The organism is Microcoleus sp. (assembly GCF_041354475.1).
Taxonomy (GTDB): Bacteria; Cyanobacteriota; Cyanobacteriia; order Cyanobacteriales; family Microcoleaceae; genus Microcoleus.
Genome location: NZ_JBGJZU010000034.1, coordinates 1 through 57,671, shown reverse-complemented (window position 1 = coordinate 57,671; position 57,671 = coordinate 1). Strand labels below are relative to the sequence as shown.

General features: G+C 45.4%; 43 protein-coding genes, 1 tRNA gene and 2 pseudogenes. 23 read left to right on the top strand and 23 right to left on the bottom strand.

The genetic code is table 11. From position 1 onward, the window contains the following. The first annotated feature begins 170 nt into the window (after positions 1–170). The 4 genes from ACBR23_RS14670 to ACBR23_RS14655 all read left to right on the top strand — a co-directional run bounded on the left by ACBR23_RS14670 (position 171) and on the right by ACBR23_RS14655 (position 5,436). Positions 171–626, top strand: coding sequence for a helix-turn-helix domain-containing protein (locus ACBR23_RS14670; RefSeq protein WP_341738516.1), 456 nt, complete (start codon positions 171–173; stop codon positions 624–626). 196 nt (positions 627–822) lie between these two features. Then, positions 823–2,184, top strand: a complete 1,362-nt coding sequence (locus ACBR23_RS14665) for a serine hydrolase (protein WP_341738517.1) — start codon at positions 823–825, stop codon at positions 2,182–2,184. A gap of 48 nt (positions 2,185–2,232) precedes the next feature. Next, a complete protein-coding gene (locus tag ACBR23_RS14660; RefSeq protein WP_371116395.1) occupies positions 2,233–4,521 on the top strand; it encodes a hypothetical protein in 2,289 nt (762 codons plus the stop codon). Positions 4,522–4,536: 15 nt separating this feature from the next. Beyond that, a complete protein-coding gene (locus tag ACBR23_RS14655) occupies positions 4,537–5,436 on the top strand; it encodes a glycosyltransferase family 2 protein (protein WP_371116393.1) in 900 nt (299 codons plus the stop codon). A gap of 190 nt (positions 5,437–5,626) precedes the next feature. Here the strand turns inward: ACBR23_RS14655 and ACBR23_RS14650 are convergent, their stop codons facing one another. After that, positions 5,627–6,340: a riboflavin synthase gene (locus ACBR23_RS14650; RefSeq protein WP_371116392.1), complete on the bottom strand. Its 714-nt coding sequence runs from the start codon at positions 6,338–6,340 to the stop codon at positions 5,627–5,629. 212 nt (positions 6,341–6,552) lie between these two features. On the opposite strand from ACBR23_RS14650, the gene ACBR23_RS14645 reads away from it, so the two are divergent. From ACBR23_RS14645 to ACBR23_RS14630, 4 genes are all read left to right on the top strand, one after another. Next, complete coding sequence (locus tag ACBR23_RS14645) at positions 6,553–7,059, top strand: bifunctional nuclease family protein (protein WP_340524078.1); 507 nt, start codon at positions 6,553–6,555, stop codon at positions 7,057–7,059. A 112-nt stretch (positions 7,060–7,171) separates the two neighbouring features. After that, entirely contained in the window at positions 7,172–8,302 is a 1,131-nt protein-coding gene (locus ACBR23_RS14640; protein WP_371116397.1) for an aldo/keto reductase, read from the top strand. A 110-nt stretch (positions 8,303–8,412) separates the two neighbouring features. After that, a complete protein-coding gene (locus tag ACBR23_RS14635; protein ID WP_371119780.1) occupies positions 8,413–11,634 on the top strand; it encodes a PAS domain-containing sensor histidine kinase in 3,222 nt (1,073 codons plus the stop codon). A 154-nt stretch (positions 11,635–11,788) separates the two neighbouring features. Continuing rightward, a complete protein-coding gene (locus ACBR23_RS14630) occupies positions 11,789–12,277 on the top strand; it encodes a hypothetical protein (protein ID WP_371119779.1) in 489 nt (162 codons plus the stop codon). Positions 12,278–12,312: 35 nt separating this feature from the next. On the opposite strand, the gene ACBR23_RS14625 is transcribed toward ACBR23_RS14630, so the two are convergent. Next, positions 12,313–13,629 (bottom strand): glycoside hydrolase family 10 protein, encoded by a 1,317-nt coding sequence (locus tag ACBR23_RS14625; protein ID WP_371116389.1) that lies wholly within the window; start codon positions 13,627–13,629, stop codon positions 12,313–12,315. Between the two features lie 182 nt (positions 13,630–13,811). Here ACBR23_RS14625 and ACBR23_RS14620 point away from each other — a divergent pair, with 182 nt between their 5' ends. From ACBR23_RS14620 to ACBR23_RS14605, 4 genes are all read left to right on the top strand, one after another. Continuing rightward, complete coding sequence (locus tag ACBR23_RS14620; RefSeq protein ID WP_341738525.1) at positions 13,812–13,940, top strand: hypothetical protein; 129 nt, start codon at positions 13,812–13,814, stop codon at positions 13,938–13,940. A 20-nt stretch (positions 13,941–13,960) separates the two neighbouring features. Continuing rightward, positions 13,961–15,130, top strand: coding sequence for an FAD-dependent oxidoreductase (locus ACBR23_RS14615; RefSeq protein WP_371119778.1), 1,170 nt, complete (start codon positions 13,961–13,963; stop codon positions 15,128–15,130). 134 nt (positions 15,131–15,264) lie between these two features. Continuing rightward, positions 15,265–15,924: a DUF2834 domain-containing protein gene (locus ACBR23_RS14610; protein ID WP_371116396.1), complete on the top strand. Its 660-nt coding sequence runs from the start codon at positions 15,265–15,267 to the stop codon at positions 15,922–15,924. Positions 15,925–16,006: 82 nt separating this feature from the next. Next, positions 16,007–16,756 (top strand): gamma-glutamyl-gamma-aminobutyrate hydrolase family protein, encoded by a 750-nt coding sequence (locus ACBR23_RS14605; RefSeq protein WP_371116387.1) that lies wholly within the window; start codon positions 16,007–16,009, stop codon positions 16,754–16,756. 7 nt (positions 16,757–16,763) lie between these two features. Here ACBR23_RS14605 and ACBR23_RS14600 read toward each other — a convergent pair whose 3' ends face one another. The 8 genes from ACBR23_RS14600 to bioB form a co-directional block, all read right to left on the bottom strand. Continuing rightward, complete coding sequence (locus ACBR23_RS14600) at positions 16,764–16,952, bottom strand: CPXCG motif-containing cysteine-rich protein (RefSeq protein ID WP_194063809.1); 189 nt, start codon at positions 16,950–16,952, stop codon at positions 16,764–16,766. Next, positions 16,936–17,397, bottom strand: coding sequence for an SRPBCC family protein (locus ACBR23_RS14595; RefSeq protein ID WP_371119777.1), 462 nt, complete (start codon positions 17,395–17,397; stop codon positions 16,936–16,938). The genes ACBR23_RS14600 and ACBR23_RS14595 overlap by 17 nt, the downstream gene beginning before the upstream one ends. Before the next feature lie 13 nt (positions 17,398–17,410). Then, positions 17,411–17,761, bottom strand: coding sequence for a DNA-binding protein (locus tag ACBR23_RS14590; RefSeq protein ID WP_371119776.1), 351 nt, complete (start codon positions 17,759–17,761; stop codon positions 17,411–17,413). Beyond that, entirely contained in the window at positions 17,754–18,095 is a 342-nt protein-coding gene (locus ACBR23_RS14585) for a type II toxin-antitoxin system RelE/ParE family toxin (protein WP_371119775.1), read from the bottom strand. The genes ACBR23_RS14590 and ACBR23_RS14585 overlap by 8 nt, the downstream gene beginning before the upstream one ends. A gap of 230 nt (positions 18,096–18,325) precedes the next feature. Further along, complete coding sequence (locus ACBR23_RS14580) at positions 18,326–19,966, bottom strand: radical SAM protein (RefSeq protein ID WP_371116383.1); 1,641 nt, start codon at positions 19,964–19,966, stop codon at positions 18,326–18,328. A gap of 36 nt (positions 19,967–20,002) precedes the next feature. After that, a complete protein-coding gene (lspA, locus tag ACBR23_RS14575) occupies positions 20,003–20,515 on the bottom strand; it encodes a signal peptidase II (RefSeq protein ID WP_341738532.1) in 513 nt (170 codons plus the stop codon). 207 nt (positions 20,516–20,722) lie between these two features. Beyond that, positions 20,723–21,304, bottom strand: coding sequence for a biotin transporter BioY (locus ACBR23_RS14570; protein WP_371116382.1), 582 nt, complete (start codon positions 21,302–21,304; stop codon positions 20,723–20,725). Between the two features lie 149 nt (positions 21,305–21,453). After that, the gene (gene bioB, locus ACBR23_RS14565) at positions 21,454–22,545 is read right to left on the bottom strand and encodes a biotin synthase BioB (protein ID WP_371116381.1); all 1,092 of its coding nucleotides are present in this window, start codon (positions 22,543–22,545) and stop codon (positions 21,454–21,456) included. Between the two features lie 650 nt (positions 22,546–23,195). On the opposite strand from bioB, the gene pstS reads away from it, so the two are divergent. From pstS to ACBR23_RS14540, 5 genes are all read left to right on the top strand, one after another. Continuing rightward, positions 23,196–24,386 carry a phosphate ABC transporter substrate-binding protein PstS gene (pstS, locus tag ACBR23_RS14560; protein ID WP_371119774.1) on the top strand — a complete coding sequence of 397 codons (1,191 nt, stop codon included), beginning with the start codon at positions 23,196–23,198 and terminating at the stop codon, positions 24,384–24,386. Between the two features lie 309 nt (positions 24,387–24,695). Continuing rightward, the gene (gene pstC, locus ACBR23_RS14555) at positions 24,696–25,652 is read left to right on the top strand and encodes a phosphate ABC transporter permease subunit PstC (protein ID WP_341738535.1); all 957 of its coding nucleotides are present in this window, start codon (positions 24,696–24,698) and stop codon (positions 25,650–25,652) included. Positions 25,653–25,686: 34 nt separating this feature from the next. Next, positions 25,687–26,583, top strand: a complete 897-nt coding sequence (gene pstA, locus ACBR23_RS14550) for a phosphate ABC transporter permease PstA (RefSeq protein WP_341738536.1) — start codon at positions 25,687–25,689, stop codon at positions 26,581–26,583. Between the two features lie 105 nt (positions 26,584–26,688). Then, positions 26,689–27,489 carry a phosphate ABC transporter ATP-binding protein PstB gene (pstB, locus tag ACBR23_RS14545; protein WP_340522004.1) on the top strand — a complete coding sequence of 267 codons (801 nt, stop codon included), beginning with the start codon at positions 26,689–26,691 and terminating at the stop codon, positions 27,487–27,489. A 126-nt stretch (positions 27,490–27,615) separates the two neighbouring features. Beyond that, positions 27,616–28,596 (top strand): aldo/keto reductase, encoded by a 981-nt coding sequence (locus tag ACBR23_RS14540; RefSeq protein ID WP_341738537.1) that lies wholly within the window; start codon positions 27,616–27,618, stop codon positions 28,594–28,596. A 228-nt stretch (positions 28,597–28,824) separates the two neighbouring features. Here the strand turns inward: ACBR23_RS14540 and ACBR23_RS14535 are convergent. From ACBR23_RS14535 to ACBR23_RS14515, 5 genes and pseudogenes are all read right to left on the bottom strand, one after another. Further along, positions 28,825–29,006: pseudogene (locus tag ACBR23_RS14535) on the bottom strand (hypothetical protein); the annotation flags it as partial. A 1-nt stretch (position 29,007) separates the two neighbouring features. After that, positions 29,008–30,225, bottom strand: a complete 1,218-nt coding sequence (locus ACBR23_RS14530) for a M20 family metallopeptidase (RefSeq protein ID WP_341738539.1) — start codon at positions 30,223–30,225, stop codon at positions 29,008–29,010. A 229-nt stretch (positions 30,226–30,454) separates the two neighbouring features. Further along, positions 30,455–31,162, bottom strand: a complete 708-nt coding sequence (bioD, locus tag ACBR23_RS14525) for a dethiobiotin synthase (RefSeq protein WP_341738540.1) — start codon at positions 31,160–31,162, stop codon at positions 30,455–30,457. Between the two features lie 115 nt (positions 31,163–31,277). Next, complete coding sequence (locus ACBR23_RS14520) at positions 31,278–32,900, bottom strand: serine/threonine-protein kinase (protein ID WP_341738541.1); 1,623 nt, start codon at positions 32,898–32,900, stop codon at positions 31,278–31,280. Positions 32,901–33,132: 232 nt separating this feature from the next. Beyond that, on the bottom strand, positions 33,133–33,591 hold the full coding sequence (locus ACBR23_RS14515) for a GatB/YqeY domain-containing protein (protein ID WP_341738542.1): 459 nt from the start codon (positions 33,589–33,591) through the stop codon (positions 33,133–33,135). Positions 33,592–33,872: 281 nt separating this feature from the next. On the opposite strand from ACBR23_RS14515, the gene ACBR23_RS14510 reads away from it, so the two are divergent. Then, complete coding sequence (locus ACBR23_RS14510) at positions 33,873–34,865, top strand: ribose-phosphate pyrophosphokinase (protein ID WP_341738543.1); 993 nt, start codon at positions 33,873–33,875, stop codon at positions 34,863–34,865. A gap of 339 nt (positions 34,866–35,204) precedes the next feature. Then, positions 35,205–36,479 carry a DUF3747 domain-containing protein gene (locus ACBR23_RS14505; protein ID WP_371119773.1) on the top strand — a complete coding sequence of 425 codons (1,275 nt, stop codon included), beginning with the start codon at positions 35,205–35,207 and terminating at the stop codon, positions 36,477–36,479. 87 nt (positions 36,480–36,566) lie between these two features. Here the strand turns inward: ACBR23_RS14505 and ACBR23_RS14500 are convergent, their stop codons facing one another. The 3 genes from ACBR23_RS14500 to ACBR23_RS14490 form a co-directional block, all read right to left on the bottom strand. Then, positions 36,567–37,469: a hypothetical protein gene (locus ACBR23_RS14500; protein WP_371119772.1), complete on the bottom strand. Its 903-nt coding sequence runs from the start codon at positions 37,467–37,469 to the stop codon at positions 36,567–36,569. Next, positions 37,447–41,751 (bottom strand): AAA domain-containing protein, encoded by a 4,305-nt coding sequence (locus ACBR23_RS14495; RefSeq protein WP_371119771.1) that lies wholly within the window; start codon positions 41,749–41,751, stop codon positions 37,447–37,449. The genes ACBR23_RS14500 and ACBR23_RS14495 overlap by 23 nt, the downstream gene beginning before the upstream one ends. 191 nt (positions 41,752–41,942) lie before the next feature. Beyond that, positions 41,943–42,015, bottom strand: a tRNA-His gene (locus tag ACBR23_RS14490). A gap of 353 nt (positions 42,016–42,368) precedes the next feature. Here ACBR23_RS14490 and ACBR23_RS14485 point away from each other — a divergent pair. From ACBR23_RS14485 to cobA, 4 genes are all read left to right on the top strand, one after another. Then, positions 42,369–43,886 carry a GUN4 domain-containing protein gene (locus ACBR23_RS14485; RefSeq protein ID WP_371119770.1) on the top strand — a complete coding sequence of 506 codons (1,518 nt, stop codon included), beginning with the start codon at positions 42,369–42,371 and terminating at the stop codon, positions 43,884–43,886. A gap of 194 nt (positions 43,887–44,080) precedes the next feature. Further along, positions 44,081–44,764: a manganese catalase family protein gene (locus tag ACBR23_RS14480; RefSeq protein WP_371116374.1), complete on the top strand. Its 684-nt coding sequence runs from the start codon at positions 44,081–44,083 to the stop codon at positions 44,762–44,764. A 152-nt stretch (positions 44,765–44,916) separates the two neighbouring features. Beyond that, positions 44,917–45,678: a sirohydrochlorin chelatase gene (locus ACBR23_RS14475; protein ID WP_371119769.1), complete on the top strand. Its 762-nt coding sequence runs from the start codon at positions 44,917–44,919 to the stop codon at positions 45,676–45,678. Next, the gene (cobA, locus tag ACBR23_RS14470; RefSeq protein ID WP_341738550.1) at positions 45,675–46,490 is read left to right on the top strand and encodes a uroporphyrinogen-III C-methyltransferase; all 816 of its coding nucleotides are present in this window, start codon (positions 45,675–45,677) and stop codon (positions 46,488–46,490) included. Before ACBR23_RS14475 ends, cobA begins: the two co-directional genes overlap by 4 nt. Here the strand turns inward: cobA and ACBR23_RS14465 are convergent. The 5 genes and pseudogenes from ACBR23_RS14465 to ACBR23_RS14445 all read right to left on the bottom strand — a co-directional run. After that, positions 46,435–47,235 carry a hypothetical protein gene (locus tag ACBR23_RS14465; protein WP_341738551.1) on the bottom strand — a complete coding sequence of 267 codons (801 nt, stop codon included), beginning with the start codon at positions 47,233–47,235 and terminating at the stop codon, positions 46,435–46,437. The genes cobA and ACBR23_RS14465 overlap by 56 nt on opposite strands. Positions 47,236–47,588: 353 nt before the next feature. Continuing rightward, complete coding sequence (locus tag ACBR23_RS14460) at positions 47,589–52,265, bottom strand: TIR domain-containing protein (RefSeq protein ID WP_371119768.1); 4,677 nt, start codon at positions 52,263–52,265, stop codon at positions 47,589–47,591. 188 nt (positions 52,266–52,453) lie between these two features. Next, a complete protein-coding gene (locus ACBR23_RS14455) occupies positions 52,454–57,139 on the bottom strand; it encodes a TIR domain-containing protein (protein WP_371119767.1) in 4,686 nt (1,561 codons plus the stop codon). 107 nt (positions 57,140–57,246) lie between these two features. Then, positions 57,247–57,396, bottom strand: coding sequence for a hypothetical protein (locus ACBR23_RS14450; protein WP_341738554.1), 150 nt, complete (start codon positions 57,394–57,396; stop codon positions 57,247–57,249). 26 nt (positions 57,397–57,422) lie between these two features. Beyond that, positions 57,423–57,671, bottom strand: a pseudogene (locus ACBR23_RS14445) (RNA-guided endonuclease TnpB family protein); the annotation flags it as partial.

Here is a 57,671-nt window from a genome sequence, read left to right as displayed (position 1 = left end):
CTCTCTCTGCGTTCTCTGCGTCCTCTGCTGTTACATCATTCCGATGCAATCGGAAACCATATAAAACAAACTCTCTATTTGCCCAAATATCTCCGAATCAGGATTTTATCCGGAATAATAGCCAAAGCCAAAGATATATGGAGAGAAGTTCCCGATGCCCCGATGGAGGAATGCCACCTAAAGCCCACTTAGAATCTCACCTGACGGCAGAGGAACTCAAAATTCGCTACCGGCAGGCCGACAACACTACAGAGTCCCGTCGCTGGCACTTGCTATTATTGGTTTCCAGAAATTGGACTATCAAAGAAGCGGCTCAAGTTATAGGTATTAACTACGACTATGCCAAAGAAATTGTCCAGCGCTATAACCGGGAAGGACCTAACTCTGTGAGAAACCGCAGTGGAGACCGCCAACCACCTCCTGCTAAATCTTTGCTGAATCCAGAACAGCAAGAAGAACTGCGACAAGCGCTGCAAGGGTTAGCCCCCGATGGGGGAAATTGGACGGGGCCCAAAGTAGCTCGCTGGATTGCCGAAAAGACTGGTAACACTCATGTCTGGCCACAACGTGGCTGGGACTACCTGAATCGCTTGGGTGCCGATGGGCCGCGCCGACGGCGAAAGTAGATTGTATATAGTAGACATCTCGCAAAAAGCTGGTCTTGAGCAGGCTGTCGGGCCTGTAACAGCGGAATTCTGAGAGATTTCTAATATATGGTGTGGGGCGATTAATCGCCCTTTTTTTGATCTAGCATCGCCGTTGATTTTTACTAGGATTCCTCAGTCTGACATCGAGAATCTAGAATCGAAAATCTAAAATGGTTTGACTCCTGTAACCATAGCTGCTTATATTGAGTGTGGTGGTGTTCAGGAGTTGACCATGCTGGGGATAGGGCGTTTTTTTTCGGCGACCAACAAGACTGTCGCAGTAGTGGCTGGAATTGGACTGATTCAGATATTAACGATCGCCAGTTCATTTTCTCAATCATCAAATCAGCGTTCCCTGGACGAACTTTACAAAATCCGCGATCGCATTATCAGTCAATTAGAACAACCTCCGTCTCCCTCTCCCGAACCAACTCTACTTTCCCGGTTAGTTCCCTTCAATACGAATACTCCTGAAAAACTCATAGAGGAGTTGCAATCAGTCGAGGTTCAAATATTAGTAGAACAACGGGCTAACGATAACTTACAGCAAGCAGTTCGTTTAGCAAACGAAGCGGCAGAAGCTGGACGAGAGCCAAATCAGTCCCTCGAATATGCGCAGAAAATTCAATTTCTGTGGCAACAAGCCCTGAACAATTTGTACGAAGTTCCCCAAAATTCATTTTTAGCGAGTTTAACGGCTTCAAAAATTCAAGAATACCGAAACAATCTAACGGCAGCAGGCTTGGAAGTCAAACAAGCAAAATCGGATTTTTTGGCTTCGGTTGCCAGGGAAAGTGGCTTATCGAATCAAGCTTCCATCGGCATTTGCCACCTTTCTAGAGACTGCGTTCACCTGCGAGGCGATTTACCTCCGGTGAGTCCAGCTAGCTTAATTAAACTGCCGATTGCTGTGGCCCTGATGCAAAAAGTGGCACAAGAAAAAATCAGTCTTAACAAACAAGTATTTGTTGATTCTGGTAATTTTACTGAAGACTCATCGACGGAGATTTTGTCCGATCGCAATTACCCGCTACAGAAACTGTTAGAAGAAATGATCGATCGCAGTAGCAATATTGCCACCAATCAACTGATCGATTACTTGGGTTCCGATTACATCAATCAATTCTTAGCAAATCGTGGCTACCAAGTAACCCGTGTCAACTTCAAATTAATGGGAGCACAGATTATGCCTAGTAACCCTGGTAGTGGTGCGAACCGATTGACTGTTAACGAACTCACTGAAATGATGGTACAAATTTACAACGGCGAAACACCCGGTGCTAAACTGTTAGTGGAGACTCTCAACCGACAGTACGATCGCAATCTGGGATTTGCGGCTTTGCAAGGAACGAAAGCACAGTGGCTAGGTGAAAAAACTGGAGAAAATTCCCTGGTACTCGGCACAACTTTAGCAATGAGTATTGACGGTGAAGCCTATGTGATCACTGTAATTGACAACACCAGTGGCAGCGATACAGAAATGCGAAAGTCGATCGCCAAAATCGCCGATTATATTTCCAACCACCCCGATTTTTAGTGAACACGATTTAAACAGAGTCATCAAAATAGGGAGTAAATTGTAGCTATGCTCGTAGCACAACATTTGTGGGAATTAATTTTATTTCTGATGATTTTAGTCAGTCCCATTCCCTTAAGTTTTTTTGTGGCATTTCTCAATCATCAAGAAAGAAGCAACTATTCATTGTCCCATTTCTCCCTCATTTTTCTGACTGGCTGGAGCATAGTACAAGTCTCTACAGGGTTGATTTTAGGAAGTTTTGATGTCTTAAATATTTCGGTAGTTATTTTAGCAGAATTGGGAATATTTATATTAGGTTTAATCGTAAATTATCCCCTACTAAATCAAATAATTCAATTCCTAAACCCGCACCAATTATTCGTCAATCAAACTCGCAATCAATGGGAATGGCTCATTATTTTTTCAGTGGGCTTTGTGGGATTTTTGCTATTGGGAAATCTCGCCACAAAACCGATAACGAATTATGATTCATTGTGGTTTCATCTGCCTGCCATTGCCCGATGGTATCAAACAGGTTCATTGACGTTATTAGATGCCACTGGTAATTGGATTTTTGAACAAGAGCAAGCGAGAGTATATCCTTACAATTGGCATATTTTGTCTGTCTTGTGTTTGTTTCCCTTCAAATCTGATTTTTTAGTAGCGTTTCCTCTGCTAATTGCTTGGGTAATTCAGGGACTTTCAGTGTATCTTTTGAGTGTTAAATTTGGAGCAAGTAGAGTTCATGGCATGGCCGCGTCAGCTTTGATATTGACAGTGCCAATGATGCTGAACCAAGTTAACACTATTCACCCGGATTTACCGCTATCTGCCATATTTACAGTTGGTTTATATTTAGGTTTTTGTTATTATAAAAGCCGTTTCTTATCTGAACTATCCCTCTTTTTTGCAGCCACGGGAATGCTAGCGGGAATCAAAATAACTGGTCTAGTCTACGCAGTCTCACTTTTAACCGGATTAGGAATCTTAGAAATTCATAAATTTGTAGTTAATAAAACTCCTAGACCAAATCAATTTAAAATCATTTATTTTTTCAAGCCTATATTGCTAGGTGGTCTAGTTCTTTTCTTACTTTTAGGAGGTTTTTGGTATGGCAGAAATTTGTTGCACATCAATCATCCGATAGTTGATACTAAAGAGATTAAATTTCCTTTACAACCAGTTACCATACCATCCACAGTAAAGCCACCAACACCAGCACTCCCCAAGCAGCCAGATTCGCCACATTTCAAGATTTGGCAAAGCACTTTAGCCGCTCAATTCAATCCTAGCAATATCGATCACTGGAAAACTCTCGGCTTGCAAATTATGATTAGATTGCAAGTGCCATTTATGGCACTTGTTTTGCAGGTATTAGCAGCACCTCTGGCTTTGAAAACAGCTAAAAATAAACTAATTAATCAAAATACTATTATATTGAGTGTACTGCTTGCCAGTACAGGAATTATGTATCTTATTACACCTTACAGTTCTGGTACTGGGGGAGAGTCAATAGGTGAAATAAGTCCTCTACTGGGTTTTAACCTCAGATACGGATTTCCATTTTTAAGTGTACTGGCCATCGCAGCCGCAGCTACAGCAACTCTGTTGAAAACTCGCAATCACTTCGTGGTGAATGTTGTGGTGGTTAGCACTTTTTTGGGAATTACAAGCAATACAATTTTTGATTATATTAAAAATGCTTCTTTTACCGGAGATAGTATTGTGTGGGGAGGTTGGCTGATTGACAGTTTTAAGTCTAATCCATTAGAAGCTCTTGAGACTATAGGAAAAATCTTGGGTAGCAGTTGGAATGATATTTTCATCTACCCGATATTGTATCTGGTGTCAATCTCAGTAGTGGCTGGGATATTATTAAAAACAAATCCTCGCTTAGGCTGGCAAAATAATGTATTTCAATCTCTTTTCAGGCATAAATTAAATTACCTAGTGATAATTGGTATCTGTATAGGATTGATAGTAATTGGGAATTGGAGGGAACAGCGAGATGTTGCTCGCACAGCACTGTATCGTGGTATTGACGAATATATTAATGAGAATACTGTGCCCAATGAAAAAATTGGATTCTTTTTGAGTTCTCGTAGCTACCTTTTTTACGGAAAAAATTTGAATAGGCAAGTTTTGTATGTACCTTTTAGAACAGATAGACTTTCTGGATGGATTGACAACCTGCGGCAAAATCAGGTTAGTATAATTGGATTCGGGCCATTGACTGATACAGACGCAGCAACCAGAAAAGCTCTCTCTAAGCTGACTGGTGCCGAGGGCCCGCTGGAACCAGTTTTCGGTAGAGATTTTAATACCGAACCAGTGCTGTATCGTTTGAAAAATTGAAATATATCAGTGATAATGAACCTAGAGCCAATTTTATTTTCAATTATCGTTCCTACCTATGCTCGTCCTGAAAAATTGACGACCTGTCTCCAGTCTTTTGCTAAACTTGAATATCCGCGCGATCGCTTTCAAGTTATAGTCGTTAATGATAGTACCGAAATATCTCTAGTATCAACAGTTGCTCCGTTTCAAAACAACTTAAATCTCATACTTTTAACCCAGCGTAATTCAGGGCCAGCCATCGCCCGAAATACTGGTTCTTGTGCAGCCACAGGCAAATTTTTAGTATTTACAGACGATGATTGTAGTGTGGCACCTAACTGGCTGCAAACTCTAGAAAATAGATTTACCCAAACACCAAATTCTTTAATTGGAGGTCGAATTATTAATGCACTTCCTGATAACATATATTCTACTGCAAGCCAGGAATTGATCGATTACCTTTACAGTTATTATAATGCTATTCCCGATCGCGCCAAATATTTCACTTCCAACAATTTTGCCCTTCCGGCTGAATCCTTCCAAAAAATTGGTGGCTTTGGGACAAGTTTTTCCTTCGCTGGAGAAGACCGGGAATTTTGCCATCGGTGGCTTAACTCTGGGTATAACGCCATTTATGCTCCCGAAGTTATAGTCTATCATGCCCACAAACTGACACTGCACCAATTTTGGCAACAGCAATTCAATTACGGTAAAGGTGCTTTTTTGTTTCAGCAAGTTACTGCTCAAACTGCGACTAAAGGGAAACTGCAAAATCCGTCATTTTATTTGAATTTACTTGCTTATCCCTGGAGACATACAACAGGTATTCAAAAGCTATTAATTGCGGGATTATTTTTGCTGTCACAGGTGGCGATTGTTGCGGGATTGTTATGGGAAAAGAAGGATTATGAGGCTCGGAAACTAGGTGGTTGAAACTGCTAAGTAGAAGGAAGAAGTCACCCCCCCAAGCCCCCCCCAAGGGGGGATGGGGGAGGGGGAAAAATCGAGGTGAAGAATGCTCATACAGCAAGCTTTTTAGCCACCTGTATCTTACGTTTAATTAGGTGGATTTACTTACCACCTAAAAAATTTTCCGGCTGCACCGACTCAGAAATAAATATTATTAAATAAAGCCGTGTTCTGCTAAAAATTCCGGGGTAATGTCCGCCAAACTGTTAATGGCTGGGGTTTCTTCCCAGGCTTCGGGATGTAGTTGATAACTGCTACGGAGGAACTTGCCGACGTATTTGCCTAAAATATCTGCTTCTAAATTAACTAAACTTCCTGGCTGCAAATAGCGAAGGTTTGTCTCATCAAAACTGTGGGGAATCACGGCTACTTCAAACCAATTGCCGTCTGCATCGCAATCTGCGACAGTCAGGCTGATGCCGTTGACGGCGATGCTGCCTTTGGGAACAATGTAAGGTGCTATTTGACGTTGCCATCCTGAATTGATAGCTGTTGGGGCAGTAAACCGCATTTCCCAGGCGTTGGCGGTTTGGGTTGATGTGGCTAAAGTGCCGATCGCATCTACGTGCCCGGTAACAAAATGTCCGCCTAACTTACTGCCGGCGCGTAGGGAGGTTTCTAAGTTAACAATAGCATCGGGGAATGCTCCGAGATTAGTGCGTCTGAGGGTTTCGGGGGAAGCGATGGCGACAAAACCTTGGGGCAAAACGGACACTACTGTTAAACAGACACCATCGACGGCTACGCTATCGCCGATCGCCAAATCTTGTAAAATCTGGTGGGAGCTGCTGGAGGTGCAGGAAATTTGAAAGCGGTCATTTCCTAGGGATTTGAGTTGTCCTAGAGATTGAATTAGTCCTGTAAACATGGGTATCTTATGGTATTTCGATCGCGGATTCACGTCAAACCACAGCCAAAATTCGATCGGAGGTAGCCACGGGTGATGGTATTGCCTCTTTCGGTAGATTATTTTGAGTGCGATCGGTTGTAGATTCAGGCGAAGATCGAGTCATACTGGATTCAGGTCATCTTGATGTCCAAGTTTTCCACCGCCTTACAGTATTCTATGAGGCCGATCGAATGATTGAAATGAAAGTCGCTGGAATTGCCTTAGATGCAGCCACGCGCAGTCCTATAGTCTTATTGAGAGACGCTACAGAGCGACGGGCCTTGCCTATTTATATTGGTCAAGAGCAAGCCAAGGCGATTATCAGCGTTCTAGAAGGCCACAAGCCTCCTCGACCTTTAACTCACGATCTGATGGTCAATTTCTTAGAAGCCTGGAATCTCACATTGGAGCGAATCGTGATTCACTCCCTGCAAGATAACACCTTCTATGCGGTACTGATTGCCCGTCAGGGAGAAGTTAAAAAAGAAATCGATGCCCGACCTAGCGATGCGATCGCCCTCGCCCTGCGGACAAATAGCCCCATCTGGGTGATGGAAGAAGTGATTGCTGATGCTTCCATACCGGTCGATCGAGATGCTGATGAAGCCGAACGTAGAGCTTTCCGAGAATTTATTTCAAATCTTCGTCCAGAGGATTTGATTAAAGGCAGTGGCTTTAGTTCGGGAGAAACTTCGTAGTAGTTATGTATAGAAACGTTCTCGGCAGTTAGGAAATTTTTAATTTCTCAAACCATTGATTTTATTGAATTTTCCTTCTGCCTTCTACCTTCTTGCTTCTTGCTTCTGCTATATGCGCTATCGAAGGTTTGGCAAAACGAACTTGCCCCTGTCCGTATTTTCCTTGGGAACCATGCGCTATTTGGCTTCTGAGGAAACTGCCTGCCAGACTGTACAGCAGGCTGTGTCTCTGGGCATCAATCACATAGAAACAGCCTCTGGTTATGGTTGCAGCGAGGAATATCTCGGTGTCGCCCTGTCGGCTGGGTTGGCGGTGGATCGATCGCGCTTGCACGTCACCACGAAAATTTCGCCAACGCCCGATGCGGAGGCGATGGAACGCTCGATTGATGAGTCCCTAAAACGCCTGAATTTAGACTACCTAGACTGTCTGGCAATTCATGGTTTAAATACTTGGGAACATTTGGCTTGGGTACAATCAGACACAGGCTGTATGGCAACTGTAGACAAAGCTGTTGCCGATGGCAGAATTCGGCACGTCGGCTTTTCCACTCACGGACCCTTGGAGCTAATTCTGGCCGCTATCAATACAGATTTGTTTGAATTTGTCAATCTGCATTATTACTATTTTTTTCAGCGCAACGCCCCGGCCATTGAACTAGCCAGCCAAAAAGATCTAGGCATTTTTATTATTTCTCCCGCAGACAAAGGCGGGCAACTCTACACTGCGCCCGAAACCCTAACAGAAATGTGTAGGCCGTTCTCACCCCTAGAGTTGAATTATCGGTTTTTATTGAGTGATACTAGGATTGGGACGTTGAGTGTGGGGGCAGCCAACCCGATGGAATTAGAAGAACCACTCAGATGTTGCGATCGCGACTTTCCCTTGAGTGCGATCGAAATTACTGCATTTGATCGCTTAGAATCTGTAATCGCATCCAGTCTGGGAACGAACAAATGTAGCCAGTGCTATGCCTGTTTGCCCTGCCCAGAAAACATTAACATTCCTGAAGTATTGCGACTCCGCAATCTCGCGGTCGGCTGCGACATGACTGACTTTGGGAAATACCGCTACGCCATGTTTGAAAATGCTGGACATTGGTTTCCCGGAAACAAGGGCAACCGCTGTACCGATTGTGGCGACTGTGTGCCCCGCTGTCCCGAAAAGTTAGATATTCCGGGCCTGCTGGCAGATACTCACCAGCGACTGGGTGGCAAAGGGGGCCGGCGGTTGTGGGATTAAAAAAAAAACTGGTTTTTCAAGGTAATTAAGAGCAGAATTTAAACAGTAACATTCCGATCCTCTAGATTAATTGGCAGCCCGCATCTACTACCGATTTAGCATCTACTCCTATGGCTCAGACTCAGTTAAACAACGGTCAGTCAAATTGTCCGCAGCCAAATATCACAGCAAGTTCCGAAAAATTCACCCCAGTTGTCAGCCATGCTGGGACTGACAAGTTGTTTCTCACCCGCCAACAACTAATGGGACTCGTGGTTTTAGCAATCATCTTGCCACTGGGACTTGCAGGTGCAGCACTGTGGATGATATGGACAGCGGGACTTAGCCAACGGCAAAATCAAGCTAAATCAGAACTAGCTGTTAGTGAAATTAACTATAATCTCAAACTCGATCGCTGGGCTTTGAGTTTGCCAAACTTTTTTGATACTCAGTCGATCGCCCAAACAGCCATAGCTTACAATAGTGGCAAAAAATCACCATATTTGCAAAAATCTGTCAAGCAAATTCTCGAAAATCAAGTCAAAACAGGGGAAATAGACAGTGCAGTTTTAGTAGGAAAAGATGGCAAGATAATTGTTAGCACTAATTCCCAGCAGCAGGGAGAAAAATTTAATCCTCAAAAAATAGTCGATCGAGTATTAGCGAAAAAAGAACCAATTACCATCAGCGAAATTCTGGGTCAATCGGGAATACAAAAACAATTACCCACCGGGCAGTCGGCGGGATTTAGCGCCACCAATGTCTTGGTTACTTACACCGCAATTCCCGTAAACAATCCCCAAAATCAGACAGTTATTGCTACTTTAGTTTTAGGCAAAAATCTGAGCAAAAAGCCGATGGTTGCCCCTAGGGAAACTGTCAAGGCAATGGTCGATGGATTTTACGGTATTTATGCACCGGTTAAGGATGGCAAATATGTCTTGGTAAATGCACAAACCGTCAACAAAAATCAAGTTTTGCCAGACTTACAGTCGATGGAAAAAGTGCTACTAAAACCAGCACGGATGGCCCGTGGTACAGCAGTTGCCAAGGAAATCAAAATAGGCAATCAAACCTATACAGTAGCAGCAAAAACCCTAAATTCTTCAGGAAAAAACCCCCCAGTAATTTTAGTCAGGGGAATCGCCCAAACCGGGCTGGAAAATTATGGGCTGATTGTGGGATTGTGTGGGGCTTCCCTAGGGTTGCCAATGGCCTTGGCAATGGCGATCGCCCGCCAAGCCAATGGGAGATCGTGGCTGTGCGATGGGGGAACGAAAGAAACACCAGCCCCTGGATTAATTCCTTCTCAGCCCCAGGGCGGGGACAATCCGCAATTGTGGGACGAGTTAAAATTGGATAAATTTTCCAACTTATTTGCAAAACCGTCAATTTTAGAGCCTCAATTAACATTCGATTTTAATTACAAAAAATTATTGATTGATAATGGAGCTAGGGGATTGTTTCCAAAACCTTTAAGTTTCAAACAACTAGAATTACCAGCCGCTGAATCTAATTTCGACCAAAAAATATCCACAAAAGAAGAGACTAATTGCTGCTCGATCGATATCAATCACACCAGACAAAATTTGCAATACTTAAACCGCCTCAACTTGGAATTGCAGCGAGAAATAGTCGATCGCGAACACACTGAAAAAGCGCTACAAAATAGCCAAGGATTACTACAAGCAATCTTAGACAACTCCACAGCAGTGATCTACATTAAGGATGCAGAAGGAAAATATCTCCTAGTCAACCGCTATTTTGAAACCTTATTTCATATCAGCCAAGAGCAAATAGCAGGTAAAACTGATTGGGATATTTTTCCCAAAGAAAAAGCGGAAACTTTGCGAGCAAACGACCTGAAAGTTCTCCAGGAGGACTCACCGTTCAGCATCGAAGAGGTTGTCCCTCAAGACGACGGACAACACACCTACATTTCCCTCAAATTTCCTCTCTACAACCCCCAAGGAGTTGCTTATGCAGTTGGTACAATTTCTACAGATGTGAGCGATCGCAAACTTGCCGAACTCGCCCTAGAAAAAGCTAAAAAAGAGCTAGAAATACAAGTCGAAGAACGCACCGTATTCCTGAGACAATCCAACGAACTCTTGCAGCTAGAACTCTCAGCCAGAGTCCGTGGTTCCATCACTGTCAGACAAATGACAGCTCAAGTGGCCAGACACGCCAGAACCGTTGACGGCATTCTGGGCGCATCCCTAGACCTAATTTTTTTAGTTAACCAGTTAGGAAGGTACACTTACGTCAGTCGTACTGCGGCCCAAGCTGCTGGCTTGAATCCCAGAGAAATGATTGGTAAAAGTTGGCAAGAATTGGGTTGGTCTCCCAAAATTATGGAGCAAGTTCACCGACAGTGCGACGCCGTATTTGCTACCACCCTCCCCGCCAAAGGCGAAGTCATCGTCCCTACCGCAGCCTGGGGAATACGGGACTACGAGTATATTCTGAGCCCGGTTTGCGCTACCGACGGCAGCGTGGAAGCAGTGGTTGCTACCCTGCGGGATATCACCGAACGCAAAGATGCTGAGGAAGCGTGGCAGTTGGCCAAAGAAGCGGCTGAACTGGCAAACCGCGCCAAGAGTGCATTTTTGGCAAATATGAGCCACGAGTTACGGACTCCCCTGAACGCGATTATTGGCTACAGCGATATACTGGTCGAAGATGCCGAAGAGTTAGGGAACGAACAGACTATTTCGGATTTAGACAAAATTCGCAATGCTGGCAAACATTTGTTGCGATTGATTGACGATATTTTGGATATCTCAAAAATTGAGGCTGACAAGATGGAACTTTGTCTCGAAAGCTTCGATGTAGGTGGCTTAATTGAGGAAGTGGCGGTAACAGTCAAACCACTGATGGAGAAAAACGGTAATGTTTTGCACGTAAATATTGGTGAGGGCATCGGTGCTATGCACGCTGATTTGATGAAAGTGCAGCAGGTACTATTGAATTTATTGAGCAATGCTGCTAAGTTTTCGACAGCAGGTACGATTGAACTTGGTGTAGCCAGAATTACCAGTGAAGCATTAAAAAATAAATATCAACCGACGGTTACTCAAATTTTAATTTTGGATTCAGACTTTTTAATTTTCAGAGTTAAAGATACAGGCATTGGTATGACGAAAGAGCAGCAAGAACGACTGTTTCAACCTTTTACTCAAGCGGATAATTCCACTACCCGCAAGTACGGCGGTACGGGTTTGGGACTGACTATCAGCCAGCGTTTTTGTCAGATGATGGGTGGGGATATTGAAATTGAAAGTGAAATTGGTTCCGGTTCTATTTTTACAGTGTTTCTGCCTGCGGCTTTATTCAAGCGTCATGAATTATGAATTTTGAAGGAATAAGGAATAATAAACAATGTCGTTTCTGGTTGTATCGGAATAATTTAACCGCAGAGAACACAGAGGACACAGAGGGAGAGAATAGAGAGATGAATAATTCAGTTGCTACCGGATTTGATATCAGGAATAAGGATTTAGGCAAATGTATTATATCCAATTGAGCAAACATATTTATTTTTATATAGCTTGTTTGATTTCTATTTCGGTATTATTGTCGCAGCCACCTGCTGCATTGGGGAAACAGCCTGGTTGTCCTAGGGGTGAGATTGCTAATTTGCCATCGCCTCCCCTTTCCCAAACCCAAAAGAGTGTTCCGAGTTTGTGGTTGGCTCAAAAACAATTTGGGGGACAATTACTCGATCGCTGGTTTGTGGATTCTAATTCTCGCAATAGTTGGGTGATCCTGTTAGTCAATCGCCAGCTTTGGAGTGGATTGGATTATGTAGGGCGCTATCAATTTGTCAATCGGTTTGGGATGGCGGCCATGGAAGATGGATACAATGTTCGAGTGTGTAACCGTGAAGGTGTAGCTTTGGCTGCTTACTTCTGCGAGGGCGATCGACTAAACTGCCACATCAATTTAGACTCTGTATCAAATTTGGGTATTCAAAGAAAGCCAAAGCTATTTTAAACCGAGAAACTCGCTCTCATCTTGATGGGAAATTTTTAGTTTCTTTGAGTAGTGGGAGATGCTAAAGGTTGACTATTGTTTTTAGGCCGTTGTGGCTGATTTTTTGGTTCTGGTTTTGGTGGTGGTGGCGGCGGAAAAGTAGCAGCCCGTCTGGGTATTTGTAGAGCTGTTCGGAAGGCAGAAAATGGGAAGAAAGTTTGAAATTTGGACAGGCGATCTTCAAGAGATTCCGGTGTTAATTCCCACAAACTTTCGTAGTAAAAAAAAGCCACACCTAAGCCGTATTCTTGGACGGCTCTCACCTGAGATTGAATTTGGTGCATGGGAACTGGGCGATTTCTTAAACCAGTCATAATCCCAACTCCTGTGGGAATTTTTTTCTGGGTTTCTTGCATTTCTGGGCGATTGATTTTGTTAATAAACGAGGCTAAATCTGGGCGGTAAACTTGCACAATTAGCTCGTCGGCAATATCTAACCTTACCCAAGCTAGCCAATCTTGCAGGTGATGCTTGTAAGCAAATTCGTAGTAATTGGGAGAAATGGAGAAAATTGCCTTGGGTTTTACGGCTTTTACAGCTTGATTTAGTTGTGACATAAATGCCGTAATTTTATTAGCTCGCCACTGCACCCAAGCTGGATCTTGAAAATCGGTTGGAGGAGCTTTTTTGGTTTCTTTAGTATACAGTGCAACGGTGTAGGCATCGTAACCAAATTCCGATGGCAAACTCATGTGATCGTCAAATTGAATGCCATCAGCATTATATTTAGTAGTGACTTCTAGTACGAGTTCGCTAATGAATTGCTGCACTTCGGGATGAAAAGGGTTTAACCAAACTACTTCGCCACCCGCACCGTTTGATGTCTGGGTTCCGTCTTGTTTTTGTGTTAGCCAATCGGGATTATCTAAGGCTAATTCTGACGTGGGAGGAGTCATGAAACCAAACTCAAACCACGGAATTACTAGCAATCCTTGGCGATGAGATTGCTGGATTAAATCTGCTAGCATATCTTGTCCGTCTAAGCCTCTGTACACAAAGGGTTGAATATCTCTTTGCTGGGCGACAGGACTAGGATACATCACATAGCCAGAATTCCAAATTACGGGATAGATAGTGTTGAAATTTAACTGTTTGAGTTTGGTGACTGCTTCTGTTACTTTGCGCCGATCTCTGAGGATGTCTTTGTCGTTTGTTGTCATCCAAACTCCGCGAATTTCCTGACGTGGTTGCTGGGCGATCGCCGGAATCAAGTTGTTCGCCAGCAGTGCTATCATGAATGAGATGGCAAATAAAAGCGGGAGAATAGGTTTAATCGATCGCAGCCAACCGCGAGGAATGATGCCTAATGTCATAGTGTTAAATGGTGAGTTAGTTCTTAGACATCTCCAAAAATGATGGTGGGGTAAGCCCGAAAGCCAGCCATTGACAGGCTTTTCTGGAGACGGTTATCGAAACACACCCTGGCATAATTTGCTAATGAAATTTAGTCGTTCTACAGTCTACAACCATTTGTGCTGATTTGCTAATTGGTTGAGTGAAATCGCGACATCGCTTAGATGCGATCGCACTTTGGGCAACTATAATATACTTGTCCCAAAAAGGCTGTCAAGGGCTGGCTGGATGTCTAACCCTACTCCTCACAGAAATTATGGGAGATGTCTAATATTGATACATGAAATATCCATGCCACAACATTTAGTTTTAATTGGTGGCGGTCATAGTCATGCTATTGTATTGAAAATGTTCGGCATGAAACCGCTGTCGGGAGTGCATTTGACTCTGATTACCGACGTGCTGTACGCACCCTATTCGGGGATGCTACCGGGACACATTGCGGGTTTTTACAGTTATGAGGAATGTCACATCGATTTGCGTTCTCTCTGTGAATTTACTCAGTGCGAGATATTGGTCGATCGGGCGATCGCGATCGACTTTAACAAAAATCAAGTAATTTGTCAAAATAGCCCCCCCGTTAGTTTTGACTTGCTTTCGATCGACATCGGCAGCACTCCCGCGACTTTATCCGTACCTGGTGCTAACGAATATGCAATTCCAGCTAAACCAGTACCGGAGTTTTTAGCTAACTGGAATCAGTTAATTACATCCCCAGCAAATTATCTAAATCAACCCTTGAATATTGCCATTGTGGGTGGTGGTGCCGGCGGTGTAGAATTAGCATTAAATATGCAATCTCGTCTGGCTCGAAAAACCGATAATTATCAAATTAACTTGGTTCACAGCGGTGCGGAATTAATGCCACAACACAACCAAAGAGTACGTCATCGCCTCAAAAAAATTATCATTAATAGCGGTATCAAACTGCACTTAATGGAAAAAGTGGTGGGTATCAAAAACACCAAAATAATTGACACAAATAAAAGTTCAGAATGCCACATACCCAATTACGAAATTGCCTGTGAATCCGGATTAAGATTAGACGTAAATCGTATTTTTTGGGTGACACAAGCCTCCGCAGCTAATTGGATAAAAGCATCGGGTTTAGCCACGGACTCCAACGGGTTTATCCAAGTCAATGATTACTTGCAATCTGTGTCTCACCCTCATGTATTTGCCGCTGGGGATATCTGCACGATGATTAATTATCCGCGCCCCAAAGCAGGAGTATTTGCGGTGCGCCAGGGCCCGCCTTTATTTGAAAATTTGCAGCAATTTTTGTTAGCCCAACCGCTAAAACCCTTTGCACCACAAGCCCAATATTTAGGGCTAATTGGTACTGGGAATAAAAAGGCGATCGCCTCTCGCGGCTCTTGGATGTGGGAATCCCGGCTACTCTGGTACTGGAAAGATTGGATCGATCGCCAATTTATGCAAAAATTTCAGCATAAAAATTAGTATTTGGGCAAAAAGGCGATCGGAGTAATTCCGCTAACCTAAAAAAACAGCAGATCCAACTAGCCGCAGATTGGAAAATAGGAGGATTCTGATTTATGATAGTAGTAACCGCAGAAATGAGTAAAAGAGTAAATATGTTCAGAAAAATTGGTTTTTGGCTGATTTGGATAGCCTTTAGCACCTACGCTTTTGTATTTGCACCTCCCGACAGCCCCGAAACATTGACCTTAATTACCAATCTTTCCACCGGGAAAATAGCAGAAATCAACCCTTTAATTGTCGCGTTGTTCAATATCATGGGCGTGTGGCCAATCATCTATAGTTGCGTCTTATTTGCTGACGGTAGAGGACAAAAAATACCAGCCTGGTTATTTGCCATTTTATCCTTTGGTGTCGGTGCATTTGCCTTATTGCCTTATTTAGCCCTACGGCAACCAAATTCCGAATTTATGGGAAATAAAAATACTTTTTTAAAGGTATTAGACTCCCGGTTTACGGGAATTATATTAACATTAGGCGCTGCTGTTTTAGTTGCCTTTGGGTTGACAACAGGCGATTGGTCAGATTTTATTAGCCAATGGCAGACTAGCCGCTTTATTCATGTAATGAGTTTAGATTTTTGTATGCTTTCCCTGTTATTTCCGGCATTGCTGGGAGATGACATGGCGCGCCGAGGAATGCACAATAGTACAGTTTTTTGGGCGGTAACATTAGTTCCTTTGTTTGGCCCTCTAGTTTATTTGTGTACGCGCCAGTCTTTGCCGGAAAATACAGTGCAAACTGTTACAAATTAGACAGCATGGCTGACAATTATCAGTTTACTTTAGGACTCTATGTCATCATACTAGAAACAGGTTTTCTGGCCTGTTCCACAACATGAAAAAATTTCCCATCGTTGGCATCACTACATATAACCGCTGTCAAGCAGGCGAATATCGCTTAAATGGATCTTATATTGATGCCGTGCAAGCGGCTGGCGGCATCCCGATTTTACTGCCGCCCAATCAATTAAATCCAGCTAGTATTTTTGATATAGTAGATGGTTTGATTTTTTCCGGTGGCGGAGATATTAATCCAGAACTTTATGGCGGTACGATCGATCGCACAGTTTATGCGATCGATGCAGAACGTGATAACTTTGAACTAGCCTTAGCCAAACTAGCTTTCAAAGCTGACATACCTGTTTTGGGAGTTTGTCGGGGAATGCAAATGCTGAATGTAGCTAGCGGTGGTAGTTTGGTGACTCATGTACCCCATGCTTACGGAGAGGAAGTGAGTCATGGAGCGGGAATTCCCCCTCGTGCGATCGAGCATAGCATTGAAATTGAACCCAACAGTCGGCTAGCAAAAATTATGGGGACAACTTCCACAACCGTTGTTTCTTGGCATCATCAAGCTGTGCGGAAAGTAACATCCGATTGGCGAATTGTAGCCGAGGCTTCTGACACTTTGGTAGAAGCAATGGAGTATCAAAATCACCCGTGGATGATTGCAATTCAATGGCACCCGGAAATGTCCCCAAAATGTTTGATAAACTCTCGAATTTTTCGGGCTTTCGTAGAAGCAGCAGCTTCAAAATTCATGAATTATACCAATTCAAATTCAAATCAAATTCATACATTTTGATAGTCACTTATTCTTGATAGTCAGTGTCTATTTCAATATCAAGGGTATCTTCATCTATTCTGATATACAGAACATTCGGGCGACAGCAAACTTGACAATCTTCAATATATGATTGCTCCATTCCCCCACTAATATCAACAAAAGTTGTACTTGGTTCGCCGCAAAAAGCACAGTAATATTCAGCCGTTGTTTGCATTTTTTTCACACTCTTTCTTGGTAACTTCGTGGCGGTAACGAAACATATCTGTTAGTCGCATTTCCACCCACCAACCTAATAATAGATCGACCATCGGGCCACCGGGTATCGAAAAGGCGATCGCATCTGTCAATCTAGTTTTACCATTTTCTGTGGTAAACTCGTGTCGATGAGTCCAACTGGCCATCGGTCCCTCAGTTTGTTCATCAACAAATAACCTATACTGTTGGCACTCAGTATGAGTCGCCACCCACTTTACCGGAATCGGCCCCAATGAAAGACGAAATTCCGATACAGCACCCACACCAAGTCCACCTTCGCGGCGAATGATTGTCACCGGTTGCCAAGGCGGAGTTAATATTTGTAAAATATCCGGTCTTTCGTGAAAGTTCCAGACACTTTCAACCGTCGCATCAATTAGCGATGAATATCGAAAATTAGGCATTATTCAAATCTTACTAAACAGTTAATTGCGCTGGAATATCAGCATTTACATCATTATCCTCTGTGTCAGTACAAACAGCAACAGTTAGTTTCAATCCCAGAGCTTTTAGCCAAGTTCCCAAACTATAAATAGCATCACTTCCTTGTTCAGACAGCAATTCATCCAGTTTTTTTAAGTGCAATTCATATTGTTCGGGAGTCATTTTTGATTGACCCAGAGCTTCTGCTACATTGCTAAGTACCATTTTGAGAAGTTCTGCTTCGGGGTTTTCTTCTTCAAACAAAGCCTCTAGATACATAGCAGAGTCTATTGGGTTTTTGAGAGACTCTATTAAAAAAGGATGGTAAGGTAAACTTTTAGGCATTATCTTCACTCTTATAATCTGTCCAGTATTTGATAGCTTGCCCTATGTCTCGGTCTTGAGTGCTTTTATCCCCACCGATTAAAAGTAGGATAATAGTTGTGCCGACTTGTCCGAAATAGATTCGGTATCCAGGGCCATAATCTATTTTTAATTCATACAGTCCCTCTCCAACAAATCGATAATCTCCGAGATTGCCGAGTTGAACTCTGTCTAATCTCAACTTAATTCTAGCTTTTGCTTTGCCATCTCGGAGAAAATTAAACCATTCCTCGAAAGGCACTTTGTTATCTGGCGTAGTATAACGCTGAATTTCTATGGGTTGGACTTCTGGCATATCAGCATCATATCAAATCCGGTAGCATCTGAATGATTCAGATCTCTATTCTCTCCCTCTGTGTCCTCTGTGTTCTCTGCGGTTAAATCATTCCGATGCAGCCGGAAGCGATATCACAACTACGCTGATACCACAGCAACAAACTTATTTCAGCATTGGGGTGTGTTTCCCAAAATTCTTTTAGTCGTTTTCGGCTAATGACACGCATGAGACTATTATAATCTAATTTACTAAACGCGAATTAGTGAATTTTCATATCCTTTTGTATGAGTCATCGCCTCAGCTAAATGCTTCTTCAAAGTCGCTTCAGGCAGGGGTCCTTGCAAGTGACTCCAAGGCAAAACCCGATCCAATTCCCACTCCTGGAAAACATAAAAATCCATGTCAGGCAAATGTCCCCGCAATTCCTTAAAAGCCCGCCGATAACTGCCCAATGTATCGCCGTAATGCCGCACTAATTCTAACAGCTTAGACAAGCGTCGATCGCCCTTGGATAACAAACCCTGAATCACAGACCAGTTATAGCTTTCCGGTCTAAATTCTAATCCCAACTTCCGCAATTCTTTATCTAAAAACTTCAATCTTTTTTCTGCATCTTTATTGACTCCAAACCACTGAAAAGGAGTGTGAGATTTCGGGACAAAGGTACTGCAACCAAAAGTTAAGCGCAAACCGGGGGCAGCTTTTTTGATAGCCCGCAGCATGGCTACAGTCGCCTCTAAATCCTCCATTTCTTCCCCCGGTATTCCCGCCATGCCGTAGAGTTTAATGCCCTTTAAACCTCCAACTTTAGCATTGATAGCAGCTTGAATAATTTCCTCATTGGTGAGCTTTTTATTAACTATTTTGCGGAGGCGATCGCTGCCACTTTCCACCGCAATAGTCACAGATTTGCTGTCTCTTTTGGTCAAAATTTCAGCGAGTTTCACCGTCACCGTGTTGGTACGGACTGAAGCAAGACTAAGCCTTACACCATCATATTTAGGCTGATTTAAATAATCTAATAAAACTTCAAATTCCGGGTGCTGAGTCACGGAAGCACCCAACAAACCCAAGCGATTTGTGACAGCTAAACCGCGGTCTATTGCCGGAATTAAAGAACCCTCCAAACTCGCAGTTCTAAAAGGTAAAGTCAGATAACTTGCCAAACAGAAGCGGCACATTTCTGGACAACTGCGAACCACTTCCACCATGTAAATATTTTCCCAAGCAGCCTTGGATGTCACCACAGTAGAAGCAGATAAAGTATTGCCACGATAAGTCTGTTTTTCAACCACACTGGGAATTGCTGCATCCAGGGGATGAATTGATTGAATACCCTCCGCGACATCCAGATAAGTCACTTCGTACAAACTGGGAACATACACTCCCGGAACTTGGGCTAAATGGCGCAATTTAGTTTTTCTGTCAGCGGTACGAACTTCTTTAAAAGCATTTATAAAATTATCAATCAGATTTTCGCCATCTCCGAGCAAAATCACATCAAAAAAATCAGCGAAAGGTTCGGGGTTGGCAGTAAAAACCGGACCACCACCAAAGACTATAGGATGACTATCTGTTCGTTTAGTTGCCCAAATTGGAACTTCTAGAGATTCCAATAAATTGAGAATATTCACATAATCGAGTTCCCAAGAAAAAGAAAATCCCAGTAATTCTGGAGTTCTCGGAAGTGGTTCGTGGATATCAGTAAATAAACGACCAACCTCAATATCTGGGCGCACTGCCAAAGTTGCCCACACTATTTGATAGCCCAGACTGGTAATACCAACCGTGTACTCGTTGGGAAAAGCAAAAATCGTCTGGATAGCGTCAACATCGGGGGTTGCTGGGGCAAATAGCAAGCGTTCTTCAACAAAGGGATTAGAAGTCATTAGTAATTATTGGAGGTGTCTAATTGATTCACTTATTCAAGTATTTTCGGAAATATAATCTTTTTCGTCCTTTTTTCGAGGAGGTGGACTGTGGAAAGTGGCAATTAACAAACAGATAATTCCAGCATTAATAAAAACATCAGCCAGATTAAAAATTGGGAACCGAATCAAGCGAAAATCGAGAAAATCCACCACATACCCCGACACAAATCGATCGATCCCATTTCCCAGTGCGCCGCCCAAAATCAAGCCATAGCCAGCTTGTTCCCAGCGATTAATTCGTGGTCCGAACCAAGCGAGTACCATCAATCCCACACTAACGCCCAAAGACAGCCAGCGCAACCAAATCGCCCCACCATTGCTAAACAAACTAAAAGCCGCACCAGTATTAACAACATAAGTGAAGTGAAACACGCCCGGTAACAGTGGCTGTGTTTGCGGAGGAACAGCCAATTCAAAATTTTGCACCACCCAAAATTTAGTCAGATGGTCTAAAACTAGACTGATAATAGCAGCAACCCAGAACCAGGGATTTTTTTTAAAACGCATGAATTAGAAAGTAGAACATAGGGCATCGGGCATGGGAGAATTTACTCAAATCTCGCGGGTGATTGCGAGGAGGATGCAGTGCAGGAAAGCAATCCCAACCGCAGCGAGATTATTTTCCCGTTTCGCAATGACAGTATAACCCAATTTTGCACAATTACCAATTCCCTATGCCCTAGGCTATAGGCTCAATTTTCTATTATTTTACCATTAATAAAACATCACTCGACGTAAAACAAATGACAGTAATGCGATCGCACAAACTACCGCCAACTGTCCAGGCAAAGGATAAACTGAATATTTCAGGATTTGCTCAAACAAACTTGTGGTTTTTGTCGGTAGCACCAACAAGTGACTTAAAACCAGATAAGTTAAGCCGATCGCATGAATTGTAAACAAGCCGCACAAACAACTAAAAGCAATAGATTCCAGACGCGAAGCCACCTTAAAAGCCATCCAGCCACACACCCAAGCACCGGGAATAAAACCCAGTAAATAACCAAAAGCAGGTTCTTTAATATAGCCAATGCCGCCGCCTTGAGAAAAAACTGGCCACAAAGTTAGTCCTAAAATTATATAGGCAATTTGTGATAAAGCAGCCGCATTTTTACCACCCATGCAGCCTACCAGCAAAACGGCTCCAATTTGATAGTTGACTCCTAAAGAATAAGCCTGAAATCCTCGATTGTCCCAAAACCCAATTGGAGTAGTAACAAAGGCAGGAAAAAACGCGCCTCCTATCGTTAGGAGTAAACCAATAAAAGCCCAAATTAGTTCTATGGGAACAGGCATTCGATTTTAGCAGTTGACAGTTGACAGTTGACAGTTGACAGTTGACAGTTGACAGTTACATATAGCATTTCTCAGATATATGTTAGAACCCCAACTTATTAAAGAAGTTGGGGTTCTGGCTATTATGAATTTAACTCAAAATTCAAAATTTAACCCTCAAAACTGCCTGGAATTGGTGCTTCGCCGCCTTGAAGTCCGAGGGATTCAAGCATGGCTCGGTCCTGCTCTGCGGGTTGACCCATAGTAGTCAGATAATGTCCGACTAACATAGCATTAATTCCAGCTTTTAAGCCGAGGTGTTGTAGTTCTCCCATGACGGCTTCTCTACCTCCAGCATAACGGATGATTTGCTCTGGAAGCATTAATCGAAAAATTGCGATCGCCTTTAATGCTTCGTAAGGATCTAGTGGAGGTAAATCACCCAAAGGTGTACCTTTTCTAGCAGATAGCAAATTCACCGGTACCGACTCAACCTCTAACTCGCGCAAAGACAAAGCTAAATCGATTCTATCTTGCCAACTTTCGCCCATGCCGATAATTCCACCGCTGCAAGCTTGAATGCCTGCTGCTTTTAAGTTCTTAATCGTAGCAGTGCGATCGCTCCATTTGTGAGTTGTCACAATATTCGGAAAAAACTGCTCAGACGCCTCTAAATTGTGATTGTAGCGAGTTACTCCCGCCGCTCGCAATTCTTGAGCTTGTTCGACAGTCACTTCTCCCAAAGCGCAGCAAGGCTTAACATTAGTTTCCTGAATAATGCGGCGCACTGTCTCAAGAATTTGCTCAAATTCCGAGGATTTCGGGCTGTTATGTTTAATCCCTTTCCCTTGAGAAACCAGACAAAATCTTTTCGCCCCGGCTTCCTCGGCCACCTTGGCTTGGGCTAAAATCTCATCGGAGGTTTTTAAGCCATAAATCGGGACATTTTCTCCCGGATGGTGAGCCGACTGAGAGCAAAAACCGCAATTTTCCGAACAGTTACCAGATTTGACATTAATGATGCTGCACAAGTCTACCGTATTGCCACAGCAAGCTTGACGCACGCGATCGGCTGCTTCGCACAGCAGTAAAATATTTTCTTGACCCTCTATTGCTGTCAAAGCCAGGGCTTCGTCTCTACCTATCCGATATCCTTTAACTATTTGCTCTACGAGGCTATCTAACCGTTGTTGCAGCGGTAATTTTTCCGACATCAAGTCGATCGAACTCTGAGAAAATGTTGGCAGTGGCGCTTGCACCATTTCTTGCACCTTATGAAAACAACCACCATTGTAGGGTTTTCTGGTTCTCTCTCCGGGATATTTTACAATTCACTGTCAGGAACTCAGGGCTAAAGCCACTGAGCTTGTAAGAGAAATCTCTCGCAAGCTGTTCTGACCAGCCTAAGTCTTAACTGACTACGTTATTTGGGTCACGATACCGGAGAATGCGACGCTAGTTTTCCGCTCTATCGCTAGTGGTTAAACAGTTTTAAAGTCACTGAGACAGTGCTGCTAGCCTCACAAGCCCTTATAACATTGGCGAAGCGAACATTACTCTCGCAAGGGAGATCGAGGCAACCATACCTCACCGGAGGGGCAACCATACCCCTCCAACCCCGCAAGGGGATTCAAGGCGGTTGAAACCGCCGGGTCGTTTCCCTCTCAGGTCTAAAGACACTGAGTTTCCCACTTACCGAGTGTTTTTTATGAATTTTGGGGTCGGCGATCGACAATCTAGCGATGGCTACGGTCCCCACCCTTTCAAATATCTTATTGCTCCAAAACTGTCAAGCTTGTTTTGAACTAAAAATTTAATTTAGTGTAAAATGTAAAGAATCTTAACCAAAGCTTTACTTTCGAGCGTTATGCTAGGGCCCGACACCCTGTATAGCGTCTAAAACTTTACACCCATGATTTTCCGTATCAACATGATTAATTCCAACCGGCTGACGACGGCAATCTCAGCAATGGCGATCGCCCTCAGCTTAGCAGCCTGTGGTGGCGGCAGCACAACCACAAGCAGCAGCCCCAGCCCCAGTGACAGCGCCGCGAGTCCCGGCGCTTCCCCCGTTGCAGCCACCGGCACTGCTACTCCCAGCAAACTCGCCCTAGCCTCAGACGTCGCCCTCACCGCAGCCGGCGCATCATTCCCCGCTCCCCTGTACCAGCGTTGGTTTCAAGACTTCAACAAAATCAACCCCAAAGTACAAATTAACTATCAATCCGTAGGTAGCGGAGCCGGAGTCGAACAATTTACCAAAGGCACCGTAGACTTTGGTGCCAGCGACACCGCCATGAAAGACGACGAAATCGCCAAAGTTCCAGCAGACAAAGGCGTGATTTTGTTGCCCATGACAGCCGGCAGCATCGTCATCGGCTACAACTTACCAGACGTACCCGAACTCAAACTGCCACGGGATGTTTACGCAGAAATCTTCGCCGGTAAAATTACCAAGTGGAACGACCCCAAAATAGCAGCAGCGAATCCTGGTGCTAAATTACCAGACCAAGCCATTACCGTCGTGCACCGTTCCGATGGTAGCGGTACCACCGCCGTCTTCACCAAACACCTGAGTGCCATCAGCCCCGACTGGAAAAGCACAGTAGGCGACGGCAAAACAGTAGAGTGGCCCAAAACAGGTACCTTTGTCGGTGCAAAAGGCAACGAAGGTGTCACAGCCCAAGTCCTGCAAACCGTCGGCGGCATTGGCTATGTAGAATACGGCTACGCCAAAAACAACAATCTCAAATTTGCATCTTTGCAAAACAAAGCAGGTACATTTGTCGTACCTAACGACGAATCAGCTTCAGAAGCTCTAGCAACAGTTCCACTGCCAGAAAATCTGCGAGCATTTATCGAAGACCCAGAAGGTGCTAAATCCTATCCAATTGTCACCTATACTTGGATGCTAGTCCCCAAAACAGTTGCGGATGCCAACAAAGCCAAAGCGATCGAGGCTATGGTGGAATACGGCTTGAATGAAGGTCAAAAAGTTAGTTCCGAATTGGGCTACGTTCCTCTGCCCCAAAGCGTTAAAGAAAAAGTGGCCGCGGCTGCTGACGGCATCAGCGCCGACTACAAGATTGAGGTTGCCAAATAGTAATTGAAGGAAGAAGGAAGAAGGAAGAAGGAAGAAGGAAGAGGGATATTTCTGTAGGGGCGGGTTTCACCAACAATATGAGCCTAACATCGATAATCTCATAAACCCGCCCCCACCCAACGGTAAATCGCCATCTACCTCTTTCCAAATACAAGGAGCGATTTTCATCAGAAATATTTGTGGAAAAGTCAGGGCGATTAATCCACCCACTCCTGTGGAATGTTATTTATGTTTTTTCTTTCTGCTTCCTTCCCGCTAACTTTTTCCTAAAATTGTTTTTTTCAAAACTATTACTTGGTTGTTTTGTCTATGATTTCACATAATCAGAGCGCAGAATCTGAGAGCCGTTCCCGCTCTCCAGTAGAAAAATCCTTAGACCAAGCCTTTATCTGGCTAACTAGGATTTTGGGCATAGGAATTGGGGTAATTTTGCTGGTGATAGCACTCACAGTTGCTTTCAGAGCATTACCTGCGATTCAACAGTACGGTTTGGGATTTTTATTTAGCAGTAGCTGGAACCCAGTTAAAGAAGAGTACGGTGCCCTGCCGATGATTTACGGGACGATCGTCAGTTCGGCGATCGCGCTCCTAATTGCAGTACCATTAGGAGTAGGCACTGCGATCTTCCTGAGCGAAGATTTTCTACCCCTACCAATCCGCACAGCCTTGGTTTTTTTGGTAGAACTTTTAGCCGCCATTCCTAGCGTAGTTTACGGTTTGTGGGGAATTGCTGTATTGATTCCCATTATTACCAACCTCGGCAAGTTTCTCAACGGCACTTTCGGATGGCTACCAATTTTTAGCACCCCCCCAGTGGGACCCGGAATGTTACCCGCCGGAGTAATTTTGGGAATCATGACTTTGCCGATTATTACTGCTATCTCCCGTGACTCTTTAGCAAGTCTGCCTCCCGAATTGCGGCAAGCATCTTTAGGTTTAGGAGCAACTCGTTGGACAACCATTTTTAGGGTGCTGGTACCCGCTGCTTTCTCCGGTATTGTCGGCGGAATTATGCTCGGTTTAGGACGCGCGATGGGAGAAACAATGGCTGCAACTCTGTTAATTGGCAACTCCAATCAGTTAAGTCTTTCGGTGCTAGCTCCTGCCAATACTATTGCTTCTTTGATGGCAAATCAGTTTGCAGAAGCTTCCGGGTTGCAAGTAGCAGCTCTGATGTACACGGGGCTAATTTTGTTTATTATGACCCTGATTGTTAATATTTTGGCAGAGTGGATTGTTTCTCAAGTTAGAGCCAAGTACAACTAAAAATTGGTGGCAAATCCCCCTACAGTTTTAATTTATGTCAAACAGAACCTCTGAAGGTCTTGATTCTTTTGCCTCGAAGACAGGTAATTTAAAAAAAGTTAAAAACAGTCCCCTATCGCTGTTCAATATGGCGATGACAGTATTAGCGGGAGCCTGTTTAACAATTACTCTGTTGCCTTTGTTTGCAGTGCTTTCCTACGTCACCGTACAAGGTTTCAATCGCCTGAATTTAGACTTATTCACTAAGCTACCACCACCGCCTGGACTATCGGGAGGCGGTATTGCTAATGCAATTATCGGTACATTGATGACCGTGGGAATTGCTTCTCTGATTGCTGTACCTTTTGGTGTATTGGCCGCCGTTTATTTGTCTGAATTTAGCAAAGGCTCCATAGCTCGCTGGGTGCGTTTTGCTACTAATGTTCTCAGCGGTGTTCCTTCGATTATTGCGGGGGTATTTGCCTACGGTTTGTTTGTGGTAAATATGGGAGGTTTTTCGGCAATTGCAGGCGGTGCTGCGCTGGCAGTGCTGATGTTGCCGACGATTGTGCGAACTACTGACGAAGCTTTACAAATCGTCCCTCAAGATATTAGATGGGCTTCGGTTGGTGTGGGTGCATCTAATTATCAAACAGTGTTGCAGGTGGTTTTGCCTGCTGCTATTCCGGCTATTTTAACTGGTGTGACGCTGGCAATTGCCCGCGCTGCTGGAGAAACTGCTCCTTTGATTTTCACTGCGTTAAATTCGCCTTTTTGGCCAGCAGGATTTGATAAGCCAACTCCTTCCCTTTCGGTTTTGGTGTACAACTTTGCAACAGTTCCGTTTAAGGCACAGAAAGAATTAGCTTGGGCGGCTTCTTTAATTTTGGTGTTCATGGTTTTACTGACGAGTATTCTTTCTCGTTGGGCAACTCGCCAAAAAGTTTATTAGTCAGTTGGCAGTTGGCAGTTGGCAGTTGGCAGTTGGCAATTATCTCCCACTTTCCCGCTGTAATCTTCGGCTTAGGTTGTAAAATTTGATTGGAGTATTAATTGTATGATGGAATTGTTGGAAGAGAAAACGGAAACGGTTTTGCAGGTAGACAATATCAATATTTTTTACGGCGCTTTTCAAGCTGTAAAAAATGTTTCGATGGAGATTCCTAAAAATCGGATTACTGCTTTTATCGGACCGTCTGGGTGCGGAAAAAGTACAATTTTGCGATGTTTTAATCGTCTTAATGATTTGGTTAATGGTTTTCGCTTAAACGGTCAAATTTATTATCACGGTCAAAATCTATACGATCCTGATATTGATGCTGTGGAGGTGCGTCGCCGGATTGGGATGGTGTTTCAAAAGCCGAATCCTTTCCCGAAGTCGATTTATGACAATATTGCTTACGGTGCGAGGGTGAATAACTATAAGGGCGATATGGATGAGTTGGTGGAAAAGTCGCTGCGCCAAGCTTATCTTTGGGATGAGGTAAAAGATAAACTGAAGCAGAGTGGTTTTTCGCTTTCGGGTGGCCAGCAGCAGCGTTTGTGTATTGCTAGGGCGATCGCCATTAATCCTGATGTAGTATTAATGGATGAACCTTGCGCTTCTCTCGATCCGATTTCTACGATCAAAATTGAGGAGTTGATGCGGGAACTCAAAGAGCAGTATACCATTGTGATTGTGACTCACAATATGCAGCAGGCTTCTCGTGTTTCTGACTTGACTGCTTTTTTCAATGCTAAACTTTCTGATGATGGCAAACGCTTTGGCTATCTGGTGGAGTGCGACAGGACTGAGGTGATTTTCCAAAATCCCAAGGAAGTTTCTACGATGGAATATGTCAGCGGTCGTTTTGGCTGATTTACTGTGACTTTGAAGGGCTGTTAAAACCAATTAGTTAGATTGGGAAATTTTCACCGCAGATATCAGCAGATAAACACAGATGCACCCAATGAGATTTGATCTGTGTTTATCATTTTACCAAAAATGCAAACAAACCAACAACTTTTTCTACCAACAATGGGCTGTGGCACTTGGGCCTGGGGCAACAGATTGCTCTGGGATTATGATGAAAGTATGGATTCCCAATTGCAAGCCGTTTTCAATCTTTGTGTGAGTAATGGTGTCACTTTATTTGATACTGGTGATTCCTATGGAACTGGGAAATTAAATGGACGTAGCGAGATGCTTTTAGGGCAGTTTTCTCAAGCCTATCAAGGTGTAAATCAAGATAGTATTTGTATTGCGACTAAACTGGCTGCTTATCCTTGGAGATTGACGCGACAATCTATGATATCGGCTGGTAAAGCCTCAGCTTCTCGCCTGGGGAAAAATGTCGATTTGGTGCAAATGCACTGGTCTACAGCTAATTATGCTCCTTGGCAAGAAGGCGCTCTGTTAGATGGTTTGGCTGACCTTTACGAGCAAGGCTTGGTGAAGGGAGTAGGTCTGTCTAATTATGGGCCTAAACGCTTAAAATGGGTATATGAAAGATTTCGCGATCGCCAAATTCCAATTATTACATTACAAGTGCAATATTCGCTACTTTCTACCTATCCAGTTACGGAACTTGGTCTCAAAGAAGTGTGCGACGAACTGGGGATAAAATTAATTGCTTACAGTCCTTTAGCCTTGGGATTATTGACGGGGAAATATTCGGAAAAGGGTCCCATTCCTAAAGGTATCCGAGGTTTGGCGTGTAAACAGATATTGCCGGGAATGCGATCGCTTTTGGAGTGTTTGCGAGAAATAGCGACATCCAGAAACAAGACTATTTCTCAGGTGGCGATTAACTGGTGTATTAGTAAAGAAACTATTCCGATTCCGGGGGCGAAATCGGCGGCCCAGGCGGCAGAGAATATTGGTGCTTTAGGCTGGAAATTAGACTCTGGCGAGATGGCAGAATTGGATAAAGTGGCGGCAAAGTTAGATAAAAAGATGGTGCAGAATATATTTCAAACTAAATAATAATATCAAATTTGAGTTAAATGCCACTTTTGTTTCTTAGTCTGCGGAGGCAGACTTTGTTTGTGTAGTAGCGGTTTCAACCGCCGAATTATATAAAATCTTCTCTTCATCGGAATTATTAAACTCTCTCTTCTCTTCCTTCGCGTCCTTCGCGCCTTCGCGGTTAAATCATTCCGATACTGCTTTATAGCGATGGTTTAAGAGGATGGACACGATGGGTACTCCTGGCTAGGGGTGGCGTAAGGATGGAGGTCTAAGATTGGTAATCAGAGAAGGCATGAAAAAGTTACAGAATGGGCAGATAGAGTATCACGGAAAAAAGCCATTGCGCTTTTAGCTTGAAACCGACAAGTCTGAATCACAGATAACAAATCAGCAGTTTGTTCAAACCGAAACATGGAGCGGGAACCGCTAATCTCTAACACAAAACTTTTCCACGCACCGGACAAACATTTCTACACCAATCCCTAAAGCAGTTTCATCAAAATCAAATCGCGGGTGATGATGGGGGTAGGCTAAATTTTTCTCCTGATTGGCTGAACCTAAAAAGAAATAGCAACCGGGGACTTCTTGCAAAAAGAAGGACATATCTTCACCGCCCATTGTTTGACATTCTGGCACGATTCCGGCTGGAGTTTCTACCACGGTTTCTGCTACGCTACGCACCAATTCAGCCATGTTGGTATCGTTGATGACCGGTGGGTAAAGCCAATAATAATCGAATTGATAATTTGCTCCGTGGCTGTGACAAATTCCGGCAATTATTTGTTCGATTCGATTGTTAAAATAACCTTGATATGCTGGATTGAAATAGCGGACGGTGCCTCCGATTTTAGCGGTATCGGCAATGACATTGTGGGTTTGGCCTGCGTGGAATTTGCCGACGGTGACTACTGCGGAGTCGATCGGATCGATATTCCGGGCTACAATTGCCTGCAAAGCGTTGACTATTTGGGCTGCAACTACGATCGCATCTACAGTCTGATGGGGCATCGCACCGTGTCCACCTTTGCCCAAAATTGTACAATCAAAAATTTCCACGGCGGCCATCAGCGGGCCACTACGCACGCCTACAGTGCCTAAAGGCAGATTATTCCACAAATGCAAGCCGACGATCGCATCAACGTCAGGATGCTTTAAAACTCCAGCTTCAATCATGGGCTTTGCGCCGCCTGGACCTTCTTCGGCGGGCTGGAAGATGATTTTTACAGTGCCGCAAAAGCTGTGTTTGTGCTGGGCGAGATAACAGGCTGTACCGAGGGCGATCGCCGTGTGTCCGTCATGGCCACAAGCGTGCATAATCCCGTTATGTTGCGATCGATAATCAACCTGATTTTCCTCTTGAATTGGCAAAGCATCCATATCAGCCCGAATTGCCAAAACAGGCCCTGGTTTGCCACTGTCTATAGTAGCGACAATCCCCGTTTTAGCAATAGCAGTTTGATGCTCAATGCCCCATTCCTGCAACTTTTGGGAAACAAAATCCGCGGTTAAGTTCTCCTCAAAACTCAACTCAGGTTTTTGGTGCAAACGGCGACGCCATTCCACTAATTGAGGCTGTAAATTTCTAATTTCCAGCCTCAAGTTCGATAAATCGACAGAAGTTAAATTCGGTAAAGTATAAATCATGTTATTGGTTACTTCTTACTTGTTATTTTCCTACTTATTTTAATCTTTACCTGCTCTAGATGCCAAGCTATTAAATAATTTGTAAAACTCTCTCTTTTCCTTCTTAGCACTCTCTGCGCTCTCTGCGCTCTCTGCGGTTAAAATAAAATCTTAGTCTTTAATGAACCACAGAGGGCACAGAGTACGCAGAGAAAGAGAATATTGAAAAAGAGAGGTGTTTACAAGACGGTTATTTAGCAATCTGAGGAATTAAATTTACCCCAGGTAATAATCGTTCTAAATCTAATTCTGACGCTGCTTTAGCTAGTTTAGTCAGGTCATTGGGGTCATCTAAATGTGGCAAAGTACCCAAAACACGTATTTGAGTAAGTGACTCAATTAAGTAGATCGGAGCCCAATCGGCAATTTCTTGCTCGGAAGCAGGTTGAACGCAGTTCAGGACAATACCTTTGAGTTTAAAGCCGCTTTGTCTGGCAAGGGCAACATTAGCTACAGCTTGCCCGATCGCCCCCAACCTGACCGGTACCACCAATACCCCCCTGAGCCGCCAATCCCTCGCCAGATCCGCCACCGTCAGTTCCCGCGTTACAGGGGAACCGAGCCCTCCCAAAGCTTCCACCAACACAAAATCTTTGCGCTGCTGGAGGCTTTGTAGCGTCGTCCACACCTTTTCTAGTTCAATAGGTCTCCCCTCCCGTTCGGCGGCGATTGGAGGTGCTAGAGGCGCATCAAAGTGCAGTGGATTGAGTTCTTGGGGGGATTGGTCGAGGTGAAATAAACGGGTGTAGTGTTCGCGATCGCCTGTTCCCGTTTGCAACAGCTTGGTAATTCCCAAAGTGCGATCGGCAAAATAGGTTTGCCAATAAGCAGCCAGAGCACTCGTTAAAACCGTTTTGCCCGCGTCGGTATCAGTTCCAGTAATTAGCAGGGAGTTCATGGATAGCTAATAGGTAAGGGGTAATTTTTCTTAAACTGAGTATAGTAAGTCGCAATCAAAGTAACTGAAAATTTACCTTGGCAACAGCCATCGATCTGCTACCAAATATTATCAATTACAGAGCAGGCGATGGTTGAGGTGGATTTTCGGCGGGTGCGGGTGCGGGTTCCGGCGACGGTGCGGGTTCGGGTGCTGGCGCGGGTGCGGGTACTGGCGAGGGCGACGGCGCGGGTGTGGGTGCTGGTGCTGGCGACGGCGAAGGTGCTGGCGACGGCGAAGGTGCGGGAGTTGGTTTTGGTGTGGGAGTTGGTTTTGGTGTGGGAGTTGGTGCGGGAGTTGGTTTTGGTGTGGGAGTTGGGGCTGGTGTCGGATCGGGGACGGGCTCTGGTGTTGGGGCTGGTGTCGGATCGGGCACAGGCTCTGGTGTTGGGGCTGGTGTCGGATCGGGTACTGGTTCTGGTGTCGGATCGGGCACTGGATCTGGTGCTGGTGCAGGCACGGGATCGGGTACTGGTGCGGGCACGGGATCGGGTACTGGTGACGGTTCCGGGGTTGGTGTGGGAGTTACTCTGGGTGTGGGAGATGGTAGGAGTGGTGTTTCTGTGTTCACCTCCGTTGGAGTCGGCTGCGGGCGCTGATTGTTGAGGAATGAACCTACTAAGGCCCAGGAACCGAAGCCGGTCAAGATGACTAAACCTGCACCGATGCCGATCGCCGCCATGGGATTGTCCCAAATAGAGCTGGTGGCGGGATCGATGACTGGATGGGGCTGGTTTTGGGGGTGGGAACTTTGGCCGATCGGATCTGGCCGTCTACCCACGGCTACTGTGGCTACTTGGGAGACATTGGACGATGCCGGTGGCCCAGTGGGGGCTACGGTTTGGGGGTTAGCGTAGGGATTTATTTGTCCGTCTAGTGCTTGGGCGACTTCGCTGACTGATTGATAGCGATCGGCTGGAGTGCGACTCAACATCCGATTTAAGACTAAAGCTAAAGCCGTACTCACCTGCACTCGCTGCTGCCAATTCCACAGCAGGGTGGTTTGATCGAGTAATTCCTGGGGTTCTTTCCCTGTCAGCAGCACGATCGCCGTTACTGCTAAAGCGTAGAGGTCGCTGCTAGCTGTGGCTCGCCCGCTTTGCAACTGTTCCAAGGGTGCGTAGCCGATTTTACCGACTGTGGTGGCGTGGGCTGTGCCTTCGGGAGACTGCACTTTGGTGGCGAGTTCTTTCACTACTCCAAAGTCAATCAGTACGGGCATTTTGTCGTTTTCGCGGAGAATAATGTTTTCTGGCGAGATGTCCCGGTGAATGATGCCGCGGGCGTGGATGTGAGCTAGCACTGGCAGCATTTGCCGGATAAATACCAGCACTTCGGTTTCCAAGAAGGTGCGGCCACGGTCAATGCGATCGAGCAGTAGTTCCCGGTATGTTTTCCCTTCCACGTAATCCTGCACCAAAAATAAACGCTGATTCTCCTCAAATATTGCCCGAAACTGAGGAATTTGGGGGTGTTGAATTTGATAAAGAATGGCTGCTTCTCTTTGAAATAATTCCTTGGATTTTTCCAGCACGTAGGCACCGCTTTGGGCTGGAATAAATTCCTTCAGGGCGCAATGTTCTTGAAATCGCCCCAAGTCTTCTACTAAATAAGTGCGGCCAAATCCTCCTTGACCTAAAATCTTCAGTAAGCGGTAGCGGCTTTGTAGGAGAGTTCCAATAGCAATAGGTGGCTGCATAAATTTAAGTAGACAATGTTTAAAAATAGACGATCGCGGACAGACTTAGACTGTTATGTGTTTAAGCCTCCACAGCATACTTCACCGTCTCTAGCTGAGAGTCCTGATCGAAGTTAGCATTTTACATTTTTTTGTACAACTTTCAAAAACCGGGTTTTTTTTGCAGATTTAAACAGGGACAACCACGGGGGGTTTGCCCCTGCATTCTGACTGCTGACTAAGGACTGCTGACTTAAGGACTAAGCTTCGCTTTCACCATGTCTTGAATTTTCTTGCCGTCTGCTTTGCCTTTAAGCTGCTGCATGGCTGCTCCCATCACCTTGCCCATATCTTTGGCAGAAGTAGCGCCCGCCGTGGCAATAACTGCATCAATAACTTCACTGATATCTTCGTCTGACATCTGAGGTGGCAAATACTCTTCCACAATTGCCAACTCCGCTTCCTCTTGTGCGACTAAATCTTCGCGGCCGCCTTTGCGGTATTGTTCGATCGAATCTCGGCGCTGTTTTGCTATTTGCATTAAAATCTCCATCTCTTGAGCTTCAGTCAAGGTGTCTTGCCCGGAGGGACGGAGGCTGACTTCTTTTTCGAGAATAAATTTCTTGATGCCACGTACTGTTTCCAAGCGAACTTTGTCCTTGGATTTCATAGCGGCTTTGATTTCTGCGTCAATGCGTTCTCTTAAGCTCATGGATTTTCACCTTTTTTTGCCCGATATCAAAAATCAGGAGTCTGCTTCAAATTCTTAACTTTTTTTGCGGTTTTTTGCAAGTTTATTCCGTTTCCATCGATCGCAGGCTCGATCGTACCGGAGTTTCAGCTACCATACATAGCTAGCCTAAATCATTTATACCGATCAAAAAAAACCCGTTTCTGGGGGTAAAGTGGTGATACCACTCAATTAGGGTTGCTATATTTATAGTTTCCGATGGTAAGATAGCGGTAAAATAAACGTCTTGCAAGAGGCCTGCTGTGATCCGTTCTGCTACTTTACCGCTTCCGCTTCCCGAGCCTCCCATTTCCTCTCACGATCGTCTCCGGTTGTTTTCCGGTTCTGCTAATGTTCCCCTCGCTCAAGAGGTGGCTCGCTATCTGGGGATTGATTTGGGGCCTATGGTTCGCAAGCGGTTCGCTGATGGGGAACTCTATGTTCAAATTCAGGAATCGATTCGAGGTTGCGATGTTTACTTGATTCAGCCAACTAGCTGTCCGGTGAACGATCGCCTCATGGAATTATTAATTATGATCGATGCTTGTCGCCGCGCTTCGGCCAGACAAGTCACTGCCGTGATTCCTTACTATGGGTATGCTAGAGCCGATCGCAAAACCGCAGGAAGAGAGTCAATTACCGCGAAATTGGTCGCTAATTTGATTACAGAAGCTGGGGCTGGCCGCATTTTGGCAATGGATTTACACTCAGCTCAAATTCAAGGTTATTTTGACATTCCTTTCGATCATGTTTACGGCTCTCCCATACTCCTAGATTACCTCAAGAGCAAACAGTTGACAGATATTGTTGTGGTGTCGCCGGATGTGGGCGGAGTCGCTAGGGCCAGGGCTTTTGCCAAAAAACTCAATGACGCACCACTGGCAATTATTGACAAGCGCCGTCAAGCTCACAATGTGGCGGAAGTGATGAATGTGATCGGGGATGTTCGAGGCAAAACAGCCGTGTTGGTGGACGATATGATCGATACTGCTGGCACGATTTGTGAGGGGGCGAGGCTGTTGCGTCGCGAGGGTGCAAGACAGGTTTATGCTTGTGCTACTCATGCGGTGTTTTCACCTCCGGCGATCGAGCGTTTGTCCAGTGGAGTTTTGGAAGAGGTGATTGTTACCAATACAATTCCTGTACCAGAAGAGAAGCAGTTCGAGCAGTTAACTGTGCTTTCGGTGGCGAATTTGCTGGGAGAAACTATTTGGCGGATTCACGAAGATAGTTCTGTCAGCAGTATGTTCCGGTAGAGGCAAAAATTATTTTTTCACTGTACATAATCTGGTGCGTTAACTCAATTTAGCGCGCCAGTTTTTTATATCGGAATGATTTAACCGCGAAGGCGCTAAGGACGCGAAGGAAGAGAAGAGAGAGTTTAATACAGGACGATGAAGAGAGGATTTGATATCAGGAACAACAAATGGTAAAATTCTATCTCAATATCTTGTTGTCTGAAAGACGCTAATTTTTTAATTAGACTTCTCCTAAAAAGCCAAGGTTTGAACAGGCTTTCTGGTCTGTTCCCCAACAATTATGGGAGATGTCTATTTGAGAAAGGTTGAATTAAAGTAAGGGGAAAATCAAGAAACATGATCAAACTTTCACTGCGACGTACAGCAGCCGCCCTGGCTAGTTCCGCACTTTTAACCATCGGGGCGATCGGTTCCGCCCTAGCATTTACTTTTGACCAAACAGAAATTAATCAAGACCGAGTGATTGCTATTGCTCAACCCCGTGGTTTTGGTGGCTACCAATTACTAATTGTGGAACAGGTATCTGACAAGCGAGCGTGCTGGAGCGAAAGTGGCTCTAATCCCGTGCAAGTCGATCCGCTATTGATCTCCTTTGATTTTACCGGTATTTGCGGTCGTGCTACTGACAGTAACGGTTTTTCTATTCGCATGGCCGGCACTGACTTAGCATTAAAATACACCCTGGATTTACAGCAAGTCAACGGTGATGTTTTACTCATGGGAACTCCCATCGATCTCAAAGGTGAACCTGTGATTATCGGTAGAACCAATGGTGATGCTAAGGGCTTTATGAAAATTATTCTAGATCCAGCTTGGCGCTTGACCAAAAGATCTTATCAAGGCAAAATATTAGGTCACTTTTATTTCACTAGCAATCAAGCTGCACCGGGGGATATAGGCGGAAACACTGGCGGAAACACTGGCGGAAACACTGGCGGAAATACTGGCGGAAATACTGGCGGAAACACTGGCGGAAACACTGGCGGAAATACTGGCGGAAATACTGGTACTCCTACCTTTAAAGATATTAGCAACGATATCTACTCTGCCGAAATTAAAGAAGCTGTCAGCCTTGGGTTTGTCGCTGGATTTTCTCAAGATAATACTTTTCGACCGCAAGTCGCTGTCACTAGAGAGGAATTAGTATCTTTAGTATTAGAAGGTTTGAAAGGAATACCAGGGGCTAACATCAAATTTCCTACCAGTATTTCTTTGCGTCCCTATAGCGACGTTGATACTTCCCGTTGGAGTGCAGCTAAAGTTCAATTTGCGCGGGACAATAACATAGTCAGCGGCTATAAAGATGGAACTTTTAAACCTACCCAACCAGTCACTCGTGCTGAATTGATGGCTGTCCTCCGTCGTTCCGCAGAATTTGGTTTGTCGGCGCGGGGAATGAAGCCAGATTTAATTCCAAAACAGCAGGCTAAAAATTTTTCTGATACTCAAAATCATTGGGCGGCGGCAATTATTAATCAAATGTCTGCCTATTGTTCAGTTGCTTCGTCTCTGAATGAAATTGGAAATCGGTTTGCTCCCGATGATTCTGCAAAACGGAATTATGCAGCGGCGGCTACTTTGCGGATGTTGAAATGTGTTAAAGCTCAGTAGCAGCAAAGCACAGTTTTAAGTTCGGAGTCGAGCGGGACTAAAATCCTTACTACAAATAGGTTTGTAGTGAGGATTTTCTTCCTCAAATTACTTTTTTCTTGACTCAGTTTTATTGGGTTTTTGCTTAGATGCTTGTTTCTTTTTTTGGGGAGTGTCGATTATTTCGGCTTCTTGAACCACAACATTTTCAGTAGCTTTGCAGAAGTCATTTAAGGATATTTTTGCTTGAGTTTGGAGTTCGTTGAGTAAGTTTGATGCTGTTTCTAATATTTGTTTTCCCTGTCGTACTTGGATGGTAGTTTGATTTTCGATCGCATCAAACAACACAAAAATAGATATGCTTTGCCAAATATTTAAATCGTCGCCAACTACATCACACTTTGTGACAAGTTTGCCGTCGGCTGGGATGTGAATTCCTAAGCCAGAATCTTGAATTAATGGCTGGATTTCTGTTATACTTAAATTTGCAATGTCAGAAATTTGATGTTCTAGTAATATTAAATCTGCTAAATCTGGTAAGTCGATAGTTTCTGTCCGTAGAGAGTCGAAATTAAAGGTAAGAGTTTGATTTAATGGATCGGAAATGGCATAAATTGATTGAATTTGCGACTTACTAACAGCACCTAAATCGCAAAAATCTCTTCCTCCCGGTGCGATCGCAATTTTGTCCATTCCAGACACCTCCAAGATGTCCAAACTCACCAAAGTCGTTGCCGTAGTCTTCACGAAAACCTCGTCTAAGCCCAGCAAATCAGCCAATTCTTTCAAGGTGGGCGGAGGTTCAAACTCGATACAAGCCCGCAGAATAAACTCTTCGAGTACATTAAATTCGCGAGGTTCGCTAATAGTCACCTCTAAAGGTGTCTGTCGTTTTGCACAGCGGAATTGACGCGCCGCCAAAACTGACAAACCCGGATTTTGTTGCTCAATTTGTGCCACTAGGGAACTTAAGTTAGAGTCAATGGGTTTAGTTGAGGAAGCTAGAGACATCTAGAAAACCTCCACAGTAACGCACCGTTTTTGAAACTTCCTGATACATTTTGCCGACAGTACCTGTTTGTTGGGTAAATAAATCGTGGCAGCCAACAACTACCAACAATTCTTGAGCGCGGGAAAATGCCACATTCACCCGTTCGGGTTCCTTGGCAAATCCAATATCTCCCCTATTATTATTGCACACTGTGCTGACAATAATCACAGGTCGCTCCATGCCTTGAAATATGTCCACAGTCCCAGTACGGATACTCAGAGATGGAAATCTTTCCGGTTCAATTCTATCTTGAATTAACCTTAACTGAGCGCCGTAAAAAGTAATGATTCCGATTTCTTTAGGCGGTTCACCATCGGCAATTTTTGACTGCCAAGCTATTTCCATTTCCTCGCACAAACGTTCAATGGCATCTACTTCTTTGATATTCAAGCGGGAAGTGCCATTCTTTTCTTCTTCAAAACCTGGTCCAATTGGTGTTTTCACCCACAGGATGTGATTAGTGTCTTGAAGGATTTTACCCGCCAGGTTGTGGGCGCGTCTGGTGTCTGGTTCGGCAATGCCACAGTTGAGTTTTTGGTCATAAAATTGATTGATTGCTCCCATAATCTGCGGGTGCATTCGGTATTGAGTTGTCAGCATTTGTTTGATGCTGTCGTTGGCATTTTCAAACAACGTTTTGAATAGGGATTCTTTGATGAAACTTAGTTCGTCTCCGCTACAGCCAATTTCTTCGGCAATATCAGCGATGGTATTGCGATCGAACATTGGCGGTAACTGCCTGTGATCGCCTACTAATACTAATTTTTTGCCTTTCAAAGCGGGAATCAATAATTCTGGGGGCGTACATTTACTAACTTCGTCAATGATGACTGCATCAAAGCTGGGGAAGTTTTTGCTGAAGTCGAAACTGGCTGCTTGTACGCAAGTAATGCCAATAACATTGGCATTGTCTATATAAATTTGCTTTAAATCACTTTGGTCTTTTTCCGAAGGATTGTGGAGTTTTTTGATCCAGTCTTTTACAAAATATTGAGAGCGATTTAGTTCTGTTTCATCTCGTTCTAATTCTTGTTTCCATTTAGTTAATTGTCGTTTTATTCTCCGTAAAAATTCCACCGTGAATAGTCCCGTACTGTTCACTTCTAGCTTGTATTTATCTGGGAAATTTTGCCATGCGGACTCCCACCAAGTTCTGTCCATAATTAATGCGGGTGTTGGCTGCTGCTGTTGGAGTTGTTCTAGAACTTCGCTCAATTCTGTTTGGAGTTCTTGGAGTTGCTGTAACCCTTTGTTGGATGCTAGTTGCAGCGGCAATAAATGGTCTTTGAGACTGTTTTTAATGAGCTGCAAGATACCAAAAGGATCGAGGGCTGTTATGTAGTTTTCTAGCTGAGAAGTAATTTCTTTCCAAGCCTCAAATTGTCGAATAAATTGTTGTGGTTGTTCCCAGATATTAGATGTGCGGGTAAGATATTGTTCGGCTAAGGTTTGCATTTTTTCGGGGAGGTTTGGCTGGGCGACAATTGCTTGCAAGAGATTAGTTGCTGTGTTAATTTTTAAATTGGTTGCTTGTTGTGCTGTTTCTAGCTGAAGTTGAAGGGCGGATATTTCTGGCTGATTTAAGCTGAAATTTAGTCGCTCTAATAGCTGTTGCTGTTTTTGTAGTTGCTGTTCGGTTTCTGTTTTGAGGGGAACCACACATTGGCGTGCATTTTCGAGGATGGTGTGCAGCAATTCTTTGGCGAGGCGATCGAGGGTTGTCTGGATGTTATGTGGCTGTAAAGATGCGCTGTAAATTTTTTGAATATTGGCGAAGAAAGTGCTGGCTGTTTCTATGATAAATTGGCGTTGACTTCGGCTGAATTGGGAATAGTTATCAAAGTCTTTGGCTAGTTGTTGCCATTGGGTCCGATCGCCCGCAGAGAGTACGATCGGCGTTTGGCTCAAATTTAGATGCAAAAACTCACTAAATCGCAATTGTTGACCTTGAAGGTCCTTAAAACCCCCGCTGGCTTCATGGGAAATCGCCTTTTGTAGTCTGTCTAAATCGGGCAAACTAACTTTCCATTTGGCGGGGACGATCGCCAATTTGAGCGATCGGGCAATTTTCAGCAATCCCCCAGGCAATTCTACCATGTCATCGGTCAGCAGCGCCCCTGTTTCCCAGCAAGATTTGACAACGGCATCCAGTCGAGTATCCGCAGTCTGAATCCACTCTGCAACGGCGACAACAACGGTGGCAATTTCTGCTTTTCGTAGTTCCAAATTCTGGATTTTCTGCTGTAAATTTTGGCGATTTGTGTGATTTTGGCGATCGCCCAATTGTAGCTGACTCAAAGCATCAGAAATCTGTCGCGACACCCGCAGCGAATCAGCAACTGCTGACATAGCATTACACACATCATCAGCACAATCAAAGGCTGTTTGAAATTCTGCTATTTGTGGCGCTACAGTTTCTCGCAACCAAACCGCAATCCCAAAAGCACCACAAGCTGGCCTAACAAAGCCGATTTGAGTAGCCTGATTAGCTGCTATCCGCACATTCCCCATAAAATTTTCGACTAAAACATTACCTTCTGAATAAGGTTTAAGTCTAGGCATAAATTCGGTTATTTCAGGAGATTCCCAATCCACTTTTGGTGAATCTAGGAGTTGTTCTAAAGCCACAAATAAAGCTTCAATTTCTTGTTTTTCTGCTAAACTTTCCTGATATGCTGTTTCTTGAAGATTGCAGTTAGCCTCAAGATTTACCTTGGCACTGTGCAGGTGTTTTTGTTGACTATAAAAATCTAATTCCGCTGCAAAGTAATCAGGAAATCTTTCATACTCTGTTAATAACTTTCGCAAATAAGTGACATTTTGCTGGCGATATAATAATTTTTGTTCGCAGTCAGTCGCTGTATTTTGTAGCCAAGTGCCGATCGCATTTTCTTCCAAAAACGGCTGTCCTTCTTCCTGCACCTTATGAGCTTTTCCCTTGCGCAACGCCCGAATCGCCGGATTGTGAACCAAGCGACTCAAAGCATTATCTACAGCTAAATTGGCCTGAGAAGCAATCAAGGTTTTGCCACCTTGACGGGCAATTTGATAGCAAATCTCGGCAATCACCGTAGTTTTTCCAGTTCCCGGAGGTCCTTGAATCAGAATTAAATCTCGTGCAGCCAGCACTGTTTCTACCGCAGAAATTTGGTCAGCATTGGCATTAGGATTTAATAAATTTTCCCGTTCTAATTGAATAGTTTTTTGTGGCAACCTTGCTTGGGAAGCGTCGAACAAAAAATCGCTCAAATAGGGATTTTGAGCCCGGCCATCTGCCAACATTTTCAAAGCTTGTTCTTTGCGTTTAATCTGAGTGATATCGCCAGCAGCCTCAAAATACAAAAATCCTTGTTTAGGTAATAAATATCGATCGCCAGCCATGCGCACAGCTAAATCTGGGTCTAATTTGATGCGTAATTTGCTATGCTCAAAGTCAATTTCGGCGATCGAACCTAAAGTTTCTCCATCTCGGCTGCTTCTGGTTCCCGGCGCAGAATCAAACAGGGTAATTTCTTCATGGCGGGCATTTTTTAGCCTTTCTCGAAAGTCGCCCAATTCTAAACAATTTTCTTCATAGCCATCTAAAGTTGCGGAACTAGAATCAATTTCTAAAGTGATGATTTTGAGCGTCGAACCGTAATTATGACCTCGGAAAGGGACGCAAAATTGACGAGCTTCCGCAATCCGTTTTTCAACTTTTAGGAAACTGTGCCAAACTTTTAGTTGTTCCTCGGTTGGTATGTGTCTATCTTCCCAAAATGGCAGTTGTTGTACGCGGGCGATCGACTTGCGAGGCACCCCGGCTTTACTATTACCTAAAAGTCGCAATTTCTGGGGCAAAACATAACCGTCTTTCTTACCTCTTAGCTGATTTACTAAACCAGCATCCAATAACTTGAGGCCACCAATGCCATCTTCGCAGCGTACAGTTGCTAATAAGCGTAAAGTGCAGTCTCTTTTTTGCAACAATTCTGGGAATTCAAAATCATCTCGATCCGTAGCAACGATAAATTCCCAAATTTCTTCTTCCGAAAATCTCTGATTTACCTGTTGGCGGCGCAGATAGAAAATATTGTGAGATTTACCGGCAATCTCTGACATCAGAATTTCCGCACGCTCTTTGCATTCCCAATCGCAATATTTTGCTAAAGCTGCTTCCCCTTCAACATCGCGAATAAATTTATTAATCGCCCGATTCCCAGTAAATTTGTATCCCCAATCTTCTGTGACTAAAGATGGCATCTTTATTTTCTATGATTGTTTGTCGCCTCGATAAATATAACGTTAGCACGATCGGAACTTGTGCGGGTCTACCCACCAGGTGTCTACCAAATCCCAGGGTTGTGCAGTGTAATACCGTCAGGGAAGGTCTGAATGTGAAAACTGGTTCCGAGGGAGAACCTAGGAACCAATTAAAAATGGAGATTTAAAAGGGCGAACGATGGGACTTGAACCCACGAATGGTGGTACCACAAACCACTGCCTTAACCACTTGGCTACGCTCGCCGTGTTTTTTTCACTATAGTATCCCACCTTAGCACAGGTTTCTGGGTAAAGCAACCATATTTTGAAAAATTTTTCCCAAATTTGCGATCGCCCCAGCACCCATCCCATAGAAAGCGCCTCAAATCCATACACAGAAAGACCAAGGTGGCCGGCACTCTATCAAACAGTTGTTACCGCCTTTGCTGTGAGATTCACCAACTACTCAGTCCCAGTAGCACTCTGACTCGGCTAGAAGCAGCCCAGCGACAAACCAGAACACCAATAAAAACCAAACAATTAAAATAAGACTATAGCGCTTTCTGATTCTTATCCGTCGTCGAATCCCAAATCGCCAATCCCCATCCCCAATCAATATGAGCTACTGTGTCAACCCAGAATGTCGCCATCCTCAAAATTCTAGCACTGCCAAATTTTGCTTAAACTGCGGCTCTCACTTATTGCTCAGACAGCGATATCGCCCCATAGAACCCCTGGGGAAAGGTGGATTTGGCAAAACTTTTTTAGCACTGGATGAAGACTTGCCATCCCAACCCCGCTGTGCAGTCAAGCAATTTCAATTTTACGATCGCGATCCCGAAATTTTCCAGAAAGCCCTGGAACTATTTCGTCAAGAAGCTATTCGTTTGGATGAACTCGGCAATCATCCGCAAATTCCCAATTTGTTAGCCTGCTTTGAACAAGAAACCCAGATTTATTTAGTTCAAGAATTTATTGAAGGACTGACTCTCAAACAAGAATTAGACCAGAATATATATAGTGAAAATCAGATTTGGCAATTGTTGCAAGATTTATTGCCAGTGCTGCAATTTATCCACGAGCATCGCGTCATTCACCGCGACATCAAGCCCGAAAATATTATTCGCCGCCAGTCGGACAACAAACCGGTATTGATTGATTTCGGGATTGCGAAACTGCTGACGGATACCGCCTTACTTCGTCCCGCAACTTTAATCGGCAGCCAAGATTATTTAGCTCCCGAACAAATGCGGGGCAAAGTATTTCCGGCCAGCGACCTTTACAGTTTAGGTGTCACCTGCATTCGCATGATGACCCAAGTTCCTCCCTTGGATATGTATGATTGCCACACCGAGCGTTGGTGGTGGCGCGATTACCTCCCAAAAGGTACAACTATTAGCACGGAATTAGGTAAAATCTTAGATAAATTGTTGCAAACTCATCTCAATCAGCGATATAGTTTTGCTGTGGAAGTTTTGCAAGATATTCAGGCAATTTTGCCACTGACTATTCCTGAACTTAATTCGCAGCAACCTCAAATTATCCCTAATCTTAGTCATCGCGAAAATTCGCCTAATTTGAGTTTATCACAAACTCCTGAACCTGAGATATCAAAGACAAATGTAACTAATCCCCTAGAACATTCGCCTGGATTTCGCAATTTGAATTTACCCTTAAATTTAATTTCAGTCAAGGGAATTGATTATCATAAGTTGCAGGATTTTTTGTCAAGTAAAAAGTGGCAATCAGCGGATCGAGAAACTTGGGCGGTGATGTGTCAATCCCTCTCTTTGACGGCGGGAACTCAACTAGACGTGACCCAGATTTACCAGTTACCGTGCGAAGATTTGCAAATAGTCGATCGCCTGTGGGTACACTACAGTCAAGGTCAGTTTGGATTCAGTGTCCAAAAGCAAGTTTATGAAAGTGTTAAGGGAGATTATATCAGATTTTGCGATCGGGTAAACTGGCCAACCTACAACTCTGCTACTGCTTTTAGCCAGCTTAAATTTACCCAACAAGCACCCCAAGGACATCTGCCATCTCGTAGTTGGGTAGGCGGTGTTCAATGGCTGCGACACCTGGATGCCATCTCAACAAGATTAACCCAGTGCAGTAATATTTCTGCTAGATAGTAATTGGTTCTAAATATTAAGTAATTTTGATAATTTTTACTCTACCTCAAAGCAGAGAAATTACGCTGATTATATGTATCTCACGACCGAGGTTGTAGCCCATCGCCGATCGCACAATGGATGACGAAGGTGAACACAGCTAAAGTCTGAATTGCTCAGATTTTAACAACAGAACTCAGTGGAGAGATAGAGTTATGTTTTTTCATAAAAAACAATTGATGGCTGCGGTAAAGGTAGACGAAGCCAACCCTCGTTTTGCCCAACTACTACTAGAACAGTTTGGGGGAGCTACCGGAGAACTGACAGCAGCTCTGCAATACTGGGTGCAGTCCTTTCACTGTGAAGATCCACAGATTAAGGATATGCTACAAGATATTGCGCTCGAAGAATTCAGCCATTTAGAAATGGTTGGCAAACTCATCGAATCACACACCAAAAATGTTGACCAAACAGAAGCTTACAAAAGCACTTTGTTTGCTGTGCGAGGTGTAGGCCCGCATTTGTTGGACAGCCAAGGTCAAGCTTGGACAGGAGCTTATGTCAACGAAGGTGGCGATGTGGTGCGCGATTTACGTGCTAATATCGGTGCGGAAGCCGGAGCTCGCCAAACCTACGAAGCATTGATTAATCTGGCACCGGATGCGGGTACGAAAAAGACGCTGCACTTCTTGCTGACTCGCGAAATTTCTCACACTGAAATGTTTATGAAAGCTCTGGAATCTATGGGCAAACTTACCGATCCCATGTTTGGTAATATTCCGCCAGATTCCACTGTGGATCTGTTCTTTAACTTGTCTAGCGATGGCAAGGATCAACCCACTGCTTTGAATTCAGAACCCAATTTCAAGTATATCGCCGATCCTGCTCCTCAAGGTTAATTAGAAGATTTGGCAACTAGAATTGCATCAGAACCCCGACTTCTTAAAGAAGTCGGGGTTCTAGGTGTTCTGTTTGTTGAGTAGTTTCGGCTGGAAGATGTTATAGTTATAGTTATTGAAGATTCCGATCGACCATTAACATCACATCCATATTGAAATTGCGATCGACCTATTTATTAGTCTCTCACGGCAGTCGCGACCCCCGACCCCAACTAGCCCTGGAAAACTTGGCTCAACTGCTGTCTCAAAATTTACCAATTTTGAGCAATTCTGCCGCTTCCTCTGTTCCCGCAGTCGGAACCGCCACCTTAGAGTTGGGCCCTGCGCCGCTACACGAGCAAATTTGCCGTTTTGCCGAAGATACCCTCTCCCTGGGATTGACAGAATTACAAATCTTACCCATATTTTTATTGCCCGGTGTTCATGTCGCTGAAGACATACCGGCAGAGGTAGAAATTGCCCAAAAAACTCTTTCTCCCAAACTGAAAATTGAATTGCGGCCCCATTTGGGAACCCAAGAAGCAGGTTTAGCTAACTTGGTGAAAACTCAGATGCAAGATGTGGCTTTTCTCCCTAATTTGCAAGTTCCAAAATGGATTTTACTATCTCATGGTAGTCGCCGTCCGTCCGGCAACTTGACAGTGGAGGAAATAGCTAACCAAGTGGGTGCTGTAGCAGCTTATTGGTCAGTAAAGCCGAGTTTGGAAGAACAAATTGAGAGTTTAGTTCGTGATGGACAGCAGCAAATTGGCATTGTGCCATACTTCCTATTTAAGGGAGGAATTACAGATGCGATCGCCAAAAAAGTCACAGAATTACAGCAGCAATTTTCCACAGCCGAAATTCATCTAGCAAATCCTCTAGGCGCCACTGTAGAATTAGCAGACTTAATTGGAGAGTTAATTCAAAAATGAACCGCAAAGATACACAAGAGGCAAAACAAAAACAAGAGGTAACAATGTCTGTTGGTAAAGTTTACTTGGTAGGTGCAGGGCCAGGAGATCCAGGCTTGATGACGGTGAAAGGAAAAGCTCTGTTACAGTGTGCCGATGTCGTGATTTACGACGCTTTAGTCAGCGCTCAAATTTTGGAGTCAATCAACCCCCAAGCAGAACGAATTGATGCGGGGAAACGTCGCGGCCGCCATTCCCTCATCCAAGACGAAACTACTCAATTATTGATCGAAAAAGCTCAAGATAATGCGATCGTTGTTCGTCTCAAAGGTGGCGATCCGTTTATCTTCGGCCGTGGTGGCGAAGAAATGGCAGATTTGGTCAAAGCTGGAGTTTCTGTAGAAGTAGTTCCCGGTATCACTTCTGGGATTGCAGCAGCAGCCTATGCGGGAATTCCCTTAACCCATCGATCCTACAGTTCCTCTGTCACTTTTGTGACCGGTCATGAATCAGCGGGAAAATATCGACCAGAGGTGAATTGGCAGGCGATCGCCCACGGCTCCGAAACCATTGTAATCTACATGGGGATTCACAATTTACCATACATCATCGGCCAGTTGACAGCAGCCGACTTGAGTGCCGAAACGCCCATAGCTTTAGTGCGTTGGGGAACGCGACCGGAACAGGAAGAATTGATCGGAACTTTGGCTACAATTGTAGAGCAAGTTGAGACGACTGGATTTGCAGCACCGGCGATCGCCGTAATCGGAAATGTCGTCAATTTGCACGGTATATTGTCGGGATGTCGGCCCGTTCATCAGACGGTAGAATAAATTTTGTTTTTCCGATCGCCAATATAGATGTGAGAACGCCGTCTAACGCCTTGGGGTTATCCAGATCCACCGCTTGTAGCAGGCCCGAATCCACCACTGCGGGGGCCCGATCGTCTTCCACCGTTCCATTCAACGCCGCCACCAAAATATCCGCCGTCCTTCCGCTGCCTGCGATCGCCACGATCGGGTGTTTTGCCTTCACGCTCTCCTGTGCATCTTTCCAAGTAATTTCGCCACCATTGATTAAAACGGTGACAGAGGGCAAACCACCGGATAGGACAGTGGGGATCTGCGCGATCCACGCCGACTCATCCCCCCATTGCGAACCCGGAACCAGAACAAAATGGGTGTGATGGGGTTCTAAGGCACAGGCATCTTCTGCCGGAGGTGGCTGATTCGGTAATGTTGCCAAACCGACCGAGGTAACGCCAATCAGAGGAAAAGTGCCACCCGTTTGGTAACGAGCCTCCCCCATCATTTGCATGATACCCGCATCGGTTCCGCCATCGACGACGTAGGCATTTAAGGACTCGGCGAGGGGAGCTAGGACTGTGAGAAAGAGCGATCGCAGCCGTTCCCGATCCACTTCGCTGAGTTTACTGGCACCGCCAACCACCACGATGACCGGACGCGGACTAGAGAGTCCCAGTTGTTCTAGAGTTAGGGTCAGGTCGGCATTGGCTTGAGGATAGAGAGCTTTTGCTGCCAAACCGTTGGAAAATTCGATCGAGAAAGATTCTTGCATGAACAAAAAATACAACTCAGGATAGGAGAATCGCTTCCGGGGACATAGTTATTATGTCCTGAAAATGAGGTTGAGTGGCGATCTCAATCGCCACAATGCGATCGAGCATTCACTCTAACAACCATTCAATTCACTGTTGACTGACAACACTCCGGACAGTTTTTGGAAGGATACTACAAGCTTACGCGGGGCAAGGAGCATAAAAAAGTCGAATTAAATGCCACGTCAGGGGTGGAGCTGACATTGATTTAATTATCCACAGGGGCTGCGAAGTCAAGCGAGAGTAAGCCATTGGGCCATATAAAAACTGTCCGGACTATTGGACTGTTGACTGATAACTGATCCCCCTGAACTCATCCCAACAACTTAGCGATCTCCTTCTCCGTAAACGGCTTCTCACCCTTTTTCAGCTGATCAATCCAGCCTTGCCGCTGTTTTTTGTCCTCTGCCGAATCCGTGCCCTTGATAAACGCTTGAAAATCTGCGATCGCCCCTGGCGTATCCCCCGTCAGCGCCCGGGCCAGCCCACGACTATCTCGAACGTTGACATTGCCCGGTGCAAGTGCCACCCCCGTATCGCACGCCGAGATCACGGTCTTTGCCCCTTTGTGCAGCGCACCGTACCAACACAGCGTATTCCAAGACTCTTGAGAGATCTTCCAGGTTGCGTCGAACTGCTTTGCTTTCTCGAAGGCATCCACTGCTTTCTGAACTTCACCCTCTTGGACTAGGTTTTCCCCTTGGGCGATCGAACCGCCCGCAGCCAACTGTTTAACCTTGTCCTCTGCTGGCACCTTAATGCTGGGCAATAATTTCTGGGCCTGTTGGAACGTCGCGATGGCTAGGCCCACATCGCCTTGCCGCGCGATCGATCGACCTTGATTGACTAAAAACTGGGCCTTTTCCGCATCGTTCCAGGCCAGCCTTTGACAGGTTTCCCCCGCCTCTTTCGCCACGGAGATCATTTCCGCATCCCCACCAAACTGCGTTTCCGGCGCGACTAAAACGGGATGTAAAATTACTCGGTTGCACGCTATTTTCAGCCAATCTTGCCAAGTGCCAAGGCGCCAGAGACGAAGCGTGCGATCGGTACTGCCGGTGATAATGGTTTTACCGTCCGGGCTAAACGCAACTGAAGTGACTGAACCCGTATGTCCCTTGAGAAACTGACCGATGGGTTGACCGGAGATGTCCCACAGGCGAATGGTACGATCCCAACTACCGCTGGCAATGGTTTTGCCATCCGGGCTAAATTTCACCGAGTAGATTGAATTGCTGTGTCCTTTAAACGGTTTACCGATGGGTTTGCCTGAAGTAGTATCCCACAGGCGAATTGTATTGTCCCGACTGCCACTGACGATCTTTTGGCCATCCGGGCTAAATACCGCCGAGTAGACCCCATCCTTATGCCCTTTTAAGGGTTGACCGATGGGATTGCCTGAAGTATCCCACAGGCGAACTTTCCCGTCGCCATAGTTACCGCTGACGATTGTTTTGCCGTCCGGGCTAAATGCCACGGACATGACCCAGTTTGTATGTCCCTCAAAGGGTTGACCGATGGGATTGCCAGAGCGATCCCACAGGCGGAGCGTCTTGTCATTGCTACCACTGACAATGGTTTTACCATCGGGGCTAAATGCCACTGCCTCGACCGAACCTTGATGTCCTTTAAAGGGTTTACCGATGGGTTTGCCAGAGCGATCCCACAGGCGGAGCGTCTTGTCATCGCTACCACTGACAATGGTTTTACCATCGGGGCTAAATGCCACTGAAAAGACCGTACCTTGATGTCCTTTAAAGGGATGACCGATGGGATTGCCATTCGTGTCCCACAGGCGAATTGTCTTGTCATCGCTACCACTGACAATGGTTTTGCCATCGGGGCTAAATTTCACCGAGTATACTCCAAAGTCGTGCCCGGTGAAGGGTTGACCGATGAGGTAGCCGTGACTATCCCACAGACGAATCGTCCCGATATCGTCGCTACTGAAAATGGTTTTGGCATCGGGGCTAAATGCCACGGACGAGACTGCACCCACGTGCCCGATGAGGGGATGACTCAGGAGAGGATTCCCCCGGATATCCCAAACAGAAATGGTTCCATCGAACCCCCCACTGACGATGGCTCTACCCGTGGGACTAAATGCGAGTGACCGAATCCACGCACCCTCATGCCCTTTGAAGGGTTGAGCGATCAGTTTCCCCGAGGTGTTCCACAAACGAATCCGCCCGTCATTGCTGCCACTGGCAATGGTTTTGCCATCGGGGCTCCAGGCCACTGACGCGACCTCCCCCTCATGCCCCGTCCAAGGTTGACCAATGAGTTGACCCTGACGAGTCCACAAACGAACCGTTTTGTCCTTGCCGCCACTGACGATGGTTTTGCCATCGGGACTTAATGCCAGAGAGCGAATCCCACCCTTATGCCCTGTGAAGGGTTTACCGATGGGATTGCCATTCGTATCCCACAGGCGAATCGTCCCGTCCTCGCCGCTACTGACGATCGTTTTACCATCGGGGCTAAATCGGATTGACCAGACATTGCCTTGATGCCCTTTGAAGCTTTGGCTGATGAGCTTACCAGAGATGTCCCACAAGCGAATCGTCCCGTCTGCACCGCCACTGACGATGGTTTTGCCGTCGGGGCTAAATGCCACAGCATAGAGGGCGATTATAGGCCCATTGGTCAGCGGGTCGAGCGGTTCACCGATGGGATAGCCAGAGGTATCCCACAGGCGAATCGTCCCGTCTTTAGCGGCACTCGCGAGGATTTTGCCGTCTGGACTCAACGCTAATGAGTTGACTCCACCGGCTTGTCCCTGAATGAGATTACGTTCTCTGGCATCCCCGGTGGCATCGCGCAAGCTAGACTGGATCTCGGCAAAGGTCTCCTGGTGAACCTCTGGCGATGCAGATTGGCTTTCGCCCGTGGCTTTAATCGCCAGAATGAGTGCCTCTAGGGGATCGGCATCGAGCAGCGATTGGACGCGGCCCGCATTCTCGTCTAACTGGGCAATCTTCGTTTGCTCTTGTGCGTCTAGCCACAGCTTGGTGGTAACAATAGTGGCAAGGGTCATAATCCCGATCGCACCTACAGCCGCTCCCGTTAATAGCATCTTATTTTGGCGTTTGTACTTGCTACTTTTGGCTATATATGCCTTTTGTAACTCGGTTGCGACGGGCTGTTTCTTTTGGGTTTGAATGTCTTTCAACCACGCTTCGGCAATGGCTAATTCACTTCCTCGCAACAGTAAATCGTTGGTTTTATTTTTTTGATCCCATTCGAGCGATCGCTGAGACCATTTTGTATGATTGCGTAAGTGTTCTCTGTCTGTATCGATCGTTCTCACCAATTGGTTGAAATTGGCATTAAAATCCCGATCGTTTTGATTGAAATCAATCCACTGGACTTTGGCTAACTCTGGATGCAGTTCGGCTGAATCGATCGGCTGATGCAGCAGCGTCACAAACCGCTTATTCAACCCAGCGGCATACTCAACCTCCGCCGCACAATAGGGAGACGCGATCGATCGGGGTGAGAGAATAAATAGAAAGTTATCGCAGACTTGAATTCCCTGGTGAATCTCCTGGGCAAAATCTGCGCCCGATGCAATACTTTCCTGGTCAAACCAAGTCGTTTTTCCCTGAAGTTGCAGTTCCTCGTTCAACTTTCTAGCTAAATCCGAATCCGCACGAGAATAGGAAATAAACACATCAAGCGCCTCCGCAGGCGGTTGCCGCAAACTTTCAGCAATAAATTCTTCTTGCAGCGGCGTAGGTGGATGCTGCGATCGTTTCTGTGCCACCTTCAACCACGCCTCAGCACTTCGCAAGTTATAGCCTCGCAGCAGAATACTGGGATTCTTGTGCTGTCGCTCCCACTTCAGTGCTTTGGTCAACAAAACCTTATGCTCGTTATAGTAAGCCTCATCTTGATGCAAAATTTTCAGCAGTTGACTTTCATCGAGCAAGTAATCGTCTTCTTTTACGTTGTCGGTGAGGTCGATATATTGCAAATTTTGCAGCGCATTTGGCATCTTTTCCGCTGAGGTTTCTCGCACTAAAATAGGGATAATTCGCTTATGCAGCGATAGGGCATAGTCTATTTCTTTCCGAACGTACTCGGATTGTACAGAGTCGGGCGAGAGCAGATAGACCAAGTTATCGGTTTGTTCGATTCCCCGATCGATCGCACTCTGAAAATCTTCTCCGGTTTGAATATCGGTTGTATTCGTCCAAACTGTCAAACTTTCTCGCCTCAGACTGTTACGAATTTTCTCCATCGTCGCCTTATCCTGCTCGGAATAAGAGACAAACACCTGAGTCATCAAGTTGTTGCCATTCTTGATACTCTCGGTGATATATTCGCTATGCAGATCGGTGGGGAGACAAGGCAGTTGTTCGTCTTTAAACCGAATTTTCAACCACTCGATCGCTTGTTGTTTCTCATCGCCAACTAACAGCCATCGAAGTTGTTTTTGCTGCCGTTCCCAGTCCAAGGCTTTGGCTAAAAATTGCCTATGCTGCGCTACATAATCGGCCTGACGATTCAGTAATTCAGTCAATCCTGCTAAAGACTTCTCGAAGTCATCAATTCCCTCGCGAAAATACACCCAGTTGATTTTGCCGATCGCCGGGTGCATATTGTTAAAACTCGAATGCAATCCTTTGGCTTTGTAGGCTTCCCACTCCTCGTCAGTTCCCTGGGGTTTTCGCTGCTGCCAAATCTCTCGATCGATCTGTTCGACGTGCAGTAAGGGAATTATCCGTTTGTTGCGCCGAATCGCCAGTTCGATTTCCTTGCCGCAATAAGGCGAGTTGATCGAATGCGGTGCGATGATAAATAAGAAGTTGTCCGATTTCTCGATGCCGTCGTCAATTTGATTTTGGAAATCGACTCCCAGGGGAATATCGTTTTGGTCGAACCAAATATTCAATCCTTGTTCTCGCAATTGCTCGTATAACTTTCTGCCGAAACCTAGACTATCTGCGCGTCCGTAAGAGATAAAAGCGTCAAAAAATGTTGCCATAGTCAGGGATTAGGTAAATGGGGGACGTTGCTGAATACAGTCATTAGTCATTAGTCATTAGTCATTAGTCATTAGTCATTAGTCAACAGTCAACCCTTCGACGAAGTTTATCCTGAGGGAAGTCGAAGGGCTCAGGGCATCGCAGTCATTAGTCAACAGTTGACTGATAACTATTCCCAATCTATACCTCACCTCTCTGAAAACCGCTGTATCTCCTTCTGGGTAAATGGATTCTCACCCTTCTTCAGGGCATCAATCCAGCCTTGCCGCTGTTTTTTGCCCTCTGCCGAATCCGTGCCCTTGATAAACGCCTGAAAATCTTCGATCGCCCCTGTCGTATCCCCCGTCAGCGCCCGAGCCACCCCACGACTATCTCGAACCCCGACATTGCCCGGTGCAAGTGCCACCGCCGTATCGCACGCCGCTATCACGGCCTTTGCCCCTTCGTGGGCGGCACCGTGCAGTGCGCCGTACCAACACAGCGTATGCCAAGACTGTTGAGGGATCTTCCAGGTTGCCTCGAACTGCTTTGCTTTCTCGAAGGCATCCAGCGCTTCCTGAACTTTACCCTCTTGGACTAGGTTTTCCCCTTTTTCGATCAAACCGTCGGCAGCCCACTGTTTAATCCTGTCCTGTGCTGGCACCTCAAGGCTGGGCAATAATTTCTGGGCCTGTTGGAACGTCGCGATGGCTTGGCCCACATCGCCTTGCCACGCGATCGATCGACCTCGATTGACTAAAAACTGCGCATTTTCTGCGTCGTTCCAGGCTGAGGTTTGACAGGTTTTGCCAGCCTCTTTCGCCACGGAGAGCATTTCCGCATCCCTAACAAGCAGCGTTTCCGGTGCGACTAAAACGGGATGTAAGATTAATCGGTTGCAGGCGCTCTTGAGCCAATCTTGCCAAGTGCCAACGCGCCAGAGACGAAGCGTGCCATCGGTACTACTGCTGATAATGGTTTTACCGTCCGGGCTAAACGCAACTGAAGTGACTGAACGTGTATGTCCCTTGAGAAACTGACCAATGGGTTGACCGGAGGTGTCCCACAAGCGAATGTTTTTATCGTAACTACCACTGGCAATGGTTTTGCCATCCGGGCTGAATTTCACCGAGTAGATTGAATTGGTGTGTCCTTTAAACGGTTGACCGATGGGTTTGCCGGAGAGATCCCACAGGCGGAGCGTATTGTCCCGACTACCACTGACGATGGTTTTGCCATCCGGGCTAAATACCGCCGAGTAGACCCCATCCTTATGTCCCTCAAAGGGTTGACCTATGGGATTGCCTGAAGTATCCCACAAGCGAATTTTCCCGTTATAGCCACCACTGACGATCGTTTTGCCGTCCGGGCTAAATGCCACGGACATGACCCAATTTGTATGTCCCTCAAAGGGTTGACCGATGGGATTGCCAGAGCGATCCCACAGGCGGAGCGTCTTGTCATCGCTACCACTGACAATGGTTTTACCATCCGGGCTAAATGCCACTGCGCCGACTAGAGCTTGATGTCCTTTAAAGGGTTGACCGATGGGATTGCCAGAGCGATCCCACAGGCGGAGCGTCTTGTCATCGCTACCACTGACAATGGTTTTGCCATCCGGACTCCATGCCACTGAAAAGACCGTACCTTGATGTCCTTTAAAGGGCTGACCGATGGGATTGCCATTCGTGTCCCACAGGCGGAGCGTCTTGTCCGCACTGCCACTGACAATGGTTTTGCCATCGGGGCTAAATGCTGCTGAGTATACTCCATAGTCGTGCCCGGTGAAGGGTTGACCGATGAGGTAGCCGTGCCTATCCCACAGACGAATCATCCCCTTATCGTCGCTACTGAAAATGGTTTTGGCATCGGGGCTCAATGCCACGGACGAGACTGCACCCACGTGCCCGATGAGGGGATGACTCAGCATAGAATTCCCCCGAAGATTCCAAACAGAAATGGTTCCATCACTCCCCCCACTGACGATGGCTCTATTCGTGGGACTAAATACGAGTGACCCAATCGGCGCACCCTCATGCCCTATGAAGGGTTGAGTGATGAGTTTCCCCGATGTGTCCCACAAACGAATCCGCCCGTCATTGCTGCCACTGGCAATGGTTTTGCCATCGGGGCTCCAGGCCACTGACGCGACCTCATCCTCATGCCCCGTCCAAGGTTGACCAATGAGTTGACCCTGACGAGTCCACAAACGAACCGTTTTGTCCTTGCCGCCACTGACGATGGTTTTTCCATCGGGACTTAATGCCAGAGAGCGAATCCCACCCTTATGCCCTGTGAAGGGTTTACCGATGGGATTGCCATTCGTATCCCACAGGCGAATCGTCCCGTCCTCGCCGCTACTGACGATCGTTTTACCATCGGGGCTAAATCGGATTGACCAGACATTGCCTTGATGCCCTTTGAAGCTTTGGCTGATGAGCTTACCAGAGATGTCCCACAAGCGAATCGTCCCGTCTGCACCGCCACTGACGATGGTTTTGCCGTCGGGGCTAAATGCCACAGCATAGAGGGCGATTATAGGCCCATTGGTCAGCGGGTCGAGCGGTTCACCGATGGGATAGCCAGAGGTATCCCACAGGCGAATCGTCCCGTCTTTAGCGGCACTCGCGAGGATTTTGCCGTCTGGACTCAACGCTAATGAGTTGACTCCACCGGCTTGTCCCTGAATGAGATTACGTTCTCTGGCATCCCCGGTGGCATCGCGCAAGCTAGACTGGATCTCGGCAAAGGTCTCCTGGTGAACCTCTGGCGATGCAGATTGGCTTTCGCCCGTGGCTTTAATCGCCAGAATGAGTGCCTCTAGGGGATCGGCATCGAGCAGCGATTGGACGCGGCCCGCATTCTCGTCTAACTGGGCAATCTTCGTTTGCTCTTGTGCGTCTAGCCACAGCTTGGTGGTAACAATAGTGGCAAGGGTCATAATCCCGATCGCACCTACAGCCGCTCCCGTTAATAGCATCTTATTTTGGCGTTTGTACTTGCTACTTTTGGCTATATATGCCTTTTGTAACTCGGTTGCGACGGGCTGTTTCTTTTGGGTTTGAATGTCTTTCAACCACGCTTCGGCAATGGCTAATTCACTTCCTCGCAACAGTAAATCGTTGGTTTTATTTTTTTGATCCCATTCGAGCGATCGCTGAGACCATTTCGTATGATTCTGTAAGTGTTCTCGGTCTGTATCGAGGGTTCTGACCAATTGGTTGAAATTGGCATTGAAATCGCGATCGTTTTGATTGAAATCAATCCACTGAACTTTGGCTAACTCTGGGTGCAAGTCGGCTGAATTGACCGATCGATGCAACAGCGTCACAAACCGCTTGTTCAAATTGGCAGCATACTCCACTTCCATCGTGCAATAGGGTGAATTTATCGCTTGCGGGGAAAGAATAAATAAGAAATTATCGGACGATTGGATGCCCTGCTCGATCTCTCGCGCAAAATCCGAACCCGATGCAATACTTTCTTGGTCGAACCAGGTCGTTTTTCCCTGTAGTTGCAGTTCGTTATTGAGCTTTCTGGCTAAATCTGAATCGGCACGAGAATAGGAAATAAACACATCGAGGGACTCCAAGGGCGGTTGCCGCAAACTTTCAGCAATGAATTCTTCAATTAATGCTGTAGGGCGATGCTGCGTCCGTTTCTGCCCTACCTTCAACCACGCCTCTGCACTTCGCAAGTTATAACCTCGCAGCAGAATACTCGGATTCTTATGTTGTCGCTCCCACTTCAAGGCTTGAGTTAGGAACACTTTATGCTCGTTATAGTAAGCTTCATCCTGATGTAAAATCTTCAGCAATTGACTTTCATCGAGCAAGTAATCGTCTTCTTTTACGTTGTCGGTGAGGTCGATATACTGCACGCCCTGCAATGCTTTGGGGAGCGAGTCTGCTGAAGTTTCCCGCACTAGAACGGGGATAATTCGTTTCTGGAGCGATACGGCATAGTCTATTTCTTTCCGAACGTACTCGGATTGTACAGAGTCGGGCGAGAGCAGATAGACCAAGTTATCGGTTTGTTCGATTCCCCGATCGATCGCACTCTGAAAATCTTCTCCGGTTTGAATATCGGTTTTATTCGTCCAAACAGTCAAACTTTCTCGCCTCAGACTGCTGCGAATTTTCTCCATCGTTTCCCGATCCATATCGGAATAGGAGATAAACACGTGAGTCATCAAGTTGTTGCCATTCTTGATGCTTTCGGTAATATATTCGCAGTGCAAGTCCGTCGGAACGCAAGGTTGTTGTTCTTCTTTAAATCTAATTTTCAGCCAAGCTTCGGCTTGCTTTTTCTCGTCCCCAACTAACAGCCATCGATTTTGTTTTTGCTGCCGTTCCCACTCCAAGGCTTTGGCTAAAAATTGCGTGTGCTGTTTTACATACTCGGCGTGGCGGTTTAGTAACTCTATCAACCCGGCTAAAGATTTATCAAAATCATCGATTCCCTCGCGAAAATACACCCAGTTAATTTTGCCGATCGCCGGGTGCATATTGTTAAAACTCGAATGCAATCCTTTGGCTTTGTAGGCTTCCCATTCTTCGTCGGTTCCCTGGGGTTTTCGCTGCTGCCAAATGTTGCGATCGATCTGTTCGACGTGCAGTAAGGGAATTATCCGTTTGTTGCGCCGAATCGCCAGTTCGATTTCTTTACCGCAATAGGGTGAATTGATCGAATGCGGCGCAATGATAAATAAGAAGTTGTCCGCTTTCTCGATGCCGTCGTCAATTTGATTTTGGAAATCGACTCCCAGGGGAATATCGTTTTGGTCGAACCAAATATTCAACCCTTGTTCTCGCAATTGCTCGTATAACTTTCTGCCGAAACCTAGACTATCTGCTCGTCCGTAAGAGATAAAAGCGTCAAATATTGTTTTCATGAGGAAGGGATAGGTAAATGGGGAATAGGAAATTGGGAAATTTCCATCGAATTAAAAGATTTTAGAGAGGGCGAAGGGTAGACCCCAAAACCGCACAACCTCTGTTCCTAATTAGTGAAGGTTGCCTCGGCATAGTTATTAGGCGGTACTTTCTCCACAGCACTGGCTTTACAAATCCTTGCCTGTTTAACTGCGGAGTTATAGAGCTTGGGGCGGGCATCGTACTTCAAGGTATGAACTTTAACGCTTCGTGACATACTCCCACATCAAATCTGAGTACAGATTATGATGTGGGCTTCTTAACAGCCCGATGAAGGGTATGTAAGATTTCCTTCTGGTACGCTTTATCCATAGAACCAACTATGGAAAGATTCCCACTACAGCGTTTTATACTGGGGAAAATGCCCAACCCCAGTCTTTTTAGGTTAATCGCAGCATTAAGATCGCGATCTACCATCAAAGAATTTTGCTCGTCCCAATACTCTCGAATATTGCAATCGGTGAAAACCATTTCATTCCGATAACACAGAAG

Coding starts and splice junctions, on each gene's coding strand:
- ACBR23_RS14570 (WP_371116382.1), bottom strand. CDS start 21,304: ATGCCTGTTCCCATAGAACTAATTTGGGCTTTTATTGGTTTACTCCTA.
- bioD (WP_341738540.1), bottom strand. CDS start 31,162: ATGAACTCCCTGCTAATTACTGGAACTGATACCGACGCGGGCAAAACG.
- ACBR23_RS14645 (WP_340524078.1), top strand. CDS start 6,553: ATGATTGAAATGAAAGTCGCTGGAATTGCCTTAGATGCAGCCACGCGC.
- ACBR23_RS14590 (WP_371119776.1), bottom strand. CDS start 17,761: ATGCCTAAAAGTTTACCTTACCATCCTTTTTTAATAGAGTCTCTCAAA.
- ACBR23_RS14505 (WP_371119773.1), top strand. CDS start 35,205: ATGATCAAACTTTCACTGCGACGTACAGCAGCCGCCCTGGCTAGTTCC.
- ACBR23_RS14480 (WP_371116374.1), top strand. CDS start 44,081: ATGTTTTTTCATAAAAAACAATTGATGGCTGCGGTAAAGGTAGACGAA.
- ACBR23_RS14670 (WP_341738516.1), top strand. CDS start 171: ATGCCACCTAAAGCCCACTTAGAATCTCACCTGACGGCAGAGGAACTC.
- ACBR23_RS14625 (WP_371116389.1), bottom strand. CDS start 13,629: ATGACATTAGGCATCATTCCTCGCGGTTGGCTGCGATCGATTAAACCT.
- ACBR23_RS14650 (WP_371116392.1), bottom strand. CDS start 6,340: ATGTTTACAGGACTAATTCAATCTCTAGGACAACTCAAATCCCTAGGA.
- cobA (WP_341738550.1), top strand. CDS start 45,675: ATGAACCGCAAAGATACACAAGAGGCAAAACAAAAACAAGAGGTAACA.
- ACBR23_RS14460 (WP_371119768.1), bottom strand. CDS start 52,265: ATGGCAACATTTTTTGACGCTTTTATCTCTTACGGACGCGCAGATAGT.
- ACBR23_RS14500 (WP_371119772.1), bottom strand. CDS start 37,469: ATGTCTCTAGCTTCCTCAACTAAACCCATTGACTCTAACTTAAGTTCC.
- pstC (WP_341738535.1), top strand. CDS start 24,696: ATGATTTCACATAATCAGAGCGCAGAATCTGAGAGCCGTTCCCGCTCT.
- ACBR23_RS14485 (WP_371119770.1), top strand. CDS start 42,369: ATGAGCTACTGTGTCAACCCAGAATGTCGCCATCCTCAAAATTCTAGC.
- ACBR23_RS14455 (WP_371119767.1), bottom strand. CDS start 57,139: ATGAAAACAATATTTGACGCTTTTATCTCTTACGGACGAGCAGATAGT.
- ACBR23_RS14580 (WP_371116383.1), bottom strand. CDS start 19,966: ATGACTTCTAATCCCTTTGTTGAAGAACGCTTGCTATTTGCCCCAGCA.
- ACBR23_RS14540 (WP_341738537.1), top strand. CDS start 27,616: ATGCAAACAAACCAACAACTTTTTCTACCAACAATGGGCTGTGGCACT.
- bioB (WP_371116381.1), bottom strand. CDS start 22,545: ATGGTGCAAGCGCCACTGCCAACATTTTCTCAGAGTTCGATCGACTTG.
- ACBR23_RS14600 (WP_194063809.1), bottom strand. CDS start 16,952: ATGCAAACAACGGCTGAATATTACTGTGCTTTTTGCGGCGAACCAAGT.
- ACBR23_RS14615 (WP_371119778.1), top strand. CDS start 13,961: ATGCCACAACATTTAGTTTTAATTGGTGGCGGTCATAGTCATGCTATT.
- ACBR23_RS14630 (WP_371119779.1), top strand. CDS start 11,789: ATGTATTATATCCAATTGAGCAAACATATTTATTTTTATATAGCTTGT.
- ACBR23_RS14660 (WP_371116395.1), top strand. CDS start 2,233: ATGCTCGTAGCACAACATTTGTGGGAATTAATTTTATTTCTGATGATT.
- ACBR23_RS14450 (WP_341738554.1), bottom strand. CDS start 57,396: ATGTCACGAAGCGTTAAAGTTCATACCTTGAAGTACGATGCCCGCCCC.
- ACBR23_RS14640 (WP_371116397.1), top strand. CDS start 7,172: ATGCGCTATCGAAGGTTTGGCAAAACGAACTTGCCCCTGTCCGTATTT.
- ACBR23_RS14595 (WP_371119777.1), bottom strand. CDS start 17,397: ATGCCTAATTTTCGATATTCATCGCTAATTGATGCGACGGTTGAAAGT.
- ACBR23_RS14610 (WP_371116396.1), top strand. CDS start 15,265: ATGTTCAGAAAAATTGGTTTTTGGCTGATTTGGATAGCCTTTAGCACC.
- ACBR23_RS14585 (WP_371119775.1), bottom strand. CDS start 18,095: ATGCCAGAAGTCCAACCCATAGAAATTCAGCGTTATACTACGCCAGAT.
- ACBR23_RS14655 (WP_371116393.1), top strand. CDS start 4,537: ATGAACCTAGAGCCAATTTTATTTTCAATTATCGTTCCTACCTATGCT.
- lspA (WP_341738532.1), bottom strand. CDS start 20,515: ATGCGTTTTAAAAAAAATCCCTGGTTCTGGGTTGCTGCTATTATCAGT.
- pstS (WP_371119774.1), top strand. CDS start 23,196: ATGATTTTCCGTATCAACATGATTAATTCCAACCGGCTGACGACGGCA.
- ACBR23_RS14520 (WP_341738541.1), bottom strand. CDS start 32,900: ATGCAGCCACCTATTGCTATTGGAACTCTCCTACAAAGCCGCTACCGC.
- pstB (WP_340522004.1), top strand. CDS start 26,689: ATGATGGAATTGTTGGAAGAGAAAACGGAAACGGTTTTGCAGGTAGAC.
- ACBR23_RS14515 (WP_341738542.1), bottom strand. CDS start 33,591: ATGAGCTTAAGAGAACGCATTGACGCAGAAATCAAAGCCGCTATGAAA.
- ACBR23_RS14635 (WP_371119780.1), top strand. CDS start 8,413: ATGGCTCAGACTCAGTTAAACAACGGTCAGTCAAATTGTCCGCAGCCA.
- pstA (WP_341738536.1), top strand. CDS start 25,687: ATGTCAAACAGAACCTCTGAAGGTCTTGATTCTTTTGCCTCGAAGACA.
- ACBR23_RS14605 (WP_371116387.1), top strand. CDS start 16,007: ATGAAAAAATTTCCCATCGTTGGCATCACTACATATAACCGCTGTCAA.
- ACBR23_RS14530 (WP_341738539.1), bottom strand. CDS start 30,225: ATGATTTATACTTTACCGAATTTAACTTCTGTCGATTTATCGAACTTG.
- ACBR23_RS14465 (WP_341738551.1), bottom strand. CDS start 47,235: ATGCAAGAATCTTTCTCGATCGAATTTTCCAACGGTTTGGCAGCAAAA.
- ACBR23_RS14495 (WP_371119771.1), bottom strand. CDS start 41,751: ATGCCATCTTTAGTCACAGAAGATTGGGGATACAAATTTACTGGGAAT.